The organism is Veillonella dispar (assembly GCF_900637515.1).
Taxonomy (GTDB): Bacteria; Bacillota; Negativicutes; order Veillonellales; family Veillonellaceae; genus Veillonella; species Veillonella dispar.
The window spans coordinates 2,016,372-2,074,042 of sequence record NZ_LR134375.1; the positions used below are offsets into that span (position 1 = coordinate 2,016,372).

Here is a 57,671-nt window from a genome sequence, read left to right on the forward strand (position 1 = left end):
TAGCAGTACTGGCTCAACGCTAACAGAGCTCGTAACTAATGCCCAAGAGGCTATGGAATTGTATATTCTAGGAGCTTTAGAAGATGGAGAAAGCTTACCTACACCTACATCTATTCGCAACTTACCTTGTACGGATACAACGTATCCTACATTAGTACAAACAGATATTGATTTAGCTAAAAATAGTAAATCCGTAAAGAAAACCTTAACAATTCCTGCCTGGCTAAATGATCGAGCATTAGCTAAAGGAATTAATTTTTCTCAGCTTTTACAAGAAGCATTAGTAGAGAAAACAATGTGAATGTAAATTTACATCATCAATTGCTCAGCAAAATTAGGACTATTGTCCACGCAATAACTGCAAAGGTGAGTATTATGATACAAAGCATCCACAGAATTATTACGAAATAGAGCAATAATTTTAGTACATATAGCACATCAAACCATATGCTATGGCGATCTTCTAATCGCGCCATAAATTCGGAGAGATGGCGCACCAAAAATGGAACCTTCACATTAGGATTTAGCTTCTTCCAGTACAGCATAATATACGGTATTACAAAACATCCTACAAAAACTAAGTATGTAAGGAATAGAGGTGTTTCTATATTATGTTGGGACATAAACCCTGACCAGTCTACGACCATTAGACCACCAAGGTATAGAAAAACAAACCAATATATAAATCCTATCGCCTTTATAATAAGGCGAATCATCTGTTTCACATCCATGCCTATAATCCTACTAATGTTTTAAATCGCGCATTATTGTGAAAGCGTTCAAAATGGTCTTGTTCAGCGGCCACAGCTTTCACAGATGGATCAATGTTAATTGCTTTTTCAAGCCAATCAAGGGCCTTCGTATCATTCCCTTGGTCTGCATAAATGGTAGCAATACCGTACACAGACCAGGTGTTACTAGGGTCCTTTTCTAATACCTTTTCAAACCATTGTTTAGAATCGTTCAACTGGCCTTGTAACTTGTATACCATAGCCATATTGTAGTAATTCGCTACATTATTAGAATCTAAATCATAAGCCTTTTTAGTATCTGCTAATCCTTTAGCTGTGTCCCCATTTAACGCCATAGCAAAGCCACGGATGGAATAAGCCTCAGCATTATTAGGATTATCCTTAATAGAAGCTGTTGCCTCCTCGATGGTTTTCGCATAATCGCCAGAGGATAGAGCCTGCTTAGCTGCCATTACGTGAGCATCTTGACCTTGATCTTTTTTAGCTTGTTCGTTAGCTGTTGTTGTAGGTTTAGTGTCTTGCGGGGTCTTAGTCTCTGTGCCACAACCTAATAGGCTAAGCAAACAAATACATAATAGAATATATTTCATACAATACCTCTATATTATCTATATAATACAACCACATTATGTCGTATATATTCATTATTTAATATGATTACAATATGTAGTAGTAACTTATAATTTATTTAATACCATTACAATTATACCAAAACTATATACAAAAAAGGACGAGCCGCAACTCGTCCTTTTTCGTTATATGGTAGGTAATGTTATAAATCTTATTGTTTTGCTTTAGAGCAACGGTCTAATAGGAATGCAACGCCTACGAATGGGATGCCACCGCTTTCACCAAGACCAATTTCACATGTGGAACTGGAGCTTACGCCTAGTGTTGCGCCGTATTCAGCAATTTCACCAGCAAGGTCTTTTGTAGCAGCTTTGTTAAGTTCTGGTGTGAAGAAACCTTTTTGACCAGCAAAGCCGTCGCATGCGAAGGATTTAATGTTGAATACATGGTCTGTACATAGACGAGCCAAGTCTTCGATGTATTGGGATTTATTCAAGGATTTAATCTTACATTGTTTATGTACGATTACGCGTTCATCGCATTTTTCAATGTCGAGATGAGGCACTACGTATTTGCACAAGAATTCAGAAATATCGTTGATTTCTAAGTCTGGCATGTGTTTAAACGCATGGTTGAAGCATGCACTATGGTCAATCACGATTGGATATTTACCATTTTGAGATGCTTTCATCAATGCATCATGCAAGTCCTTAACAGCACGTTCGTGAACGTCATCGTAGTTTTCAAAGCTCAAGCCACAGCAGAGGTTTTCGATATGTTGAGGATAGATAATATCAATGTGAGCCTTGTTGCAGAGGCTTTCTACAACTTGTTGCAAGCTGCGATCATCGTCATAACCTTGGTTAGGTTTGAATGCGCGGTTCGCACAAGTACTGAAGTATACAACCTTTTCAAAGTTAGTAGGTTTAATGCGGTTTTTCAATTTATAGCGATTAGCCTTAGGCGTTGTTTTAGGTACATACGGTGTAACACCTGTTACGCCATGTAAGCCTTCAGTAATCTTAGAAATCGCTTTTTGTGTAATGATAGAGCCCGCAATACCTTCAAGACTTACACCAGCACGGCACATTTGAAGTGTTGTGGAGAAGTTATCGTAGATTTTCTTAGCCAATTCTGGTGCAGGTGGATCGATGCGACGCATGGACAATGCGATTTGAGCAGTATCGATGCTGAGTGGGCAAAGACCTTTACACATAGAGCAAGCAGCACAGGTATCTACGCCGAAGTATTCGTAACCTTTTCTAAGTTCAGACGCCAATGTGAAGTTACCTTCGTTTTCAAGGCGTTTAGTTTCGCGTAACAATGCGATACGTTGACGTGGAGTCAATGTTAAGTTACGACTTGGACAATGTTTTTCACAGAAACCGCATTCCATACAAATTGTGAAAGCATCATCGATAACGCATTGAGCTTTAAGGTTTTTCTTGTACACATCTGGGTCATCAGTAATCATAACATCAGGGTTCAAGATGCGTTCAGGGTCAAAGATGGCTTTGATGCGACGGTTGATTTCGTACGCTTTTTTACCCCATTCCATTTCAACGAATGGTGCTACCATGCGGCCTGTACCATGTTCAGCTTTCAAAGAACCACCGAAACCAGATACGCGTTCGGACATTTCTTTTACCAAGTCGCCGAAGTTCTTAGTATCTTTAGGGTCGCTAAAATCAGGTGTAATGTTAAAGTGAACGTTACCAGACAAAGCATGACCGAAGATTACGCCACCGTCTACGAAATCGTATTTGTGGAATAATTCAGTAAGCATTTCGATGCCTTTAGTGAAGTCTTCGATTTGGAAGCAAACGTCTTCTGTGATAACAGTAGTGCCTTTTCTACGTTGACCACCAACGATTGGCAAGATACCTTTACGGATAGCCCACCAGGAATCGTATTCCTTAGGATCTTGAGAGTAAAGACTTGGGATAGCTGTTGGGATGTCTTTCAATTTATCTTTAATGAAAGCTAGATTTTCATCTACAGTTTCTTTGGAATAGCTTTCAGTTTGGAACAAGATAGCGCTTGTACCTTCTGGCACTTCACGAACGAAGTCTGGTACATTTTCAAGAGTTTGAACGGCTTTTAGGGATTGATAGTCCATCATTTCTGCAGCAACAACCTTATCGCGGCCCATATTAGCCAAGGCTACAACGGCCAAGGATGCATCGTTCAATGTTTTGAAGAACATGAGACCGCAACCTTTATGAGGTACGTCTTCAACAGTGTTGTACACGATTTCAGATACGAAGCCCAATGTACCTTCAGAACCGATAAACAAGTGATTGATGATGTCGATGATGTCTTCGAAATCAACAAGGGAGTTCAAGCCATAGCCTGTAGTATTTTTGATTTTGTATTTGTGATGAATCAAATGAGTCAATTCTTCGTCGGCTAAGATTTCTTTGCGCAATTGCAAGATTTCTTCTACCATTTGAGGTTTTTCACGAAGGAATTGTTCAATGGATTTTTTGTCCGATGTATCAAGAACAGTACCGTCTAGCAATACAACGCGGATGGAACGGATTGTTTTATAGGAGTTTTGAGCCGTACCACAGCACATACCAGAGGAGTTATTGTTCAAAATACCACCTACTAATGCTGTTGCAAGCGTAGCAGGATCTGGACCGATTTTGCGGTTGTATGGTTTCAACAAATCGTTTGCATCAGAACCGATAACACCACATTCGCATTTTAAAGCCTTGCCATCGTCGATAACTTCCATTTTTTTGAAGCCATCATTACATACGATGAGCACGTCTTCACTGGAACATTGGCCAGATAACGAAGAACCAGCTGCACGGAATGTAAATGGTGTGCCGCATTGTTGGCATAAACGAATAAGGCGTCGTACTTCCCGTTCATCCTCAGCCTTTACAACAACCTTTGGTAAATAACTGTAACAGGACGCGTCAACGCCATATGCATAACGACGTAAATGATCGGTATACACACGATCTTTACAAATCTCTTTTGCCTCCTTGGCAAAACGTTCATAATCTCTAGTAAGCGTACTCACTTATATTTCCTCCTATCCTCTCTTAAGGAATATATCTTATATTGTCTTATATTTAGTATACGCCGTTCTCATTCTCACTACTATAATTATGCATAAATTATATGTCTTCTAACAATTCTCGATATGCACTGTGTTTTTATTTCTTTAGTTGAAAGTGCATCTCAATAGCATTATCATGTACTCATCTTTTCATATGTTATATTAAAACTATTTTATTTACTAAGTATATTCATTACGCCATAACAAATGAGTACTAAACATCCCATAAAACATGAGTTACACTGCATATAATTCTATAGTAAATAGTTTACAAAAATTATGCATAAATTTGGTATAATTAATTTATTTCATTTTTCTTATTCTCATTTATATTTAGTTATGACTTTTACTCATACCTTTTTAAATTGCCTACCTAATATAACCATTAACAGTTTCTTTACATATAAAAAGCCCTCTAGTAATAACTCTTTCGAGTAACCACTAGAGGGCTTATATTATCCAAGAATACCAGATTTAAGAATAAGGCGTACCGCTAATGCAAAAACGGCAACACTCATAAGGGCAAGGATGGATTTTGCTTTCAAACGTTTAGCGATGCGCGCCCCTGCTTGGGCACCAAAAACGGCACCAATACTGGTAGGGATGGCGATGCTAAAGACGATATGATTTTCGATTAAATGTGTTATAACGCCGATCATTGTAGATACAGCAAGGATGGATTGGCTTGTAGCTGTAGCCATATGGGTAGGAAATCCCATGAGATAAATTAGGGCCGGCACATGAATAAGGCCACCACCAATACCAAAGATACTGGAGATAAAACCTACAAAAAAGCTAATGCTAATGCCAATAGGCTTGCTATACGTTAGCTGATCAAGAGTAAGGCTTTCTTCCTTCCGCTCCCCTTTTTTGAAGTTCTTAAATCCAATCAAACCAGAAGCGCATAGCATAAAGCACCCAAAGGCAAACATAAAGCCTTGTCCAGAAAACCAACCAGACATTTGGGCCCCTAAAATAGCACCTGGTAAGGTAGATAAACTAAAGACTATGGCCGCACTGATATGTACCTTCTTCTGCTTAATATACGCAATAGATCCAGAAACGGCGTTACACATAACGGAAAAGAGTGATGTCCCTACAATCATAGATGGGGACCACTCCGGGAACCAGTACATGAAGAGAGGAACGAACACAAGGCCCCCTCCGGCACCGATGATGGTGCCTAGCATAGCCGCTAAAAAGCCGACTATGGTAAAGAATATATAAAATACTATAATGTTATCCAGCATAATAAGGTCTCCCTTTACTTAGATTGGAAATATCTCTTTGCTATAACTAATTCGATTGGAAAAAGTCTTTCGCTGCTTTTAATCGTCCTCGTTCACAAGAGACTTGTAGCTCGTCACCTGGTTCAAGTTTCACATCCCCAAGAGGTACAATGTAGGTACCATTGCGACGAATACTTACGATTAATGTGCCATCTGGCAATGCCAAGTCTTGTAACTGCACCTCTGTATAGTTTGCTACTACAGGCACCTTAGTTTGGAAGAAGGTTTGCACTGATTCTAAATGGCTTTGACCGGTCATGGCTTGCAATAAGGAATCGTAAATTGGCGGCTCTTTTAACAACTCTGCCACAAGGTATGCCACAAGTGTAACAATACCGATAGCATAAATATTTGAGAAGCTATTCGTCATTTCAAGGACGAGCAATATCGCCAAAATCGGAGTTCTCATCGCAGCTGCTAGCATACCACCCATGGCACAGATGACGAATTGAGGTACAAAATCAGGAGAAATGAGGCCTAACGTTGAAAGTACGCTTTCACAAAAGGCACCTGCTGAGGCCCCTATAACGAGCATAGGCAAGAATATACCGCCTTGCGCACCACTGCCATAGCAGAAGGTGGTAAGTAAAATCTTACCTAATACGATGCCCCCTAAGAGTAATACGCCATGCGATTGAAAGGCTAACTGGCCCACAAGATCATTGCCACCACCCAAGAGGAGCTGAGAATCAAAGCCGATGGCCGCTACGGCCACAAAGGTAAGGGCTAATTTCAAGAACCGAGAGCATTTGAGCCATTCAAAGAACTTCTTGAATGCGAAGATCATGCGACAGAATAGCACCCCACAGAGCCCCATGATAACGCCCACCATAAGCAGTACAGGAAAGTACTCAATAGGAACCCCTGAGGTTACCGAAAATCCAAGGGCCGGTTCTAGGCCGAAGATACTAACCGTAATGTAATTAGAAATCAAGGTAGCTACAAATGTAGGTACAACGAGATACGGATAAAAGCTTTTATGGACCTCTTCAAAAACGAACATCGCCCCCGATACGGGCGCACTAAATGCAGCCGTTAAGCCTGCCCCTGCACCAGCAGAGGTTAAGATGCGCTGCTCACGCAGTCCTGAATTCATCCAATAGGACACAATCTTGCCGGCAGAGCCACCAATTTGTACGGCTGGGCCTTCACGACCTACAGAAAAGCCTGCAAACCCAGTCAATACACCACCAATCATCTTGGAAGCTAAAGTCCGATACGGCTTCATATCAAAGAGCCCTAGCATTTCCCCTTCGATTTGAGGAATACCAGAACCACCAGACAATGGAGCCCATGCGAGCAATCGATCTACGATAAAGGCAAAGATGACCATCACCACAAGCCATCCTATGACCCACTCTAGGGTAATGCCATCCATCAAATGCCAACGAATATGCTCAGATTCAAGGATCAAATAGCGGTAGGTAGCACCACAAAAGCCTGCAATCACACCCACAAGAGCGCCCTTCGCAATGAGCTCCGTCAACAACATACGATTCATGGACATATCTGCTAAGGTAGAACTGCGCTTATTAAATTTCCATAGCTTCATAACATTCCTCCTTAGCACTGACCAAATCTGGCTTATTATCTAAAAACATACATACAACCAAACTATGTATTCATATCCTTAGTATACTTATGTAAACCACCATTTTCAAGAAAGGATTACGTATAAAACAGCTATCTCACTAAACGTAAAATTAAAAATCCAAATAACAAGACAATAGATAGCTCTTCAAACGCAAAGCTAGCCACCTCGAAAACGAGATGGCTAGTTTTGTTAAGCAAGTGTGTAAATGTATTTTCTTTACATATTCGGAGGCATCTGAAATATGTAAAGATTCTAAAGATGTAAAGTTCTTAGGGCTAGAGCTAGGCATCATTTAGACTATTAGATTATTTAGACTAGCAAAATATTTAGACTAGTCTAAATATTGATACCACATTATAGTATTAAATCCTATACATCATGAAACACTATATGCTAGCAAATCCTAAAATTCCTTAGAATATGGATTCATAGATACTAATGATTTCTTCCATAGATGCATCCCGTGGATTACCAGGTGTACATGCATCGTTGAAAGCAGATTCAGCGAGGAATGGAATGTCTTCTCGTTTTACGCCAGCTTCGCTTAATGATTTAGGAATGCCTACATCGTCAGCTAGTTTTTGGATCACATCGATAGCTGCTTGACGATATGTTTCTTGATCCATGCCGTCTACGTCAGGAACGCCCATAACGCGAGCGATTTCACGATATTTCTCGCCTGTAGCTGGAGCGTTAAATTTCAAGACTGCTGTTAACAGCATGGCACACGCTTTACCATGAGGGATATCATACACAGCACTCAATGGATGTGCCATGGAGTGAACAATGCCGAGGCCTACGTTGGAGAAGCCCATACCTGCAATATATTGACCAAGGGACATGGCTTCACGACCTGTGAAGTCACCAGCTACGGCGCTACGCAAAGAACGACCGATAATTTCAATAGCTTTCAAATGAAGCATATCAGTGAGTTCCCATGCACCTTTTGTAATATAACCTTCTACGGCGTGAACAAGAGCATCCATGCCGGTAGATGCGCAAAGACCTGTTGGCATCGATGCGGACATATCAGGATCTACAATGGCTACGATTGGGATATCATGAGGGTCAACGCAAACGAATTTACGATTCTTTTCAACGTCTGTAATAACGTAGTTAATCGTAACCTCTGCTGCCGTACCAGATGTAGTAGACACAGCAATAATCGGCAAGCATGGATGTTTCGTAGGTGCCAATCCTTCAAGGCTACGCACATCGCTGAACTCAGGATTTGTAATAATCGTAGCAATAGCTTTACTTGTATCGATAGCACTGCCACCGCCTACAGCAACGATAGCTTCAGCACCTGCCGCCTTACAAGCAGCCACACCAGATGTTACGTTTTCAATGGTTGGATTTGGCTTAATATTATCATATACATCGTAAGCAATGCCTGCCGCATCAAGTAGGTCTGTTACCTTTGTAGCCACCTTAAACTCAAACAAATCAGGTGTAGACGTAACAAGAACCTTTTTAAAATGGCGATTCTTAATTTCGTTCACAATCTCCTGAATCGCCCCTTGCCCAAAATAGGACGTACCGTTCAACATAATTCTCCGAGCCATATACATTCACTCCTAACGAATAAAAAATAAACCGATAGAGAATAACTATAATAAGTAATTCTCTATCGGTTTATTAAAATCCTTGAAGCTGTGTTATGTATACACTATATAGTTTTATACAGAATGTAGAATACAAAAATTTCAATCTTACATGCCTCTACTCATTTTCATGAGCAAGATTCGTTTCACAGATTCATCGAGTCGTTCTTTAGAGATTCGGCCGTCTTTTACAGCTTTCATAAGGCCATTGTACGCCTCTTGCATGTGTTCGTACTCGTGGCATACGAGCAAGATATCGCTACCAGCTAAAATAGATTGAACCGCCATATCACCGAAGGTGTAGTGTTTAGCGAGAGCACCCATATCCATATCATCCGTTACGACAACACCGTTATAGCCCATATCCTTGCGCAACCAGTCTGTAATGATAGTCTTAGATAGACTAGATGGATGGTCTGGATCGATTTGAGGGTACATCGCATGAGACACCATAATTGCATATGTATTCGGTTTAGACTGTTTAACAAGGTCTACAAACACCTTCGTATCTTCATTCAGCAATGTTTTCTTAGATACTGGCACAACACTGGTATCAGCATGTAAATCCACGTCTGTTTTACCAATACCTGGGAAATGTTTGTAAGAATACCACAAGCCCGCTTCATCATAGGCCTTGCCTACTGCACTGGCATAGCGTACGACCTCATCAGGATTCGTACTAAAGGAACGACCATAGGTCAAGCCCAAGTCCGCTACAGGAGCAAAGTTAATATTGAATCCCAAGTCTTTAAGTTCCGTACCAGACTGTTTGGCCAAGGATACCGCCTGCTCAATAGGTTCCTTACCTAACTCTTCTGCAGGAGGAACCTTGATGAGCTGATCCTCCATGCGCGCCACGGCACCACCCTCTTGGTCGATACCGATGAATAATGGCGTTAAACCGGCGCTTTTACCAGTTTTATTAATGTCTGCAATGAGCGATTTCACTTGATCTTTAGATTCCATATTCCGGTCAAACAAGATAATGCCTCCTACGCGGTACTCATTGATCATAAACTTAGCATCATCGTTCAAGGTCTTGCCGTGGATACCAATCATCAACAATTGCCCCACCTTGTCTGCGTCAGACATATTAGCCACTAATTTGTCCACCTTTTCCTCTGGTGAAAGCTCGCTCTGAGCCACAGACTCATAGGTTACAGGCTCATCCTTAGAAGTAAATGGATTATGTAAACCGCAACCCGTTGTAAGCGCCAACGCGCCAATCATCGTAGCTGCTACGATACGTCGAAACATATATACCTCCAAAATCTCTAAAAAGTATTATGTATAGTATATCAAATAATAAAGACAACCCCAAAACGCCAATACATCTCATGAATCGTTAGCGCAAAAAAGACTATTACCCAAAACCTACGAATATATACCGTATTGGTTTGAAGTAATAGTCTTTATATGAGTTAAGGGCAAACTTACACTTAACTGTTGCTTAGTCTTAAATTTTACTTAATCTTAAGTTTTGCTCAGTTTTAAATTTTACCTTGCTCTTTCATTTCTGCTAAAAGCTTTACAATACGAGGTCCACAGCCTTTACCACCGCAAGCACCCGTGCCAGCACGTGTTGCCTCTTTTACCTCAGGAAATGTATGAGCACCATTCAAAATGGCTTCCTTAATCGTTTTACGTGTAATGCTACGGCATGTACACACCTTTATAAGCTTGTCCAGAATTGCCTCTGGCACTTGGTTTTCTTCAAAATCCATATATATTCCTCTTCTATTCACTTGAATATCTTTATACTAACTTATACACAGCATCAATAGACTTATGGTATTACATACTACATTATGTATAGTATTAAATACTTCATTATATATAGTATTTATCACTACTTTATGTTCAGTAATTAACACTGCTTTATCTACGATATACTAAAACACTGTTATATCGAAAAATTACGATTTCTACACTCAGTATATCATATTATGAAAACTATATCGATAGTTTTTAATATAAATATATCGATACCAATTATTTTAAAGCAGTCCCTATCCAAATATAGTTATACGACAACTAGCAATAATCATACTGCAGTTAAAATCTACTAACAAGAAAATCCAACACTAAAAAAGATTAACATAAGGCACATATAATAGAAAAGAGATCAACATAAGGCAGATATACTAGAAAAAGCCTTTACCATAAAGGAATTTCCTATACGGTAGAGGCTTTTTATATGTCTAGTATATCCATTAGCATATACAGTTACGGAAGCGGCTTTCACCAAATACATTTATAAAATCGTCCCAATGATGGCAAAGAAGATTTTAAAAATCGTTTGTTGCAATGGACGAATAATCATAGAAATAATTGGTGTATTAATAAGGATGATAAAGAAAATTAAATTGACCATCCCTAATTGATAGTATTTCATCTGCCATTCCACAGGTAGCCATGGCAATATGATATTAAACCCTGGCAACGGAGGGAATGGAATTAAACAGAACAGAGAGATACCAATGCTATACAGGATGATATATTGCAAAACCATATCAAGACCTTGAGTGGTAATAAGGTTTAGATTACCTAGTAATATATATATAAAGGTAAATATAAAGCCTGCAATTAAACCTGCTACAGGTCCAGAAAAGGCAAGCAACGTCATATCTCTGCGAGGATCTTTAAAGTAAGATGGGTTAATGGCCATCCCCTTTGGCCAACCAAAGCCAACAAGAATAATACAGAGAGTACCGATTAAATCAAGATGCGCAAAGGGAGATAGTGTAAGTCGTCCCGCCATGCTTGGTGTAGGATCTCCCAACCACGTTGCCACCTTGGCCTCTGCATAACCATAGATAGAGAAAATAATGATAATAGCCGGAACACTGGCTAATATCTGGATTGGATTAAAATCAAACATAGAACTCCTTTATGAGTTACATAATATATTTATAGATTACATAACATATTCAAAATTACACGAAACATTTAATATGTTACATAGTCCTTTATTGTTTAGCTTCCCATGCGGTGTAGCCATCTTGAATGCAACGAAGGGCATTCAATGTACGAGGATAACCGATGTACGGCACGCATTGGGATGCGATGTTAATCAAATATTGCTTGCTGTTGCCTACGTTCAAATTGCCTTCTACGTGAGCCTTCAGCTGAGGTTCACAGCCACCTTGAGCAGCCAAGAAACAGAAAGTAATCATTTCACGGTGAGCCACGCTCAATCCTTTACGCGTGTAATAGTCGCCGAACATATTAGCAAGCCACTTTTTGATGTGACGTGTATCTTCAGGGCCTTCTTCGTAAGAATGACGTACAGATTCACCAAAGATTTCCACCTGTTTTTCTACGCCCTTTTCAAGACGAGATGTGGCAGTAATTGTACTACGAGACGGATCTACAACAGTTTCCCCGCGATAGTCAAAAATCTTATTTGTGACCTTAAAGAATGGACGCACACGACCGATGCCAAGATATGGCACAGCTTGATACAGGAGCTCTATCACTTCATCGGGAATCAAGCCAAAGTTAAGTGCTGCTGGTAGCATCAACGCATATTCATCGACGGCAGATACACCCACTAATGTGGCAAGGATAGCCAAAAAACGATCCTTTGCAGGCACATTGCGACCCTCTTCGGTAATAACTTCGTCAAAGGCAAAATTATCAAACAATACTTCAAACTCAGGGTCAATATAACCTGCAGGGGCTGCAATATCAGGGAACATGCGCTCCGTATAGGCTTGAGCAAATTCAGATTTAGACATAGGAAACCTCCATAAACAACACTGGTGAAAGCCCAAACGAGCTTTCACCAGCAATAGTTATGTAATTATTACGGCTTGCGCCATCAAATTATAAAGCTGGGAAAGAGAAATCAGTGCCGTATACTTCTTTCCAAGCAGCCAAGAACATGTTGTATTCATTAGAACCAGGAGTGATTTGGTACACTTGACCATCTGGAGAGAAACGATATACAGTATGTAAGCTTGGGTGAACAATGTATTTGAACAATGTAGCTTCACCATATTGGTTGTTATGCATATTCACTACATTGATACCGAATACATAGTTACGGCTACTATCAATACCACTGAATTGGGATGCTTTATCAAAGAAGTATGTTTCAGAACCATTTGCACTGTTTGGAACCTCTGGATAGTTAGCTAAACCATTCCAGTTTGCTGCATTAGCAACACCACCAACTAATAATGTACCGGCTAATACAAATGCGCCTAATAAATTTTTATTCATAATGCTCTCCTTTTTGCCTTAACGGCATCTCACGAACAGGTCATACTCTCACATGACCTCAGTACAATACGTTATATGTATAGTATATCACATTTTATGAAAATATTAGATATATTAAATTACAGAATGTATGCATATGAGATCTTACTAGAGTACGCTACATTAGCGCTTAAGCTTCTCTGCTGTTCTAGCATTAGCGTTATCGATTGCTTCTAACAATTTGTTAAGCAACATACGCATTTGACGGGTTTCTTCAACGTCAAAAATCGGGCCTGCAGCTTCAGACAAGCGACGTGGTATATGAACTGCTTCATCACGTAATGCTTTACCTGTATCAGTAAGGGTTACCATTACTACGCGTTCATCTTGGCGGCTGCGTTTACGCTTTAAGAATGCTTTTGCTTCTAATTTCTTTAAAAGTGGTGTTAATGTACCAGAATCAAGGCGCAATACTTGGCCTAGTTCTTTAACGGACAAATCACCATATTGCCACAATGCCATCATTACGATGTATTGAGTATATGTCAAATTTAACGGATCTAAGTGACTGCGATATGCATTAACAATTTCCTTCGCCACTACATAAAGTGGGAAGCTCAATTGGTTTTCTAATTTCATGTACTCTGCATCAGGTACGTCTTCTTTATGTTTGTAACCTTCGAGTACGCCAATTTCTGCCATATTCTACCTCCATATGCACACAATAATCTACAAATTAATTGTACACAATTCTACAGCAAGCAGTCAACGTAAAAAACCTACTTTGGACATAAATTTTTAAATTTGTCAATTATTTAATATATTTTTTCTTTTTTATTAAAGAAAGTAGTGGCTCTATAGAATTCATGGGGCAAAATTATGACATATAACTACAAAATGATTGATAAAAATTTTTTATATCAGACTTAAGTCTTATAGTTTTAATATCAGAGTTCAGTCTTATAGTATAATAAAGAAAATAACAATTGTATTTCTTGTATTACATTCCCTATCTAACAGGAGGTTACTATGAACACATTAGAATGTATCAAAACTCGTCATAGTACGCGTAAATTTAAGGCAGATCAAGTATCTCGTGAGCTTATCGACCAAGTACTCGACGCTGGTCGCCGTGCCCCATCTGGTGGCAATACACAATTAACACATTTCATGGTCATCACAAACCAAAATGTGCTCAACGAACTAGTAACACTTGTACAAGAGGAATACGGGAAAATGCCGATTACAGAAAATACATTACCTTACATGGTGAATATCATCAAAATGTCCGCAGAAGGCAAGTTTGTATTTAACTATGGCGCGCCTGTACTTATCGTATTGGCTAGCAAACCAAGTTATGCCAACAACTTTGCTGACGTGTCATGTGCAATGCAAAACATGATGCTTGCTTGCAACGAGCTCGACCTTGGCAGCTGCTGGGTTAACCAAATCCGCCATCTTCAAGACAACGAACGCATCCAAGCTAAAATGCGTGAGCTAGGCCTTGGAGAAGACGAAAAAGTCTACGCTAGCTTGGCTATCGGCTATCCAGACTTACCAAACGGCCTTAACCGCCGTGAAATCGAGCCAAAAGGCTACAAAGTGACATATGTAGATTAATGTAACATCAAGAGCTTCGCATATACACAATAAAGCAAAATAAAAGCGCTATCAATTCCACTACTCATACAGAGTTGTTATCAGAATTGATAGCGCTATTTTATTGATTATATTACGTTTTAGCTCATGACATCTTAGCAATCAGATCAGTGGATGAATTTTAATTACTCTTCAAATACGCGTTTACGAGCGGCTTTTACAAGAACGATATCTGCTGCTTCTACAGCAATATCACTGCCTACACCGCCCATGGCGATGCCTACATCAGATTTCTTAAGGGCTGGCGCATCGTTCATATATCTTGATAATCAAATGGATTTTTATATAGAAGATATTTTAATGTTCTACAACCTATGCGCTAGCCACATAATGGTGCGTTAAAATAACTATTTATCATAATTAAAAATAAAATATAGTCGACTTTTAGTCATACATGGTATGATTACAATGACATTTTGTAGAAAGGATGTGTAATGATGTCGATTTTCTCTCCAGCTCCTCATATTGAACGATTACCAGAGGGGCAAATCGATTCCACCTACAAACGTCTTCGCAAAGAAGTCTTTGCAGGTACTTTTATTGGTTATGCTACATTCTATTTAATCCGCCAAAACTTTAGTTTGGCTGTTCCGTACATGATTGCTGAGTACGGCTACACTAAAGCGGATCTTGGTATTGTCATGACCCTCTTATCCGTAGCGTACGGCATAAGTAAATTTGTCATGGGTAATGCGTCTGACCGCTCTAACCCAAAATACTTCTCCACAGTAGGTCTATTGCTCAGTGCTTTAGTTATGTTATTATTCGGCACCTTACCTGGTGTTTTAAGCAGTATTCCTATCATGTGCGTGCTCGCCTTCTTAAATGGTTGGTTCCAAGGTATGGGCTATCCTCCATATGCGAAAAATATGGTAACTTGGTTCTCCCGTTCTGAACGCGGTGCTTGGTGGTCTTGGTGGAACGTATCCCACAATCTTGGTGGCGGTATCATCGCACCTCTTGCTACGTTAGGTATCTATCTATTTGGTACATGGCATAGTATTTTCTTCTTCCCTGCTCTTATTTCTATCGTTTTAGCTGTGGTTACATTCTTCTTGTTGAAAGATACACCTCAATCTTGTGGCTTGCCACCTATCGAAGAATATAAACACGAAACAGTAGCAGCTGAAGTAAATGATGAAAACAAAACTACTTTCAAAGAAATCTTCTACAAATATATTTTGCATAACAAATACTTATGGTATCTTGCAATCGCAAATATCTTTGTATACTTCATCCGTTATGGCGTAGTAAGCTGGGCTCCTACTTATTTGACTGCTGTGAAAGGCTTTACAAAAGAAGGTTCCCGTTGGGCTTACTTCTTATACGAATGGGCTGGTATTCCAGGCATGCTCGTAAGTGGCTATTTGAGTGACCGCGTATTCCGCGGCCGTCGTGCTCCAGCTACCATCTGCTTCATGCTATTCGTTATCTTGGCAATCCTTGTTTACTGGTTCAACCCAGCAGGCAATATCCTTATCGATAACTTAGCACTTATCGCTATTGGCTTCCTCATCTACGGTCCTGTTATGATGATTGGCCTTCAAGCAGCAGACATGGTACCACGTGTAGCAACAGGTGGCGCTACTGGTCTTACAGGCCTTCTTGGTTACCTCATCGGTTCCGCTGGTGCTGGTGCGTTCATGGGTCTCATGGTTGACCTTTATGGTTGGGATGGCGGCTTCGTGGCCCTCGTTGGTGCATGTATCCTCGCTATCGTATTCCTACTTCTCACACTTGGTGACAAATCCCAAGCAAAAGAATAATCTACAACTAATAGTTGTAAGAACCTAAAAACTCCCCTAGTAACACATCATTACTAGGGGAGTTTATTATGTCTTAAAATATATACTGTACTAAATTCTATGCTACACACAAAGAACCATTTAAAACTTTCAAATTATATACGAGACCAAGTCGCGCCAAACCGTGCAGTGCAACGGCTGTAACAGGATCGATGAAACCAAGTACACCTGCACCGATAATGGCGATATGGAATACAATGGACACGATGAGTAAACCTAAATGAGACTGCTTTGTTCCTTTTGAAAGCTCTGATACGGGAGATGCATCATCCACAAGAGAGCCCATCATGAGCGCCACTAAGATAAGCTCCAAGGAACACGGGCATAGTACCAATAACAAGGTTACGGTATGTATGAAATCCTGTGTCAATGCAAAGGAACCCATAGATAATAGCAATACAGCCACAACAATAACAGATGAATAATTGTTAATGCCCTGACGCATAGCAACGAGTTGAGATGGCATGGCAGGAAGCATATCATCATCTAAGGTATAATGTGACTCGCCTGTGATAAGCTGTTCCAAGAAAAAGCCAGCCTGTACGATGAGGCCCACATAGGCCGCCGTATGATAATCGCCAATGGAAATGAGCGCTACCATGGCCACAACAATAAGGAAATTAGCATGGATCTCTAAATGCTTCAAAATACTTTGAACGCTATTAATGAGCAGCGGCAAACCACAAACGAGAACCGTCACCCAAGCCAAGTCAATAACAGGATTGAATGACTCTGTGATGGCATCTAATAGAATAAATAAAACACCTAGCGCCAAAATAGCACCTTGCGTGAACAACGACACCTGCGCCGATAAAGACTGTAAAAATTTCATATAGACCTCTATACACTAGAACCGGCCTTACTTACTCCGGAAATAAAACAAAAACAACACAATATTAATTCAGAACTCTCTATACCTAAATTAATTCAAAACCCTATGAACCTAAATTATTTGATAAATCTATGTACCCATAGGGGTATATCTACAATGTAACCATTATACAAAATATGCGAATTATATACAAATCATTTTTTTCGATAAATGATAAAGAACTACAATTTCTTTATGTAGTACCAAAAGAATAAATTTATAAAAATGACTTCTCCCTTAAGAGCTTTAGTTGAAAGCTCTTATTTCTTTATTAGAAATAGAAAGAACAGGTCCCTAAAAACGACTTAGTTTACTATGGAGGCTTTTAGGGACCTGTTCTTTCGGTTAACTAATATGAAATTAGAGCTTCAACGCCTCAATCCATTCTGCTTCTTTAAAGCCAACGAGTACTTTGTCTTCAAGAACCAAGATAGGACGTTTCACAAGCATACCATTGGATGCTAATAAAGCGAGTTTTTCTTCTTCGCTAAGGTTTGGTAATTTATCCTTCAATTGTTGTTCACGATAAATCATACCAGATGTATTGAAGAATGCTTTTAAATCTTTACCAGATTGTGGATACCACGCAGCAATTTCTTCAGCTGTAGGATTTTCAGACTTAATGTCACGATCTGTGTATTTAATATTATGATCATCTAAGAATTTCTTTGCTTTTTTGCATGTTGTGCATTTAGGATATTCAACAAATAACATAGCGTCTCCTTATAGTAATACATAATGTTATAACGATATATTTATAAGTTAAGTGTACCAAATATATCGAAAATTATCAATATCTCATTGACAGTCTACAGGTTCTAATGCATTACAATGATCAATAGAGCTTAATACTTCCTCCATCCCTGCACTATGCTTTGCGGTACGTAAATCAACATCCATCTGCAACCGCAAGAAATATCCTTCAGAAACATTAAAGTATTTAGCTAAACGTAGAGAGGTGTCTGCTGAAATAGCTCGTGTCCCATTCAAGATTTCCTGAATACGCGAAACAGGCACATGTATATCTTTAGCTAATCGATATGCAGATAGTCCTAATGGCTCCATAAACTCTTCTTTCAATATTTCACTGATGGTAGGTGTTGGAATAAACTTGTCCATATATATTCCCTCTCTATTAATGATAATCTATAATTTCTACATCATAAAAACTATTAATATCTTTCACTTTAAAACATAATCTATACTGGCTATTAATCCGTAAACTATACTGGCCAAAGCGATTGCCTTGCAATAACTCTAATCGGTTACCAGGTGGCCACCTTAAATCCTGTATCGATTCAGCATTATCTAATAATATTAGCTTACGAAGAGCTAATCTTTGTATAAACGGTGAAAAGCGTTTAGAAAAACTCTGATGGTAAACCTTTTCTGTTTCCTTATCTTTAAATCCGATAATCATAGAACCTCTCCTTTGATTATACCTGTTTTACAGGTATAACTCAATAATATATACCTGTATTTCAGGTATATTGTGGAATAACTTTATTCTATAAATGATTTCGGTAAAAGATTTCTCTAAAACAGCACTCAAATCCTACTGTTCTTCTGACTCTATTGGTCACCTATTTCGGAATGTATCTACTTCTAGTCATCACTTGAAGATCAGCAAATATTAGTACTAACTTTTATAATGGCTACAAATATAAAAAGACCTATATTCTCTAGACTCTCATGTGCAAAGTACAGCAGTGAAAGGTTAGAGAATATAGGTCTCTTATAAAATCTATATATTATTTTTCTTAGTATTCATAATACGATTTACATTAGAGCAAGAATGTAAGCCCCATAGCTACAAAGATGGCTGGTAATAGGTTCGCAATACGGATTTTACCAGGCCAGATGAGGTCAATACCGACGCAGAAGATCAGAATAGAGCCCACGTAGGATAGGTTATCGATGGCACTCGGTGTCATCAACGGTGCTGCGATGTGTGCCATAGCGGTAATAATCCATTGAGTAATCCCTACAGGAATAAAGGAGAACAACGCGCCCTTCCCCATAGAGGATACCATAACCATAACGATGATACCGTCGAGGATACCTTTTAATAAGAGCGTTTGGTAATTACCCGTTAAGCCGTCTTGAATAGAACCGAGTACGCCCATGGCTCCCACTGTAAACGTAAGGGATGCCGTAATAAAGGCGTGCGTAAACTGCGGATCACCAGTGTTACCAGTTTTGGCTTTTACCCAGTCACCAAATACCGTGATCCAACGATTAAGGTCGATGAGCTCACCAATTACGGCGCCTGCCACCATGCTAATGATCATCAGCATAGGCCCCGTCGTTTGTATCGTTCCGTTCACGATGACTAGCATATACTGCATAGCACCGCTCATCCCGAGGAGGAGAACAATAATACCGCTCACCATCATGAGCGTCTGTTTCAAATTTTCTTTCATAAACCGGCCGAATGCGAGACCGCACAAGCTACCGGCTATGATAAGGCCAATGTTAATGGCCGTGCCCAAACCAATCATATATTTCCCTTTCTAAATTGTGAAAGTAATAGCTTATTTCATCATCAGTATACCAACTATATCGAAATAAATCAATTTATCGTGGTATACAACCAATCTATGCCGTTATATGGCCCTAGATAAAAACATATAGCAAAAAGCCCCTATCCCGTAAAGGATAGGGGCTTCATGTTGTGTTTATAGCTTTGAGAGAGAAGTATATGAGAGACCCGCTTTGGAGAGAGAGAATATATGTGTTTGTATATAAAGCGGGCCGACATATGATGGAACGCTATCTTTCCATCGACTATAGTGTACACCTTAAAGTGCGGTTTAACACAAGTTCAATTTTGTAAAACCAATCATGTATAAAAACTATTGTTAACTAACGATTATACAAATACGTTACAACCTGTATTAATCCTCAGCGTCTGCAGGCAATCGAGCAATATCTGCGGTCTTATTAATCTCATCAAAACAAGGACAGTCCTTACCGTGATCGTTGATAAGGCCACTGGCTTGCAGATGGGAATAAATAGTAACGGGGCCTACAAACTTAAACCCGCGCTTCTTCAGGTCCTTACTAATCCGCGTAGACAGACCATTCTTTGCTGGCACATGCCCATCGGGGTGGCTTTCATAAATAATAGTTTTATTATCTGTGAAAGCCCAGATATAGTTGCAAAACGAACCAAATTCATCTTGAATACGTTTAAAAGCAAAAGCATTATTGATGATAGCCTCAATTTTAGGGCGAGACTTGAGCATGCCCTCAGTCTGCATAATCCGTTCGATGTCGCTTTCACCATAAGTAGCAACCGCATCAATATCAAAGTAATTAAAGCATCCTCGAATAATGTCTCGTTTATTCAAAATCGTAAGCCAACTGAGACCACATTGGAGGCTTTCAAGACAGAGATGCTCAAACTGCAATCGGTCATCATGAATAGGACGGCCCCACTCATGATCGTGATACGCCTGATACAAGGGCGTCGTCGGCCATTCACAAGTAGCCACTACACACCTCCATGAGCCCAGACAAGGACATCATACATGAGCGCTACTACGAGGCCCATTACGAGATGACCGCCCACATAAAACGGCACAAGATAATAGATAAATAGCAATAGTGAATGTAAGGCTCTGCGAAGCCATACAATCGGTGTAGACGTACCGCCGCCCACCTTGCCATCTAGCCAATTATGAACGATATAAATAGGTGTACCTAATCGGACAATCCAGTCGGGCATACGCTTTCTAGGATTGAGTCCTGGGCAATACAAAATCACCAATGGCAACGCCACCGCATCAAGGATGAGCAGCACCGTTAAGGTCAAGGAGAATAAGTCTATCTCGCCTTCCCACGTCAATGGATGAGCTATAAAGCGGAGCGCCCACAAATAGGCTTTATATACGATATACGGTTCTAATAGCCATAATAAGGGCTTCACTACACTCATGGGACTACCTACGCCAAACACAAAATAAGAAAACTACGCATTCGCGTAGTCGTTTTTGATACTATTATTATATCAGATTTTGCACTTTTTGTGGGGTTAAAATTCATAAAATTTTATCAAAATATACAATTTATAGTAGTTCTCAATGAAAGAACCCACTATATAAGCTATTCCTCACTATCGGCTCATATATACTGATTTTTCATCAATTTTATGACTTATTTTGCTAAATCACACACAAAATATAGTGATAATTACACCTTAAAACCTAGTATAAACTACATCATAAAATCTAGTATAAATTACAGCATAAAACCTTGCTCAAACAACTAAGAATTTGCAATCAACATCATGTGGCATTTTATACTCATGCCCTATGTTATTATAAATACAGGTAGTAAATACCTTCTCACTTTCTCCTTTTGAAAAATATAACTACAAATAAGGCAGCCCTGATGGACTGCCTTATTTGTATATTACATAGATTGTCTATTTCTCTATAGCCTCAACTATTTCGCCGATGTACATATAGTGTGGTTCCCAGCGATCACTGCCAGCTTTTGTATATTCAGGAGGATTGGATGCATAATACTCTTTTATTTTATCCGCTAAATGTGCTTCATCGAATTGATGTTCGTAGAGCTTTTTGCATACAAAAGTTAACTCTGCTTCTTCAAACATGACACCATCATCTACTGCAACTGGTGTTAAGCCCGAATTAGCCACCTTATCTTCGTCACGACCAGAATGAGATCCTAAATAACCAAGAGCCTTACGTTGGCTTTCAGGCAAGAAACTAACGGTAAACGTATCATATTTCGCCATGAATTCTTGGGTATAACGAGCTGGATGAATATACACAGTCACTGTGGAAATATCATTACCAACTAGGCCCCACATGTTGCCCATGCTGCCCCAACTAACAGTACAAGTATTAAAATCCTCAGGTGTACCAGCTGTAACAAGAGCCCACCGTTTTTCAAACATAGTAAATGCTTTATAGTCTTTAGATTCAAATGGTTTCATAATGACCTCCGGTTTATCTTATTTTCCCAACCTCGTATAACTATCCTAACCCCATTATATAATGCACTAATATACAGTACAATAAGTATTATGTAATATAATTATACTTAGTAATATAATTATACTTAGTAACATAACCAATGGATTATGACAGTATCAATAGATATGAGAGTATAAACGGGAGATACTACCATGACAAAACTACCACTATTAGCGGGTGCTTTTATGATAAGCACTATATTATCACCAATAGGAGCCATCGATGTTAATATTCCTGGTGCAGATTCGAAGATTCCAAAGGATGTCTACATAAATTATCAAGCCACGAGCCCTGATATTGAAAAGGATGTAGCAAACTATGTGGAAGCACTAAAGTTAACAGACAAGGCTAATGGTATTAGTAAAAACGAAATTGAGTATGCTAAAGCTGCCTCTATATATCGCAGTCAACATTACCATAATACAGTTATCTCCATTCACGACAATTACAACCAAATTCGGCTTTCATTCCCTATAGCGGGCATAAAAAGTGATTATGATATAGGACGTTACAAAAATCCAAGTCGAACTATTGAGGACTATCGAGTATTAACCAATAATGGGAGTCTCAATTTAGAAATTGACTATGCTGATTACAAAGACTATGACTGGCGTAACACAAAAATAGCTTATGAAAAACTAACCGACAAGAATGTTCGTGATTTCTTTCAGGACAGGGCAAAACGTAATCCAGCAAAACACATTTCTGATATAAAGGGCACTGTATTTTCATATCCTACTGTTACCTACAGCACTTGGGATAGTATGAAGATGCCGCACGTTGAAAACGGTAAAAAAACAACTCTTACCATCGACACGATCAATTTTAAATTTAAGGGCTATAACATGCGTTCCCCTTTATATCACGCAGGGTTTGTCTATTATGATAACAACCCCGTTCTGAACAAGGTTCCTACAGATAAATTATTGGCTAATTATGTGCTTCCCTCTGTGCAAAACCTAAATGAATTAAATCAATATTCACGCATAGAAAACTTAAACGGTGTACAATACCGCGTACCAAAAGATGCTATATACATAGGTGAGGAAAAGGGCAGCGAATACCAAGATATTAGATCCTACAAAAAAGGGGACATAACATTCTTTGTTTCTACTAATAATATCCCTAAAAACCCATATGCGCGCAATCTTGTTGTAAACGGTCATTACAATTTTAAAATTAATTTAGATACGTTCTGGGATATTTACTATTACCAACCAACATCAGATTATATTAATTATACCGTTATATGGAATAATAATATTCCTGGGCTATCCACACACATCTATACACCTCATAAGGATGATCACATCCTAACCTTTCAATCCTATGATGGGACCTATGGCTTTACCTATATCATCTTTTATCCAAGTTTTTTAAGTGTTGAAGAGATTCAAAAATTACGAAATATGATTGAGTTTTTTGAGTCTACCAATAATCCTAGCTTTAAACTAAAAGAGCATGTTTTATTCCCAGATACAGAGGAGAGCCATGCCCATTAAAACATCGTTCAAAATCTAATAAGATGTGTAATCAAAACAGCCAGTACTGCAAATCGCAATACTGGCTCTTTTTCTTTCTCTATTTCTTTTTATGCATAAGTATATCTACACATAGACAAAATATTAGTTAAGCTTTAAGGCAATCTAAAGACATCAGCCTCCCAAATGTACTTCAACGCAGGAAACTCTTGCTTATGCGGACGATTGATCAATTTTGCCATTTCTACCATATTACGAATATCATGATAAGACGTCTTCACCGCATTGGCTTTATAAGCAACTTCAATGCTGTACACATATTTATCATCACGGATTGTAAAATATGTATAATTAATACCATTATCAAATTTTACACTGCCACTAAATGCAGGCACACCATTACGCCAAATAGTCGCATTATCATTAACTGAATATGGGTATTTTCGGCTCATCGTATCCATCGTAGTAAAAGCACCTGAATAAAAATGTTTTTCATCATTTGGAAAAATCGGACGGCGCTTAATCAGCTGTACTATATCGCCCACCTTATAAACACGCGTTTCCTCACCATAGGAGGTAGGCTCATAATCGGCTTTTCTCGTACTATTCTTGAGCACACGATATTCAAAGTTTCCCCATTTCTCAACATTAGAATAGCGATCTATTGCTTTTGTATCCTCTACCGATGGAATCACATAATTCGCTAAAGCCCCTTCTGCATACCTAATATGATCTGGATTGCCATTACCACGATTTATGATGTTAACACGATACACATGATTCGTATCACTAGGCAGGGAAAACTCAACACCCGTACTCGTACGTGGCTCAGTCTTCTCCTCTTTTCCAGGGATGCGTGTTATAATCCCATACTTCTGCTGCCATTGACCATTTTTTACCGTTTTATATGTGAAAGCCCGATCCGTATAGGTAGTCTTATCATCCACATCGACTACGATATCTGCATTCATACTTTTAATATAATATTGAGGGATACCATTTACGACATTAACAACTGAATTAGTGTTATCATTAATCGCCTTACTTTCAAGACTTGGATAAGGCATAGAAAAGCGAATATGCTGTGTATCATCGTCAAAGATGAACACTGTACTCTGATTAGCTTGGCGTTTTAAAAACTTGGCATTACCATCCATATATGCCTTAGCTTGCTCTACCGTCCTACGCCCATTTTTCACAGTCTGTGCTACCACAGGGCCTGAGCGACGTCTAAACTGAGACTCTACCAGATCCATATCAACACTATTATAAGAATAGCTTTCATAAGCAGTATCAGGCACCATGGCATCTCCACCAGGAAGATTTATATTGGCAGCATGTACTGTTACTATAAGACCAAACGAATAAAGGCCTATTAAAATCGCTCTTTTAATCATACAATTCCCTCAATATAAATAAGTTGTATATAAGACTATCCCTCTATGGCCTCAACCACTTCGCCGATGTACATATAATGTGGTTCCCAGCGATCTTTGCCAACTTGGGTATACATAGACGGATTTGCTGCATAATATTCCTTTACATTATCTGCTAAATGGGCTTCATCAAATTGATGCTCATACAGTTTTTTACATACAAATGTTAAATCTGCTTCTTTGAAAGTTACCCCATCGCCTGCTGCAACCGGTGTTAAACCAGAGTTAGCCACCTTATCTTCGTCACGACCAGAATGAGATCCTAAATAACCAAGAGCCTTACGTTGGCTTTCAGGCAAGAAACTAACGGTAAACGTATCGTATTTCGCCATGAATTCTTGGGTATAACGAGCTGGATGGATGTACACAGTCACCGTGGAAAGATCATTACCAACTAGGCCCCACATGTTGCCCATGCTGCCCCAGCTAACAGTACAAGTATTAAAATCCTCAGGTGTACCAGCTGTAACAAGAGCCCAACGTTTTTCAAACATAGAAAACGCTTTATAATCTTTTGATTCAAATGGTTTCATAATGACCTCCGGTTTATCTTATTTCCCAACATCGTCTAATTCTCCTAATCACATTATATGATGCATTAATATACGATACAATAAGAATTATATTATACAAATATACGAATAAACTAATAAAATCCGGGCTAATTCTATGAATTAAAAGCTCGGCTTTTTTCATAGATATGGTAAGAATATAATTATTTATAAATCAAAATCTTACTGACTTTATCGCCTTTTTGTTCAAATTGTATGCCATGCATCATATCAGTTCGATAGCGATATTTCCCATAAAACCATCGATTGTTAGTATCCACTAAATCAGGTCTGCCATATACATTAAGAACTTTTCGCATGGAGTCGCCTACGGCGATACCTCTATGAGTAGTAGCATCACGATTCTCGATCATCATATAGGTAACAATAGGGCCCACACCATCCATTTTAAAGTTCCCAAATGTAACACCACCATAGGTAAGTCCTCTACTAGTTTCTTTAGTAGGCTGTCCTAAACTAGCTTTTACACTATCAAATGTATTACCCAGCGAAACACCAAGGATCATCATATCCTCGTCTGGCAAGGTAGTACCTACAATTTGTCCTCCCGCATAGTGAGTATATTGCTCAGCTTTGGGCCAGTCATAAGACTGTTTCGCTGCATTCGTTTCTAGACGATCCCAAGTTTTACTAAGCCAACTCGCATCTGATTCATAACTATAACCACTTACCAATTGCAGGCCTATAACAAGCCCCATAACCATATATTTTGTTTTCATAGTCTCTCTCCTAAAATTTCTTATAATTAGCTCAAACTACATTCACTATATTACACACTATTGATTCAATAGCTTAACCCACTCCATATACCAAGGAATAAATATAGGCCCACTTTCTAGTTTCTCTTTATAGCTCCCGTCCTCTCTCCATTGTGGACCTTTTCTGAGTTTAACCGCATCATCAAAGTCTACATATTCAATCATATCTCTCCATTGTTTATGTGTATAAGAGGTCTTACTTTCATCATAATTAATACGATAACTGTAAAAGTACACAGAATCTTTCACCACATGACGGAGATAAGACTCTCCTTTAGGCTTGTAAGAATCGATCAAAGAGCCTGCGATTCCATTATTCCATACGACTGCATATTGTGTAGGTGTTTCTAAATCATTATACTTTCTCAAAAAAGATAATATTGAACTCTTGATGACCGTTCCATCTCGTTTTTCACCCAATATGGAAGTACGTACTACACGTATCTTGGAACCTGTATCCTCATAGGTTCTCACATCATATTGACTATTCTCTACAGCCTCACTCACTAGCTTTGCAGTCTTAGGAACGCGATAACTGAAGTTACCCCAATGCTCAACACGACTATAAGTATCTAATCCAGACAAGGATTCTATGGATGGAATAATATAATTGCTCATTACCACTTCAGGTGATTTATCTTGATATGGATCTTCCGTATTAACCCAACCGCCATAAGTAATCCCATAGGTAGTCTTTGAATCATTCGGTGTAAACTCCGTATACATTACACGGGCATTGTTGGACATAAGCTTCCAAGATGCATTCTGCAAACCTGGATAATTATATTTACCTTCTTCTTCAGCATATTTATTAAGCGCTTTACCATGTGGAGGCCCTACTACTAAAAATGAACTAAGGCTTCGCACCGCATATAACGGCCCGTTTCCAGACTTAGACTCTACAGTATCTCCACGAAAGCTAATGTTTGGTACAGATAACCGAATATTCTTATCCCCTTCATGAATCAATACAACGGTAGACTGAGAATAATTTGCTAACTCCAACGCCTTAGCCAAACCAGGGCGTTCTCGATACAACTTATCCATCCCCGACTTAGGATTCATAGGTTGTGATTTTATAAATTCACTATAATCCTCTGCATTTTGCTTCGCTACTTCATTAATATGACGATAATTCTCATACGCATTAGTAGGAATGCTCGCATCTGCCCCAGGCATAGGCGGTTGTCCGGCTGGCACTTCGATCTGTACAGCGCTTACATTCATGGTGAAAGCAGCTGCTAATGCCATCATGATTACACTTTTACGTAGCATAAAACCCTCTCATTTTCTTCTCTCACATTACAACAAAATAAGCACAACCTTATTAGCATAAGTATACTATGCAAACAAGACTGTGCCTATTATTAATAATTTTATATTTTAGTATATTAGTATGTATAAGTTTTTTGTATATATTTAGTATTTATAAGGTTTATCTCAATTTGACGATATATATCTTTATCCCTATAATATAAGAAGATAGCCAGACGAGTCGAAACGTCAGGCGCATCTCGAAAATAATGAAATCTTGAGAAATGGCCTTTCAGTTATCTAGTTACACTAGGCAACGGAGGGCTATTTGTCTTTTGTAAGACAAATAAGCGCTATTAATGCCCCAAAAGCAATAACAACCGTTATTACCTGTAATAAGAGCATGATTATTTCATAATCGCTCATAGACTAACGTTTGAAATAGATTAATAGTTTACCAGTGGAATGCTTAACACAGTAGAGACGACAATTAAGATATACACCACAAAACATAGTTTTAACATAAGCGCTAAACTGACAAACAGGACTTTATAGATAGGTGCTTCTTGTTTCTTAGATCGTATCCATTCTTTAGTCTTATAATATATTTTGGGCTTATTAAAAGCTGGCGGTAATCGCTTACACCATAAAACGAGCCACAGAATACAGCATATATTCCCAAAGAGAAAGAATAGAAATAGACCAAAATGCTCCAATGAATATACTTTCAATACATAAATATTATAGAGTAGCTGAGCAAAGGTCTCTACAAAGTTAATCCATAAATAGACAAGATAAGCCTTAAGCAAAAGCACTAATATAGTTTTGATATATTTGAGTTTACTCATTGGCTCGCTCCTATCTAATACCATAAAATTTAAAAACAAAATTTCTTATTGAGTTAATATTTTAATCCATTCCATATACCACGGATTAAAGATTGGATCCGCATCAAGCTTCTTTTTATGGCTATCACTTATACGCCATTGAGGTGCTTTTCGTAAACTTTCAACATTATCAAAATCTACATACTCAACCATATCGCGCAATTGTTTATGCTTATACGAAGATTTGCTTTCATCATAATCAATGCGATAACTATAATAATATTCAGAATCCTTTGTAAAATGGCGTAAATAGGATTCCCCATTAGATTTATAGCGATCAACTAGAAATCCTGGAAGACCATTATTCCAAACTGTTGCATACTGTGTAGGCGCCTCAAGGTCACCATATTTATTCAAAAATGCAAAAATTTGTTTTTTTGCCAAACTTTTATCAACAACATTAGGGTCTATTTGAAAGCGTAACACACGGATCTTAATTCCTGAGGCTTCATAAGTACGAACCTCATATTTATTATCTTCCAATGCTTCGCTCACAAGCTTAGCCTTTTTAGGAATACGATAGCTAAAATTGTCCCAATGCTTAACATGGCTATAATTATCTAACCCAGATAAGGGCTCAATAGATGGAATAATATAATTACTCATTACCACTTCAGCAAATTTATCTTGGTATGGATCATTCACATCCCCGCCACCAAGATATGTAATACCATAGGTAGTGTTCGTGCTCTTAGGCGTAAACTCTGTATACATTACATGTGTCTTGGCTTTAAGGATTTTCCAAGATGCATTTTCTAAGCCCGGATAGGTATAGACACCTTCATTATGCATACGTTTACTAAATTCTTTACCATGTGGTGGCCCCACCATCAAAATACTTGTAAAACCACGAACCACAAATAAAGGACCATCACTTGATTTAGATTCAACTGTATCTCCACGCAAGCTAATATTTGGTACAGATAAACGAATATTATTTTTTCCTTCATGAAGTAAGATAACAGTAGATTCTGAGAATTCCCCCAGCTTAACAGCTTGAGCCAATCCAGTTTTCTCCTTAAAAACCTTTTCTATCGCAATCTTGGGTTTCTCCACACTTTTCTGTACTTTAACGCTAAATTCCTCCGCCTCTTGTATTGCCTTTTCATTAATATGAGAATAATTTTCGTAAGCATTGGCGGGAATGCTCGCATCTGCACCTGGAACTGGTGGTTGCCACTTTGGTACTTCGATCTGCACAGCGCTTACATGCATGGTAAAAGCAGTCGCTAATGCCATCATGATTATACTTTTACGTAACATAAAACCCTCTCTCCTCTAAGTTTTACAACACAAAATTACACTTACTTCTTGTCTTTCTTAGTTTTATTTTTATTACTAATATTAACACTTTTCTTACGAAGTAATTTTACATTACCAAAGTCTGAGAACTCTACCGTATTTCTTAATTGTATATGAGAGTACGGCGCAGCTCCATCAGTATAGAGTAAATCAATAGCATAATAATATTTATCATCTCGAAGAACTCTATGAATTTTAGATTTCTTGCCCTTCTGATAATTATCAATCATATAACTTGGCACACCATTGTTCCAAACAGAAGCAGATTGAACTAATGCCTCATTAGATAATGGTTGACCTACTTTAGATGCATTAATAACCTTTTTAAAAGAAAAGTTACCATATAGATTATCCACTTTTACAGGCCATCTAAGCACAGAAAATCTTGCAGAAGGTCCTACATACTCTCTAACTTCAGTCGTAGTATTATCCAGATTTCTCTGAGCTTTCAACTTCATTCCCTTTGGAATCCGATATGTTAAATTTTCCCATATAATCGTTTCACTATACGAATCCATATCATCCAGAGAATGAATGGACGGAATGATATAGTTACTCATTACCTGTTCCATTTTTTCTGTAACAGGATGATTCCGATAAGCAATTCCAACGATATATGGTCGATTTGGCTGCTCTTTAAGACGCACTACAGCACCCATCATAGGATTATTTTGATTTAAGAATTTATCATTCATAAACCAGGTCCCCTCTGTTATCTCTGGATATAGGAATTGCCCTTTCTCATCGGCTTTTGCCTTAACAATATCAAGAATATCCGTTACATTAGACCCCAACATAAAGAGTGTATTTCGCTCAGTTAAAAGCTGTAAATCTTCTTTCTCATTAGAACGACTACGAGACAAATAGTCCCCTTCTAGTATGGCTGCTGGCATACTAGCACGAATATTATTATCTTGATCATGTAACAAGATTACCGTTGATTCATTCGCAGCTAAATCTATTTGATTATAGCCCCGTTGAGCCTCTGCATCTAACTTATCCTTTGACAACTTACCATTAGCAACCATTTTATCTAACTTATCTTGGTATTTGGCCTTAGCCTTAACAATATCACTAGATTTATAATTACTAAGCTTACCTGCCCGATAGTTCTCATACGCATTAGCCGGAATACTCGCATCAGCACCTGGCATAGGCGGTTGACCGGCTGGGACTTCGATTTGAACAGCGCTAACATTCATGGTGAAAGCAGCCGCTAATGCCATCATAATTATACTTTTACGTAACATAAAACCCTCTTATCTTTTTCTCTCACATTTACAATATAAATAAGCACAACCTTATTAGCATAAGTATACTATGCAAATAAGACTGTGCCTATTATTAATAATTTTATAATTTAGTATATAGGATTTACGTCTAATTGATATTTATAAGGTTTATCTCAATTTGACGATATAAATCTTTATCCCTATAATATAAGTAGATAGCCAGACGAGTCGAAACGTCAGGCGCATCTCGAAAAAAGTAAAACATTAGGAAATGGCCTTTCAGTTATCTAGTCACACTAGGCAACGGAGGGCTATTTGCTTTTTGTAAGGCAAATAAGGGCTACAAGTGCTCCACTAATAAAAGCCAAGCTATTTTTATATGAATAGCTTGGCTTTTGCATTATGTAAATAAATTAAGAATATATCAGAAATCTAATATGAATGTTTAGGAGCTTTTAAGAACCAACGAAGTATCAGCCCAGTAATCATAAACTATCACGGCTCATCATCATAGGCAATGCCATATGCTTTTTTATACATCAAATTAGGCAATTTATATTTTTCGTCACCAAATTCAGCAGGTAGAATCATAGCTTTTAGGTTTTCTGCATAGATTCGTTGTTGGCGAGTCTGTCCATTATTGTAATAGGTACCGCCATCATTAACGGTTCCAGTGATACCTGAGTTTACTTGTTTTGCACGCCAAATAGAGATATATGGCGTCTTGTCACCTTGTTTTAAACTTTTATCATGATCATTAATCAAATGGCGCAAAGAACGATCCATTTGGTAATCGTATTGTACTGAAAGTCCTTGAATCATATTAGCAGCAGGCATAGAAACATAGATGACTGCTTCGATACGACGATGACCATTCGGTGCCGTTACAGACTTAACAGATGAAAGATCCAAATATTTCCCATCCCCTCGTCCAGAGTCAGCACTCGAATCGATGTGCTCAAATCGCTCTGCGTTTAATAAGTCAGCCTGTGATACAGCTTGTCCTTGCATCGGTACTATGAGACAGCCTAATAACCATAGTGAAAGTAAATATATACGTTTCATCGTCCACCTCACTGTACCACAATATCATCAAAATGCTGTTGATACACGGACATAAACATAGCATCCGCTATATCATACATAATTGTGTTATTACGATTAAGTGGGAATTTACGCGTATCATTCACATAATGCATTGGCTTCGTCGCCCCATCAAAGGTATACTTCGCCACATCTACCTCTGTCATAGCCAAACCAGACTTACTTTCACTAGCCTCAATCAAAGCCATCATAGATGGACTCGGATTCATTATACGAGACGAATGAACAAGGGTCGCTAACGAATAGTTAGTATCATAATCCACGGTGAGCTGTCTCTCATCGATAGTAGATTGATAAGACGTATCCATCACAACATAGTAGGTCCCGCGCAAAGAATACTGTGGCGGTGCATAGCGAAGAGCCTCAATGGAATACGTATTCAAATAGATATACAAGCCACCACTCTCCATGGAACCATTCATCGATCGTGTATGAACCAGCTTGAACTGTGGTGATGTTTTCAACTCTTGATAGGTAATTGCCTCTGTAGGCATGGTGAAAGCTAGCAACACAAGGGCTAGCAATAAAATACGTTGAATCATAAAACCTCTCTCAAAAAATGAATCTTATCTCTCAATAAAATAAGCACAACCTTATTAGCATAAGTATACTATGCAAATAAGACTGTGCCTATTATTAATAATTTTATAATTTAGTATATACGATTTACGTCTAATTGATATTTATAAGGTTTATCACCATTTGACGATATATATCTTTATCCCTATAATATAAGTAGATAGTCAGACGAGTCGAAACGTCAGGCGCATCTCGAAAATCAAAATACTTAGGAAATGGCCTTTCTGTTTACTTAGCTACCATGCGGTAACGGAGGGCTATTTGCTTTTTGTAAGGCAAATAAGGGCTACTAAGGCTCCAAAAGCAATGACAATAGCCAGTACTTGTAAGAGGAGCATGATTATTTCATAATCACTCATAGACTTATCCCTCCCTTCAAAAACGAAGAGAGGCCCAACCTCGTCTAACTATCCTAAGTCTATTATAAAACGAACTAATATACGATACAATAAGGAACGAATAATAGAGATATACAGATAAATGCATAGAAAAAAGCCCGTCATAACGGGCTTTTTTTAGTTCCTAATATATATACATTCTCCAACTCCCCAAGAAACTCCTCTTTGTAATTTCCCCAGTTTTTAAGGATAATAGAGTTATACTTGCATACGCACCACAAGTAGGTAAGGGTGATTTAGTATATGTCTCTAACTAGTTTGTAGTTTAGGAGGTGGCATATGGACGCTTTAACTATTATATGGGTCATTGTTTGTGCCTATTTATTACTGAATTTATTGGTCGGCGTGTATTGTCATATTCGTGTAAAAGATAGTACTGATTATCTACTCGCAGGTCGTCGTATTGGGGTTCTTATGACGGCAGGCACGTTAGCTGCTACAGAGATCGGTGGCGGGAGTACCGTTGGTGTAGCCGCGAAAGCATATGGTTCTTGGGGTTTATCTGCAGGTTGGTACGTAGTCTCTGCAGGGATTGGGGTTATTCTCGTTGCTTTCATCGCACCACTGTTACGACGTGCCATGGCAACGACCGTACCGGAGATCATCGGTCGTCGCTTTGGTGGATCTAGCCATCTCATTACGTCGATTCTTTCTATGCTCGCAACAATTACCTTAGCAGGTGTACAAATTACTGCAACAGCAACCATTATTAGCGTTCTTACTGGACTTTCAACAGAGCTCGCCATTCTCATCTGCGGCGCGGTTCTCGTAATTTACACCATGTCCGGCGGCATGTGGAGCGTAACGATGACGGACGTTATCCATTTCTTCGTTCTCGTTGGAGGCTTTACCCTCGCTGTGCCATTTGTATTGCACAATGTGGGCGGCTGGGAAACAGTAGTGTCTAAATTACCACCTGAACAGCTGGGCTTCACAAAGGTTGGTTGGAAAACCATCATAGGCCTTATTATCATGTACTTCATGACCTTCTCCACAGGGCAAGAATCAGTTCAACGGTACTTCGCAGCAAAGAATGAAAGAACCGCTGTTCTCGGTTCTATCATCTGCGGTATTATTATGGCTCTATTCGCCTTTGTCCCTGCCGTATTGGGCCTCGTAGCATTGGCTGAGTTCCCGAACATCGAAGCAAATAATGCAGTGGCAACGGTTGCACTTAACCTTATGCCTCCGATTATGGCGGGCTTCGTTATGGCCGCTGTCGTATCGGCGACACTTTCATCAGGCGCAGGCGACCTTTTAGGCGCTGCTACTGTATTTACCAAGGATATTGTGGAACATCATTTTGGTAAAAGCCTCACTGATGCACAGCTCACAAATTATAGCCGTCTATGCGTGCTCTTCCTCGGCATCATCGCCATCGTTATCTCCCTCGTAAGCAAAGCCATCATTCCAATGCTCGTATTTGCTTTCACCATGAGATCCGCTGGCCCATTCGCCGCATTCCTACTCGGCCTCACCTGGAAAAATGCAACAGCTGGCGCTGGCATTTGGTCCATCGTGCTCGGCTCTATCGCAGGCGTGTACTGGGAATTCGTGGGCAATCCTTATGGCATTATGTCCATCATCTTTGGTTCCATCGTCAGCCTCATAGTCTTTGTAGCTGTCGTATGCATTGAAAGAGCCATGGGTAAACCACCGGCTCCACCGGCTATACCTGATGATGTAAAAGAAATGTAATCAATTTATTATAATCTGTAACTTAATAGTAGGTCTAAATCCTAAAAGTACTATCAAATTACAATTATAAAAACAAAACTCCTATCGGTTAAACCAATAGGAGTTTTTTCTTATTTTACAACGACATCCCCAAATTATGTGCCATACACACATCCATCATAATTTGACGATATATCATAACCTTACTATAATATAGATAGATAGTCAGACGAGTAGTGACGTCAGGCTCATCTCACAAACTTAATAATATGTAGAAATGGCCTTTTCGTTTTATCTAATTTCCGAAGAAACGAAGGGCTATTTTGCTATTTCTAGACAAATAAGCGCCACAAGTGCTCCAAAGGATATCATGACTGATAAAATCCCAAGGATAATCATAATGATTTTATAACCACTCATAAGCAACCCTCCCTTCAAAAACGAAGAGAGGCCCAACCTCGTCCAACTATCCTAAGTCTATTATAGAACGAACTAATATACGATACAATAAGGAACGAATAATAGAAATATATAGATAAATACAGTAAAGACCGTACCTAAAAGTACGGTCTTTTTCTTATTTCTTTACTCTTTTATTACTAGCATGTCTTAGTTGCTTGGCATTTCCGAAGTCTAAGTATTCCATTATATTACGTAGTTCAATATGATTATACTTATTTTTACCATCTTCATAGGTAAGCGAAATATAGTATTCATATTTATCATCTGTAATCAGATGGAAAATACGAGATTTCTTACCTGGATTATATTGCTCCAAAAGATAAGAAGGAACACCATTATTCCATATTAAGGCTGCTTGAAGAGGTATATCTTTTACTAATATTGGATTCTTTTTATAGAAAAAATGTTTTAAAACAGTCTGAGTATACAACTGTATAGGCACAGCTTTATCTACTAAGGCACTACGTGCAACAACGAGTTTCATACCATCTCCAACATACACGCGACCTTGAAAGTTATCACTTTTTTCTTCCCTATCTAACATCATACCCTTAGGTAGTCGATAGGTTAGATTATCCCACGTAACAGTATCACTAGTTTTATCTAGATTATCTAATGTCTGCATAGAAGGAATTACAAAATTAGCCATTGTAGATTCTAACTTTTTTGTAACGGGCTGATTCTTATTGCCTAGGATTGCCATATACATCTGATTTGGGTATTGATCAAAAGTAACAGCTGCATACATTACAGGTAGATTTCCATTCGAATATTTTTCTCTTATTCCCCAATAGCCTTTACTAATGCCCGGATACTTAAATTCCCCTTTACGTTGATCATTTCTATTAAATCCTGAATCTTCAACTTGTTCATTAGCACCTACTAGACCAGCAATAACATTGTGTTCAAAAACATACGAGCCTTTACCCTTTTTATTTAAGTCCTCAAAATAACTTTCTACCACGGAAATAGGCAATGTCACTTTAGCCTTATAGTCACCTTCATGCAATAAAATTACAGTAGATTCATGCGTAATTAAATCCAAATACTTCGCATAGGCTTTTTTTAATTGCTCTGCCTTCTCTGCAGTACCTTTTTTCTTAAGAACCTCTCCATCAATCCTATTATTATACTCTTCTATTTTCTTAATGTGATCAGCAGTAGTAATATTGCGAGTCTTATCGTAACGATAGTTCTGATATGCATTATCTGGAATACTAGCATCAGCCCCTGGTACAGGCGGTTGTCCTTCAGGAACAGTATACTGTGCCGCATTAATAGGCATGGTGAAAGCTAATGCTACAGCTAAGCTCAACAAAGTACTTTTTAGTTTCATACAACACCTCTCAAACAATAATAGACACGTTCTCTCATTAGTATAAGTATACTATAACCTAGAGAACGTGCCTATTATTGAGCCTTTTATAGTTCACATATTCTATTATTGCTGTATTATATTTGCTTCTAATATCAGTTTAATTCCAATATGAACAACGAAGCACTATTTAGAATTAGTGAATAAGCAAAATCGCAATTGTACTTGTAATGAATGTAACGATGACAGGTACGCTTGTACGTTTTACAAGGTCGAAACTGGAGATGTTTGCGATACCTGCTACGGCGATCATAACAGCACTGATTGGGCTAAGTAAACGACCTACGCTAGCTGCATTTTGCATGCCAAGAAGGATTGTTGTCGCATTACCACCTAAATCAGCTGCAAAGTTAGGAACTAGTGGAGCGAATGCAAACATAGATGCAACACCAGAGCCCATTACAATACTTAAACCTGTAATGATTGTAGATACGATTACACCTACTACATCAGCAGAGATGGCAAGACCTTGGATAGCAGCAACGAATTCTTTTACGATACCCAAGGAAGTTAAACCGAAAGCGAATGTTTCGCCTGCAACGATCAATGTTACAGTATTTGCAAATTGGTCGCCCATACCTTTAAAGAAAGTTTGAATGCTAGCTGCCATTTTACGGAAGTCACGATGACGGATAAGTTCACAACCCATAGCGATGAACAAGCTAAGGAACATCGCTAGGTTTACATTCATTTTAACGCCTTGAATACCATAGTCACTGAAACCAAGGATAAAGATTAATGGTAATAATGGCAAGAAGATATATGGTAATGGACCTACTTCAAGGTCATCTGATTTGTGAGACTCAACGTATTCTGCAGGAACATGACCAGACTTTTTATCCAAGTATTTTTGCCATACGAAGTGAGCAATAGCCGCCATCAGGCCACAGATAATATATACTTTTAACTGATAGCCTACAAAATACTCATGAACAGGCATATTTACAGTTTTAGATACGAGTAATGTAGTAGCAGATGCAGGACCGATATCGAGCAAGTGGCCTGTAGCAACAGCTGCAGCAGCACCTACTGGACTAACGCCTAAACGCACGAGAATTGGGAAGATAGTTACCATCATGAGCATCGCAAGACCAGATGCACTAGGAATAACTAGAGACATAAACATATTGAGGATAAATGTTAGCGCCATTACTAGGTACGCAGATTTCATTTTACCAAGTGGTTTAATAGCTGTTACAACGAGGCGAGAGCTGGCACCAATGTGGTCCATGTACTTCGCAAAACCAGTACAAGTCATAATCATGAGACCAAGGTTCGCCGCATCTTTGGCAGTAGTAATATTAATAAATTCAAAAGCATCAAAGAAAAGAACCCCTGTGGCCTTTTTCGCCTCTACGAAGGATGTTGTATAGCCTAACAAATAAGCTGCGAACATCATAATGAGACCGCCCAATAACAATACGGTTTGCGCTTTAAACTTCTTAATAACCAGCGTTCCCGTTATGACAATAACCAATAAACAAACTAACAAATTCATACATGTTCCCTCCATTCACAACACAATACTTAGAAGTTTTCCTTTGCCTGTTTGAAATCTTCTTTGATTTTTTCTAACAAACCTGGTGTTTCAAGGATTTCTTCCACAGATAAGGCAATGCCCTTCGCGCCATACATGATAGCATACTCAGCGAGCTGACTTTTACCATTGTCTAACCATTCCTGAGAATGACTAGTCACACCCTTGCCTACGAATTTCACACGCAAGCAGGCACCTGGCACGCGGAATGTAACGCTAGAGAAATCGGTGGATCCCGTCACCTTGCGAGGCTCAGAAATCTCTGGGGCCCCTACCTTTTCTGCATTTTTTAAAAGTATATCGTTCAAGGTTTGTACATTGACTTTGTTGTCGTACGCCTTAACCTCTTCCCATTCCATGGTAGCGCCTACTTGCAAAGCCGCCCCTTGCGCTACATTCTTTACGCGCTCCACAATCTCATTAAGACGAATGCGACTGGAGGAGCGAATATACCATTGAGTACACGCATAATCCGGAACGATATTCGCCGCCTTGCCGCCGTCAGTGATGATACCGTGCATGCGAACCTCAGTCGGCACATGCTCACGCAAGTACTCCATGCCGTTAAAGAACAACAACACCGCATCTAAGGCGCTAATGCCCTTTTCTGGAGCAATCGCCGCATGAGCAGACTTACCATGGAACTTAATATTCACCAGATTCAATGCTAAAGACTTGCCATCTACCGTCGTCGTATCGCTGCCGTGCATCATGAAAGCAAGATCTAAATCATCAAACACGCCTTCGCGAGCCATAACGAGCTTTCCGCTAGCCGTCTCCTCTGCAGGCGTACCGTACACAACTAATGTGCAAGGTGCTTGCAACGTACGTTTCAAGGCAATCGCTGCCGTACAAATAGATGGACCTTGTAGATTATGTCCACACGCATGCCCCAAGCCTTCAAGGGCATCATACTCGCAAAGTAGACCAATCTTAGGACCGCCACCGTTAACGTGGTACACCGCTCTAAAGGCCGTCTTAAGACCACTCACCTCGCGGTCTACAGTGAAACCTTCCTTCTCCAACAAATTCGTCAACAACTCATGGGCTTGGAACTCTTCGTTCCCGAGCTCAGGATGATCGAAAATAAAATCATTCAACTCCTTCATGGGCTGTCTTAAGGCTTCAATCTCTTGTAAAAGCTGACTCATTTCTACCTCCAACATACACACTATAAAAACATAAATTTATATATTTACATATACAAGCCTTATAAAACCTATATCTAATAACCTGTTTTTATTTATCTATCTTTCTATTTATTTGTCTATTAATACACTAATAATTGTTCCGTATAATGGAACATCATTCCATTTAATAGGTAAAAAATAAATTTATAAGGTTGCTCCCATTTGTTTGGAAATGGTTTGACCTAATGCCATCACGACAGATAAATACTCTTTGACACGCTCTTCCGTGTAGTCCCCTATAGGACCAGAGATTGTCATCACCGCCTCAAGCTTATTGCCAAAGGAGAAAATAGGAACTGCGATGGATGCCGCATCAGGCACTCGATTGCCTCGTGTTACCACATACCCATCATGACGAATTTGGGCGCTTTCACCAGCACTCATATCAGTATCATTGAAATCCCCTAGATAGGCACCGAAAATCTTGCCGGCCGCCCCTTTAAATATAGGGTAAACCGTGCCAATCTTGATATCATGACGCAATGGCTTATCCGCCGCAACGCGCTCGATGCAAATGCGATAATCGCCCTGCGCCAAGAACAAATTCACCGACTGCTGCAACTGATCGCGGATAGCCACCATATACGGCTGCGCAATGGCACGCACATCCAAAGACGTAAGAAAGGACTTTGCCATGGGCAAAACACCCCAAGACAACTGATACTTCTTGGCCCCGTTAAACTCAACCCAATGATGAGCCTCAAAGGTCTTGAGCAACCGATGAACCGTCGTCTTCGGCAACGCCGTCGCATTCGCCAACTCAGTTACACCAAGCGGGCCTGCCTCTAATAACTTGAGTATCTCAATACCACGCTCTATTGATTGAACCATATTCATATCCAAAGAAACGCACTAGCACAATGTGGGCTAATACATTTCACTATTCTATTAAAACTCATAACAATATACCTAATGTGTTTGATTACACATAATACCTCTGAAGAGTATATAGTGCAATTAACTCATTATCAATATAACAATAACACATCCATGAAAAACTTAAAAATAACTAAGATGCATAGATAACGCTAACACTCCAAATATTTACTTTAGTTGCCCCAGTATCATTGCCCCACCCATTCTCGTAAACATATTAGGCCGATTATAATGAAAGTCTCTGTCTAATTGTATTTGTAGGGTTTCTTTATTTAACTTAGTAAACATCGCTATATAAGTTGCTCTAGAGAATACTCCACAGTTTTGCAATATGCTCATATCGCGTCGCAGTTTATAGAGATTGCCTTCTGGTGTTACGTATAGTAGTGGTTTACTATTGCTATCATCAAATAATAACTGTAATACATCGAGTACTAACTTCAATCTACAATGACGAACATAAAGAACATAATATAAGGAATTTTCACCAGTAGCAAAGGAATGATGAATCTTATCATAAGGTACATCAAGAAAAGCGAGGTACTGCTGCATAGTACGTCCGTCTACCTTATGATCGATGACTGGAACAAATAGAATATGATCCGCTCCTAAATGATTAAAAAGCTGTCCAAAGTCCTCTAGATTACTCCGGTCACAATGAGGCGCACGAACTAGGCGATAGTCCCTGTTAATAGAGGTGCATTGATACAAACCGTCCTTATTTTTTGAGTCATCCACAAGTGTTTGTCCATATAGCTCAATATGCTCCGCCTGCCACGGACCCAATTTATGGTTCCCTGCAATCCTAGAGCCATCATAGTTCAAAATCTTAGCTTCGCCCTTTAAGGAAATAAATAGCACATGATGGACTCCATATTTCTGTACATACCATGCCGCCACCTCTTGCAAATCCTCTAAGCGATCCGGACTCCAGCACATAAGCTCCATTCCAAAAGCATTATCTCCAACAAACCCAGGAATATGATGGCGATTCCAATCTCGGCCTGTCGTATACGAATAAGGCAACCCTGCCGCCGCTTGATTGTTAGTAGCTAAACGAGATTCTACTTCGCTATTGGCACCTAAATGATTACTTCCCTCCGCATCGACTCCTTGTTCTACAGACTGACTAGGCACAACTATCATGATTCGCTTGCCTATATAAGACTGAACAACACTATTAAGCTGAGAGCTAACTAAGACGTCCATACATGCCACCTCACTTAACAACAAACTAGGATAAACGATAACTCTACACCTATACTATAACAGGAGAAATGAGGAAAATTTTACACATAAAACTCTACCTTAAGACTATTAAGATAGAGCTTTTAAATACCCCTATGGGGGATTATTTAATTTAACCATTATACGAGGGCGAGCTCGAATATGAAAACCGCTTACTTGAGTTTCCATCCCCTAATGGGGATTATTTAATTTAACGAAAGCGAGGTCTATTATGACACGTCAAAACGAATGGAAGTTTCCGTCCCCTAATGGGGATTATTTAATTTAACTGAACGCTTGGTCCTTGTTTGAACACACTATTCCTGAGAACGTGTTTCCGTCCCCTAATGGGGATCATTTAATTTAACAAGAAATAGCCGGACTAGAAACCGAAATAAATGCGGTTAATTGTTTCCGTTCCCTAATGGGGATTATTTAATTTAACGCGTTGAAGAGTTGAATTGTAATGAATTAATTGAGTACATAAAGTTTCCGTCCCCATCAGGGGATTATTTAATTTAACTACTTATAGAATATAAATCACATGAATTAGAGTTTGAACATGAGTTTCCGTCCCCTATTGGGGAGTATTTAATTTAACTTTCAAAAAAAAGAAAGCCATATACACCGACTGCAATCGACAGTTTCCGTCCCCTAATGGGGGTTATTTAATTTAACACAATTCATCCACTCTATTAGTATCGCTGATGACCATGTATGGTTTCCGTTCCCTAATGGGGATTATTTAATTTAACGGTAACTAAAATCGCAACTATAAAAAAATCTATTGATACTAAGTTTCCGTCCCCATCAGGGGATTATTTAATTTAACTGATCTCAATGCCAAATCTCTTGGATAATATGCTCACCTTATCGTTTCCGTCCCCCAATGGGGATTATTTGATTTAATAGAATTGGCTATCAATTCAATATCTTGTTAAATGCAGATGTAGTATTTCCGTCCCCATCAGGGGATAATTTAATTTAACCAAAGAGAGAATGTCTCGCACTAATTTAAATACTATGGCTGAATATCCGCCCCCTTCAGGGGATTATTTAATTTAACCAATAGCAATCTTATTCGGACTGTGTATGGAAAAGCCATAGGGTTTCCGTCCCCTAATGGGGAACTAAGTCGATTTCAAAACACACTTTAACAAACTAAAATAATGCCGTTTAACCGCGCCATTATCGCAACGGCGCAGATTCAGTTTATCAAGGGTTAAAATCTAGAGATATTATATCACATATAAAAAGAAATAATACAACAACAGAACCATCAATATTCATAGTATAACTCCATATACTTTCACAAATATTAATGATTCTATTATTGTTTATTACATATCTACATCATAATATATTATTAATCGAAAGTAACCATTTATATTTATAGTACGATGCAATCTTGTTCCTTACGTTCTCCAATGCCCCAGGTATAGATATTAATAATATCATCGAGGACATAGACACGTAAGGAATCTTCTACAGGATTAATCATCTTGCTTGCTCGCCGCATCATAGCATCATACTGCTTCCTATTAAGCAATGCTTCAAAGGCTGATTTCTGAACACGAACACCATAGCGCTCTAAGCATTTAACAAGACGATTACGCGTTTTATTATCCACCACATCATAGATAACTAGGACGATAAACTTTTTCATATCAGTGAATCTCCAATGGCGTATACAAATCAACATCTTCGTGCATAATTGCACTAGCAAATTGCTTACATTGTTTGTAAATAGATTCACGATAGCTTTTACGATCATCAATATATTGATTTTCAGACCGAATTTTCTTATTATAGGCTGTTAAAAATACCTTACGCCCTTCTGCTGTCAAATAGCAGCCCTTGTCTGAGTTATCAAATTCGGCTAAATCAACCATATTACGACTCACCATAGATAACACCATGGAATCAATAATTGGAGCCCGCCATTCTTCAATCAAGTCAGATGCAAGGGCTGGATGTCCTTTAGCAAGACTATGCATGATACCCACAAATGGATGAAGACCGGCATTAATAACCCCTGCTAGGATTTCATTAAACAGCATGCTGTATCCTAGCCCTAGCATAGCATTAAAGGGATCTCGAGGTGGTTGTTTTGTGCGTTTTGTGAAAGCAAAAGCAGATGGCACAATTTTGCCAAGTGCTTCAAAATACAAGCGACTAATTAATCCCTCATAGCCCATCAGCTCAGATACACGCATACATTCACCAATATGACTACGAACAGATTTAATATTGGCAATCTGTGCATCTATATTAATATCTTCTTCTAAATTACGTGCATAACGACGCAAGATAGTCAGCTGATTTCGCACCTTCGCCCGAATAATTTTACGTGACATAGCCACTCTAAATGCATTATCATCTAATAAATCAAATTGCTTCTTATGTTTATTAATATCAATAGTATTAGTATTGATTAAAGTACCAAAATACTTTCCATAACCAGACAACCAGGTAATCGGTACGCCGCGTTCGATAAAATCTGTCACCAATGAGCTCGTTATAGATACTGAATCAAAGACAGTAATATCTTCAATTCGCTCTAAAGGAACTTCGAACAACACTTCATTATTTCGACCAACTACCACATGACCACCGTCACGCTTGATAAACGATCCTGCTTCTGTAACATATAGGGATGACATAGAGTCGCCTCCTTTTATACGAATGAATACGCTAAGGAATCGATTTAGGTCTAAAGATGATAGTTTATAAAAATTATTCGGTGCAAAGAGTGTTTACACTATTGAATTTGATCTAATACATATTTGTTGATAGTATCGTAAATTAGTTTATTTTGTTTTTCTTGCCGAGCAATAATAAAGAACACATCTTTAATCTGATGTAAGAAAAATTGTAGTGATTGAATCTCTGCAGCACTACAAATATCCTGCTCAGTAAAGACAACAACCTCATGAGCTATTTTATTACGGATTTTTCTCTCAATTCTACGTATCTCTTTTAAATGCTTCAATAAAGAACTATCTACTGTATCATAGTCTTCTAGCATATGTAACATATGATAAAAAGATACTTGAAGTTCTTGTAGATACGGAGTATCAGAGTTCTCCTGCCATGATTCATATAGTTTAGGATACTGATTTTTAAATGCTACCATGTCAAGGCGCATACCTTTAGATGTTTTTTTCTCAACTTGTCTCCAGTTTACATTGAGCTCTTTAGTGAAATAATACCGCATTAACTCATACATAAATGGAGTTGTTTTTAAAACAAAGTCCTCAATTTGACCTTGTTTTAACCGCACTTCCATAAGCATTAAAAACTCATGTAATTTTCGCAGTTCCTTATCAGTAAACAAAGAGGATAAAGATGTAGATCCTACTTTACGAGCCTTTTGTAAGGCATCATCATAGTTCAAGCCTAAACGTAATTGAGCATGTTCTAATAATGGTAACACATCATTAACAACATCAGATTCAAAAGTTCTTTTATAGCTATGATAAGAACTTATAGCCTCTTTATATTTATAGCTAGTAATGAGTGTATGAAGGGATTGTTTAATATTATTACGCTTAATATATCCCATTTGAGGTTCATGGCATCGGTTTTCACTATCCTCTTGATCATCAAAATTATTTTCAATAACAAGTTCAATATCTTCGTCATCATTAACTGCCGGCTCAGAGCGGTTAGAACCACGCTGAGGACTATCAACTTGAATACCTCGTACCGCATCATGTTCCACGCTAAGATAAGACATAATTAACTTCATTTGAGGCGTACCGGAACTTAAGTTAATTAATATCTCTGCATCAGGATATGTTGAAAGTGTTTCATAGAAATGATCAACGAATGGTTGTAATACATCGATGCGATGTACATCTTCAAGGCCTGTATGTATGATCTTGATATCTAAATCAGCTTTCACATGTTTTAAAGCCTTAGTAAATCTATGATTAGCAGCCTCCTTTTGCTCCATATCCTTACTCAATACAAGTATTGCCATATCAGGGTTATAATGTCTCACAATATGTAGCATGCCCCCATCATAGCAACCACGAATAGGATCTGTATCCCCTACTGGGGTATAAAGAATTCTCATTGTACTACCTCACTTTGTACCCCACCCATGCCTAGTGCAGTCTTAATTCCGAGCCCTGTAAATTGGCTATAGTAGGTCAATAGAGATAGGATACGTTGCATCACTAGGTTTCGCTTAAATTGCATAACAATTTCACCACGGAAGCCACGAATTTTAATCCCTTCTAAACCATACATGCCCATACGCAAATTATAATCACGAATGAAAGCAGCTGATTCAAGCGCAGATAATAAATCATCAGAGTCCATCATTTCAAAGGTAGTGAATTGGTTCCATTGGCGTAACAAATAGCGGTAAATACGAAATGCTTCAGGGAAAATCGTATATTGTTGATCTACCTTAAAGCTTGTAGTGGTCACGCACCGTAATTTAGCTTGTGTATATTCTGCTTCACCACTCCAAAACTTGGCCATTAAAGCTTCATAGGAGGTTTCCTCCAACACAGTTCTATCTTGGATATAAATATGCCCTCGTTTTTGTTTCAAAAAAAGCTTTTCAGGCATATTTAGTACTGGTCGTAATATACGCTCAACAGCCTCTGCTGTTACAGCAGAAAGGCGCCAAATATATTGACCTTTCTCTTTATCAAAATAGATATATTGACTATAAGGGCGCAGGCCTGTTTCATGCAACTGACCTGCGTATTCTGTCCCCACTAACTCCATTAAGACCCCATGTAGCACACTACCTATGGACTGTACAATTTTAATAGATGGATCTGCTGTAATTCCTAACTCTATGGCCATAATCTCAATATTATCTGCCAATATGAATGCCTCCCATCTCATAATAATTGCCATTCCACTTCACTAACTTGATTGCACGTGGTGCCATAATTGTATCTTTACGATCATGTTCAGCCTTTTGGAAATTAACATCTAAAATGGCTTTAATAATATCAATTCCTGTTTTTTCATCATCTATGAAAGCTGCCATAATAATAGTTTTTTGAACAAAACCTGTATTACTGCCAATATAAGCATTAGCTAGTTCTAGAGCTTTAAAAATAGATGGACTCACTTTCTTAAATTTAGAGGCTAACAACTTATGAGTAGCATCAAAATCTTCTTGTAAAATATCTAACACTTGATTGATACTAGTAATTCCTATTTCTTTAGTCATAGCCGTATCAAGAGTTACTGTAAAGGAGAACTTCTGATTTGGTAAAATGCACTCACGATGTACCGAAATAGCGTGAGTTCCATCTTCATCAATACAAGAATCCTCTTTCTTTAATACCTCTGTTTGAATCGCCCCCATAGGCATAGCATCAGAAACAGAAAGACCTCGGAAAGCACTGGCTAAAATAGCTTTAAATGGTTTTCCTTCATTATTCGTAAGGACATGAATATGTTTAAGAATAACTAGATTCACCATCTTAAATATATCTTTGAAAAGGTTTCTAGCATTCTTTCTTTTATATACATCTAAAACTTTTTTTAACTCTCTTTGTACAGTACTCCTAAATGCTTTATTATTACGAAGCATATGCGAAATAATTGCACTATCAATAACGCCTTTAATCGAGCTACCAGGAATATAAACATCTCCATTAGCACCACGAATCTGAGGAGTAATATCATTCAATGAGTTTTTACGCCCTTTATTATATATCGATGATTTCATAATTGAACCAATAACTGGCCCTAATGCATCTTTTGTTAATTGTGCTGCACCAACAGTATTTTTGGCCCAATCATACATAGTCCGACCATTTGGTCTAACCATTTCATCCTGCATATATAATTCAAACTCTGCTAATTTATTATGACGTGCTAAAAAGCGAAACCACTCGTAGTTATTAAGAAGATATACTTCACCAGCATCGTAATTATACATATAATCCTTAGTTGTTAACTTTTCAGGGCCACCAATATTGGTAGGGCTCACAACAGTGAGCAATAGTTGTGCATGATCTATACGATTACTCATAATCCACCCCAATCCATAAGCCCATACCATTACGATATACAGCATGAGGTAAACTATCCCCCGTAATAGTAAGCATTTGTCCTACTAATTCTTTTGGACAAATAGAGCCTTCTTTAACAACATAATAGGAGTTACGTTTTACTTGAGTGGTACTTCTAGCAGTTCCTACAAATCCACCACGCTTTTGTAATTTATAAGAACCTTGTTTTAAAGTAGCCACCTCATCACAAGTCGGAACACAGGCACTAATACACATCATCTTTTCGTACTTCTTATGAAGCAATGTATATAAGGCAGAATCATCTTCATAAATACCTTCAGATTCCAATTCAATAGGATCATCAGCTAATTCAAACTTCCCATAACCACTACTGCGCTTGCCACCGATACCAGATAGGCCTAATAATTCAAGAATAGCTTCAAATAACTCTCGACTATCATCATCGATAAAACCAGCTATAATATATAGTCCTGTATTCGACATAAATTGATAACTACCCACATAATATGGTCTACTTTTTTCACCACGCATATTCACTTGTGTCATGGCTTGCCTAGTTCCAAAGATAGGCATATGTTTTTGTGAGGTATCTGCCTCTATATATTGATTATAATTTTGTAGCTGTGATGCTCGAATGTACTCGATCTTCTTTATCTTTTTTTGTTCCGTCGCTACACGTTTTGTTTCTGCAAAACTTGTAATCGGCATCTCTTTTGAATCAATTTGCATAATAGGTGAAGGAACATATAATTGATACTCACCATTATCTATGCAGTACGGAAACAAACTAGATAGTACAATATGCTGATCTTTTACAGAGTCGATAAAAGACTGTAATAAATCTGTATCATAACTGATTTCATGACAGCATGCACCAAATAGTGCATCAGAACCTACTGTAAGGGAAATAGTTTCTAAACTACCACCCTCTGAGGTATCTCCAAAATGCACTGGTGTAAGAAAACGCAGTGGATATATATAGTAGTTCATAGTAACAACCTACTTTCTTAATATATCTAACAAATCCTGCGTATTAATAGTACTATTACCTACTGATTTCACATCATCAATAGAAATATTTACACGACCATAACCGCGAGAACCATGGCCTCCGAGATAATCGATACCTAATAAATCAAGACCAGCTTTTAGTATATTCATATCCTCAATTACTTCATCTTCACTTTCAATATTATAAGCAACTTTAAAAGTGAATACAGTACCTGCTGGGACACGTTCAATTTGACGAGGGTTAGCACTACCATCAACACGATTAATAGTGTTTTCAAACTTGATTTCACCCATATAAGTATCTGTCTCTATATTAGAAAACAGTTGACGTGTTTCGTCTGTAATAAATAAATCATAGAACTGTAAACGAGCTGGTTTTACAGGATTTACGGAACCAAACAAACGCTTGATTTCCTCTTTATCCTCTTTAATATCATTCATTATATAATCGTCACAATGGCTTTTAGCTAGTAGAGTACGTAATTTACCTTTAATAGAGCTACCAGGAATAATAGGTTCTTGAGACACTACATCACGAATAAATGGTGTATCAACAGATCCAATAGGAGCAAAATCATTACTAGCACCAATATGCATACCTGTTTCTAGTTTAATAGTACCTGTAATTAGCAATTTACCACGTAAAGATTTTAAATTATCATTATTCTCCATGTTATCCCCCTCCTATCGACGATTTCCATTTGATTGATTATAATTTTGATTATTATATGGTTTATTTTTGTTCCACGTGTCATTAGTATCTGCTATAACACTGACAGCTCTATATTTATAAAAAGCTACCAATGCCTCTACATATTTACAGAACATATCAAACTTTTTAACATCAGTACCAATACATTCAACCATCTCTACCAATTGGCTATCTTCAATAAATGATTTTATTGGGTATTTATAATCTTTATCTCGACCAGCTTGATATAAGAATGTAGTTTTTAAAAAGCGAACTTCCATCGCTATACTATCAGGTAACTTATCAAAGGATTTACTTTTACGTTGTTCCACACCTAATTTATTCTTAATTGCTACTACACTAGATAAAATTTTACGTACTTGAGCATACTTTACATCAAATACTTCATCTGTCTTTTTGCATTTTGGATTATATCTTAATCGACCTATAGTTTCTTCTGCCTTAGTGACAATATCTATATCCCAATTAAATTTACCTTGTATCATATACTATTCCTCACTTTGTATCACGCATATAGTAAACAATGAGGTTGCAAGCTGTTAATAACGCTTTGCAATCTTCTTCTGATTGAATCCATCTATGAATAGCTGTAACAAAGTTTTTATATGATTCATAGGTAGGATTATTTTTCTTAGGTTCTAATCTAGCCAATAAATAGAGTATACGAGCCACATTAATATGTTTACCTAAGGCTCTATCATTTAAAACACCTTGTAGCAACTCCATTAGCTTATAAATCAGACCTTTACCCAATTTCATTTTGGCATCTTGTTTCTCATTAATACCTGGAATGACAAATAATTGATCTAGTGTATAAATTTTATCTTCAATAACATTATTAATAAGGTCATCCCATTTATATACATGACGACATATACGCTCTTCACCACTCGCATTTTTATTTGTTTCAAAACCAAATAAAGCGATACTATCTTTGCCATCATTGTCTTTAGCTACACTTTCAAGTAATCCTGTAATTGCTGCCATTTGGCTAATTGGATAAGATGGAGAGAATAAAGCTAAACCAGCAGACATAGTGATTTTATTATCTGTAACCTCAGCTAATTTCTCACGAATATCGATAGCTAGCTCTAACAATTCGTCCCATGCACCTACAAGGAATACATCATCACCACCAGAATAAATAACGTGAATTTTTCTAGTCGTAACTTGTTTATTAGCCCAAATAGTAAATGGTGTAACAGATGTACCAAAGCCTTGTACATCACCTTGAGCCATTTTATTAACGGCAACCTTAAAGAACATTGCCAAATCACGAGATAGGTCAGCATAGCGTGATAATGTACCATATTTAAATTTATCAGCGCCCTCAGAAATAAAGCCACCAATAAAGGCAGCACCAAGGTTATCTACGTCCGCTCGTAATACACCAAGTCGCTTAATACCTTTATCATCACCGAATCCACTAGATGCGGCAAGTTCTTCAAATTCATAAACTTGACCATTATCCTTACGTGCTACATAATCTGCTAGCCAAATACGATTGAATACATTATGTCCAGTTTTAGCTGTATTCTTAGAGTAAATTCTAAGAATCTCATGACTAGATTCAAACTTCTGTAATAATGATTCAGGAACAACATAAAGATATAGCTTCCCTTTATCCGCATCACTACTCAAATTGTTAACATATACTTCAACTTTAGGGATACTTTCACTATCATCACTAATATTAGGTCTAGCTAATACAAAGACTGTATCTCGACCGTCGACAATTTGTTCCCCTAAACGATACAAGCCATTACAAATTGGACATGCCTCTGCATCAGTGTCCTTACCATAAGGAGATAGTGCTACCGTTGAAGTATGACAAATGGAACATTCCCGTTCACCATGAAGAACCGTATTATACGTGCTATTTGGATTAAATAGATCTGCTAAATGTTGTTCAGAATATCGTTTAGACTTAGCCTCACCAACAGATTGGCTCACCTTACGGAATAATGCACGTTGCGACTGAATTAATTCTGCAGCTGCTGCTGTAGCAGAGCCAAGAGCTAAATACAATTTAGTACCAAATACTGTTAAGAACCATTCATTAATAGATTTCTCCATAGTTTCAATAGCAGTACTAGTTTTCGTCGTATTAGGTGCCAATATATAAAAATGACCGCCACCATTGTAAATAAGATTTGCCCGTGTTAACTGCAATGCATCTAACAACTCATCTACAATTTGTTCCATCAAAATTTCCAAATAGAATGAACGACCACGCAATGATTTCAATGCACCTTTAGACGGAATCGTATAAATAAAATTCTGGATACCAGAAATATCTCCAGATATAAGTCTAAAAGCTGGCATGTCACGGAACTTTTTAGAATTCTGATAACAGTATTCTTTATAATCAGTAATCTCCTGTTCCTCAAAGTAGTGCACCATACTATGTGCCACAGCAGCTGTTATCTTTGAGTGCATATACAAAGATATATCATTAGCTTGATCTGTTGCCGTACTAGATGGCATATAGGACACAGTGTCTTCATAAATTCTCAACAACTCATTAACGGACATCTTATCGATTGGTTGTTGCTGAAAGTTCTGTACTAATACATCATATAGTGCCTTATACTTATCACTTGATGCACGTATAGTTTTATCATTTTCAGGATAATTAAAGTGATCAGATGCATCAATGCCACGTAGATAATATTGTAAAGGTTTATTGCTAGTGTTACCGCCAAATACACGGAAGATTGATTGAAGTGGTAACTCTTTATTAAACTTCTGTGTAGCAGTACTCTCACCTTCATCAAGATCTCGACGATCTACAGCAGCAGCAATATTATCCGCTTCATACACAATGTATGCATAATCATCATTTTTTAGTTGAGCTGCACTAAGCTCTTTCCCATGATGATACTTTAAACAATGAGTAATACTTTGCTTCAAGCCCATATCGGAAAAATAGGGCTCGATGAAAGCAGCACCACGCTTAGAATGTGCATCAGTTCCCTGATTAGCACGATACACAACTTTGCCGATATCATGAAGCAATGCACCCTTTACCAGTGCATCCCATTTACCCATCACATCGCCTCCAAACTCTACTTAAGAAATAAAAGAACTATTGTCTTCATTATATATTCATTTCTGATTAAAACCAATAGAAAACCCTCAGAATTATACAAAAAAGCCAGTATATTCCTAAATAAGAATATACTGGCTATATTTTTGTACTCATATGAGTTTTTGAGATAAGAACCGGCCCCAAATGGGGATTATTTAATTTAACTAGAAAATAAGTGTTGCTTTATTCACCAATATGGTGTATAAATTTCCGTCCCCCAATGGGGATTATTTAATTTAAATGTTATTGGCTTAGAGCATTTGCAGCTTTAATGGCCGTTGGGTTTCCGTCCCCTGTTGGGAATCAATAAATTTAACATGAGAAAACACAGTTTCATGAACAGACATTTCTTAGCGTGTATGTTTCCGTCCCCTAATGGGGATCAATAAATTTAACAGACGACTACAACTATTATTCTTAATTCAAACTTATTTAACTGGTTTCCGTCCCCATTAGGGGATTATTTAACTTAACCAATGGTTAATAATACAACCTATGTGTTCGCTGGTACTGATGTGTTTCCGTCCCCATTAGAGGATTATTTAATTTAACTAGAACAAAACGTTGAGGCATTAACTCAACAAAACGCTATGTTGTTTCCGCCCCCTTATGGGGATTATTTTATTTATCTAGTGAAAGCCAAGAAAATGAGAAAAAACTTAACGCTAATAAATTCCCGTCCCCCATCAGGGGATTAATAAATTTAACTGCAATTAATGGCTTAGGTCAAAAGGTAGCAACAAATACGGCATTTCCGTCCCCTATTGGGGATTATTTAATTTAACACTAGATATTTACATATTGTCTTTCTTATTGGAAAAAAGTTTATTCCGTCCCCTATTGGGGGATCATTAAATTTAACGCAGATGCGTTTTGTTAACACTCATGAACTAAAAGAGTATATAGTTTCCGTCCCCATTAGGGGATCATTAAATTTAACTTTTGACCTCAAAAGGCACTTTAGTCTGCTAAAATAACGCCGTTTAACCGCACCACTATCACAATGGCGCAGATTCGGTTTTTCTAAGATTAAATCTAAACTCATTATATCACATAAACTATATGACAAAATAATAATAGAACCATTTGTATTATAAGATCTATAACACAAATGGTCCTATTCATTTCAATTGTTTTATCCTATCTCACATTATGGAACTTGTTTTAATAGTAGTTTTTCCAAGACTTCTACGAGTTTTTGACCTCGTTCATCGATTTGGGTTTTATCCCAGTATGTGATTTGTTCAGGGTTATCTACTGCAAAGTATGTATTTTGGAAGTTAATCAAAGGTTGTTGATTTTGAACAGGGCTATCTATTTCTTCTGCTAAAGCTCTTGTAATAACGAATTCACAGGCTTTATAATGATCTAATTTTTCAGCGAAATTACCATTCTTAACAGAAGCATTTAAACTCTTATCCAAAAGTGTCAAATTGCCTAGATGATTCAAATATTCTTTTCGAGTGTCTTCATCATCAAAGGAGTAATCTGCATTATCTGCAGCTTGTGGCATGATATGCTCTAACTCAATCTTTTTATTTGTTTTAATGCTGTCTTTTTGGTTCAAGTATAACTCGATAAATTTAAGAATTTGGAATGCTTTTGGCGCCTGCTTCTTATTTTTGGAACCAAAATCTTTCACAGGCAATAATACACGAATCAAATCGACATATGGTTTTGTTCGTAACTCTAATTCAGTTACTGCAACCTCTAGTCTGCATGCTGGATCAGATTCATGTAAAATCTTTTCTATAATTTCAGGTAATTCCGCTTCAATAGCATTTGTTTGCGTATATGAGAATATTACTGCTGCTACATATCTTACAGCCGCATCAACAAGTCTCACCTTATCTACACGCGAAGCATTATAGAACGGCATTAACAACGGATGAATTTGAACGGTATTAAACAATGTAAATAACGTATACATCCCATCATCATTAGACAAGAAATCGTTAGATAATGGATCTCTATTGATGCTAGCATAGACTTTACTGATGGAATTGATGTCTGATGAAAGTTGCAAAATATCGTTAGCTACGAGTTCATTGTCTTTAAAATGCTCAAATAAATCCTTCTTCTTTACATTAATAGCTTTTGTACCAATAATAAAATGCTTAATGAAAGTAGATGTTTCAATCGCTTTTGATTTACCTGTATCTTTCAGATTTTTCAAGAACTGACTCCAACTATCAGAGAAGTCCTTAATCTGATTCTGTGTAATGCCAGGTGCAGAAGTAAGATTTTTCAATAAGTAATTTTTTAAAAGATCTAATGGCTCTAATGACTGACCACGATTATTTAAAATCTCAAACAACTGAAATGCACGTTCAATCGATGGTGCTGTAGTTTCAATTAACTTAACTTTAGTTGTTAAATACTGCAAGAAATATAATAATTTCTGAGGCTCATCATCATAAATACTTCTTAAATGCTGAAGAATAGATTCATAAACAGCTTCTAAGTTATTAGCGCTTGTATTATCCTCATCACTCACTAGAGCACCTTGTTTTATGATACTTTTATAAGTCTCTTTAAAATCTAAGTCCTGAGTATGAAGAATTTTGTAATCTACAAACTGTAAATTATTATCTAGTATTCTAAAGTACTCTTTAAAGCTAAATGTATGCCCCATCCACATATCTGCATTAGCACCTAAATTTCGGCGAGTCTCTTCTGCAATATCCATAAATAAATTATTTAATGCACAGAAAATAAGCGTCAATGTCGTAAGCCTTTGCTGACCATCGATAACATCAAATCTAGTCGGATTATTTTCATTGCTAATCAAAACAATATTGCCTAATAAATACCCAGGCAACGTATCTAATCTATCTGTATAGTTATCCGTATCTTCCTTGAAATCAGAAAAAAGTGTATCTACATCTTTATCTGTCCATACAAAACTCCGTTGAAAGTCAGGTATAACAAATTGATTTTTATTATCTAATATCCCCTTAATATCCTTCATTAAGGACGTAATTTCAGCCATGATATCCTCCCCATACCAAAATTTATTTTCTTATATCTATTAGATCATAAAAATAAGATGAAGATCAACACTTTAAATTCATCAAACTCTCAAAAGGCAAAATATTCTATACACAAAATAACCACCCTATACAAGAGTGGTTATTTTTGTCTTTAAAAGAAAATATTGATTTATTCTGTCCCCGAATGGGGGCATTTTATGTAACCTCAACAAAACGCAATGCTCATGGATTTATTAAAATATAAGGGATTTCCGTCCCCTATTGGGGATTAATAAATTTGACTAGTTAAAGCATTATATAAATTCATTATTACAACCTTATATAAGTTACCGTCCCCTGTTGGGGATCATTAAATTTAACTAGCATTATGCGTAATTAGTAAAGAATGTGAGAAATGGGAGGAGGTTTCCGTCCCCGAATGGAGATCATTTAATTTAACTCAATCTACCGAAAAGCCTGCTGAAAAGCCTAAAAAAGCAGTTTCCGTCCCCTATTGGGGATCAATAAATTTAACTTTAGACGCTATCAATGGTAGTCAACTATATGCAGTAGTTGAGTTTCCGTCCCCATTAGGGGATTATTTAATTTAACGAAATCATCAAGAATAGTACCTAAGCCGAGTGATTGGCTACTATGTTTTCGTCCCCATCAGGGGATTATTTAATTTAACACGCTAGAAAATTGCAAGAAAAGGAACAATTACCAATCGTAGAGTTTCCGTCCCCATTAGGGGATTATTTAATTTAACTTATTGGAGGTTTAAAATGAAAATCTTTATTAATTATCAACTATTTCCATCCCCATCAGGGGATCAATAAATTTAACGAAAATCGGTATATTTTGCCTTTGGAGATTGGCTTTAGGTTTGTTTCCGTCCCCTATTGGGGAGCAATAAATTTAACGTGAAAAGCTACCTATTCAAGATAGAAAATACGTAGCTACTGTATTTATGTCCCCTGGGGATTATTAAATTTAACCACCTGGTATATTAATCTACAAAACACAATGTTATAGGATTAGTTTTCCGTCCCCTTATGGGGATCATTTAATTTAACCCAACAATAAGGGTTATACATACATCAACTTGCGAGTATTCGTGTTTCCGTCCCCATCTGGGGATTATTTAATTTAACAAGGTGCGTATCGTAGATAGCATTGAGGAATTATGGAGCGGTAGGTTTCCGTCCCCATCTGGGGATTATTTAATTTAACTTACGTAAACAGAATGAAATGCTTATGAAATTGTTACAAGACAAGTTTCCGTCCCCATCTGGGGATTATTTAATTTAACAGCCAATCATGGAAAAGACATACGTTATAGACAGCAAATTAGTTTCCGTCCCCATCTGGGGATTATTTAATTTAACAAGCGGTAGCTTTAATGAAACATGTAAATTACTGTCTTTCGAGTTTCCGTCCCCATCTGGGGATTATTTAATTTAACAGCCAATCATGGAAAAGACATACGTTATAGACAGCAAATTAGTTTCCGTCCCCATCTGGGAATTATTTAATTTAACCGTATGGGTATATTAGCATCAACGGTCTATATGGTTATTGCGAGTTTCCGTCCCCATCTGGGGATTATTTAATTTAACAAACACACAATTAGCGGAGTGAATACATTTGTACTAGATGAAAAGTTTCCGTCCCCATCTGGGGATTATTTAATTTAACCGTTCTCCTCTCTCATGGGTAAAACTACAAAGTTCTGCTTGGGGTTTTCCGTCCCCATCTGGGGATTATTTAATTTAACATGATTTTCTTTGGTTTGATGATGAGTACATCTATGAGAGCTTAGTTTTCCGTCCCCATCTGGGGATTATTTAATTTAACGGCTGTTAAAGCTAAAACTAGCTCAGAAAAGGACTTATTAAAAGTTTTCCGTCCCCATCTGGGGATTATTTAATTTAACAGTACAAAAAGCGGTAGCGAATACATGATAAACCTAAGCCAATTTTCCGTCCCCATCTGGGGATTATTTAATTTAACTTGGAAAGTGGACTGGAACGTAAAAATGGAGGACAAAAATGAATTTTCCGTCCCCATCTGGGGATTATTTAATTTAACATAC

48 protein-coding genes, 1 pseudogene and 1 CRISPR repeat array (2 of these 50 cut by a window edge) are annotated in these 57,671 nt (G+C 37.9%); of the genes and pseudogenes, 5 read left to right on the top strand and 44 right to left on the bottom strand.

The window, feature by feature from the left end; translation table 11 throughout:
• Positions 1-301: the 3' portion of a type II toxin-antitoxin system HicB family antitoxin gene (locus EL171_RS09465; RefSeq protein ID WP_005384984.1), read on the top strand. It extends 77 nt beyond the left edge of the window; only the last 301 of its 378 coding nucleotides appear in the window; its start codon lies off the left edge, out of view; the stop codon is at positions 299-301.
• A gap of 432 nt (positions 302-733) precedes the next feature.
• On the opposite strand, the gene EL171_RS09475 is transcribed toward EL171_RS09465, so the two are convergent.
• The 11 genes from EL171_RS09475 to EL171_RS09525 all read right to left on the bottom strand — a co-directional run bounded on the left by EL171_RS09475 (position 734) and on the right by EL171_RS09525 (position 13,790).
• The gene (locus EL171_RS09475; protein ID WP_005384980.1) at positions 734-1,342 is read right to left on the bottom strand and encodes a tetratricopeptide repeat protein; all 609 of its coding nucleotides are present in this window, start codon (positions 1,340-1,342) and stop codon (positions 734-736) included.
• A 191-nt stretch (positions 1,343-1,533) separates the two neighbouring features.
• Entirely contained in the window at positions 1,534-4,356 is a 2,823-nt protein-coding gene (locus EL171_RS09480; RefSeq protein ID WP_005384978.1) for an FAD-binding and (Fe-S)-binding domain-containing protein, read from the bottom strand.
• Positions 4,357-4,850: 494 nt separating this feature from the next.
• Positions 4,851-5,645 (bottom strand): sulfite exporter TauE/SafE family protein, encoded by a 795-nt coding sequence (locus EL171_RS09485; RefSeq protein WP_005384977.1) that lies wholly within the window; start codon positions 5,643-5,645, stop codon positions 4,851-4,853.
• Between the two features lie 46 nt (positions 5,646-5,691).
• Positions 5,692-7,236, bottom strand: a complete 1,545-nt coding sequence (locus EL171_RS09490; protein ID WP_005384975.1) for a ClC family H(+)/Cl(-) exchange transporter — start codon at positions 7,234-7,236, stop codon at positions 5,692-5,694.
• A 455-nt stretch (positions 7,237-7,691) separates the two neighbouring features.
• Positions 7,692-8,843 (bottom strand): lactaldehyde reductase, encoded by a 1,152-nt coding sequence (gene fucO / locus EL171_RS09495; RefSeq protein WP_039968847.1) that lies wholly within the window; start codon positions 8,841-8,843, stop codon positions 7,692-7,694.
• 147 nt (positions 8,844-8,990) lie between these two features.
• Positions 8,991-10,139, bottom strand: coding sequence for a glycoside hydrolase family 3 N-terminal domain-containing protein (locus EL171_RS09500; RefSeq protein WP_005384973.1), 1,149 nt, complete (start codon positions 10,137-10,139; stop codon positions 8,991-8,993).
• A gap of 233 nt (positions 10,140-10,372) precedes the next feature.
• Positions 10,373-10,606 carry a (2Fe-2S)-binding protein gene (locus EL171_RS09505; RefSeq protein ID WP_005384972.1) on the bottom strand — a complete coding sequence of 78 codons (234 nt, stop codon included), beginning with the start codon at positions 10,604-10,606 and terminating at the stop codon, positions 10,373-10,375.
• Positions 10,607-11,136: 530 nt separating this feature from the next.
• Complete coding sequence (locus EL171_RS09510; protein ID WP_005384970.1) at positions 11,137-11,763, bottom strand: site-2 protease family protein; 627 nt, start codon at positions 11,761-11,763, stop codon at positions 11,137-11,139.
• Between the two features lie 88 nt (positions 11,764-11,851).
• Entirely contained in the window at positions 11,852-12,622 is a 771-nt protein-coding gene (locus EL171_RS09515) for a carboxymuconolactone decarboxylase family protein (RefSeq protein WP_005384969.1), read from the bottom strand.
• An 88-nt stretch (positions 12,623-12,710) separates the two neighbouring features.
• Positions 12,711-13,109 carry a hypothetical protein gene (locus tag EL171_RS09520; protein WP_005384968.1) on the bottom strand — a complete coding sequence of 133 codons (399 nt, stop codon included), beginning with the start codon at positions 13,107-13,109 and terminating at the stop codon, positions 12,711-12,713.
• A 162-nt stretch (positions 13,110-13,271) separates the two neighbouring features.
• The gene (locus EL171_RS09525) at positions 13,272-13,790 is read right to left on the bottom strand and encodes a MarR family winged helix-turn-helix transcriptional regulator (RefSeq protein WP_005384967.1); all 519 of its coding nucleotides are present in this window, start codon (positions 13,788-13,790) and stop codon (positions 13,272-13,274) included.
• Between the two features lie 327 nt (positions 13,791-14,117).
• On the opposite strand from EL171_RS09525, the gene EL171_RS09530 reads away from it, so the two are divergent.
• Complete coding sequence (locus tag EL171_RS09530) at positions 14,118-14,708, top strand: nitroreductase (RefSeq protein ID WP_005384966.1); 591 nt, start codon at positions 14,118-14,120, stop codon at positions 14,706-14,708.
• Between the two features lie 164 nt (positions 14,709-14,872).
• Here EL171_RS09530 and EL171_RS10060 read toward each other — a convergent pair whose 3' ends face one another.
• Positions 14,873-15,004 (bottom strand): hypothetical protein, encoded by a 132-nt coding sequence (locus EL171_RS10060; RefSeq protein ID WP_005384964.1) that lies wholly within the window; start codon positions 15,002-15,004, stop codon positions 14,873-14,875.
• A gap of 180 nt (positions 15,005-15,184) precedes the next feature.
• On the opposite strand from EL171_RS10060, the gene pgtP reads away from it, so the two are divergent.
• Positions 15,185-16,513: a phosphoglycerate transporter protein PgtP gene (pgtP, locus tag EL171_RS09535; protein WP_039969292.1), complete on the top strand. Its 1,329-nt coding sequence runs from the start codon at positions 15,185-15,187 to the stop codon at positions 16,511-16,513.
• Positions 16,514-16,610: 97 nt separating this feature from the next.
• Here the strand turns inward: pgtP and EL171_RS09540 are convergent, their stop codons facing one another.
• The 8 genes from EL171_RS09540 to EL171_RS09575 all read right to left on the bottom strand — a co-directional run bounded on the left by EL171_RS09540 (position 16,611) and on the right by EL171_RS09575 (position 22,389).
• Positions 16,611-17,384, bottom strand: a complete 774-nt coding sequence (locus tag EL171_RS09540; RefSeq protein ID WP_005384961.1) for a hypothetical protein — start codon at positions 17,382-17,384, stop codon at positions 16,611-16,613.
• A gap of 399 nt (positions 17,385-17,783) precedes the next feature.
• Positions 17,784-18,137, bottom strand: coding sequence for a Spx/MgsR family RNA polymerase-binding regulatory protein (locus EL171_RS09545; protein WP_005384960.1), 354 nt, complete (start codon positions 18,135-18,137; stop codon positions 17,784-17,786).
• An 84-nt stretch (positions 18,138-18,221) separates the two neighbouring features.
• Positions 18,222-18,542 carry a HigA family addiction module antitoxin gene (locus EL171_RS09550; RefSeq protein ID WP_005384958.1) on the bottom strand — a complete coding sequence of 107 codons (321 nt, stop codon included), beginning with the start codon at positions 18,540-18,542 and terminating at the stop codon, positions 18,222-18,224.
• A 16-nt stretch (positions 18,543-18,558) separates the two neighbouring features.
• A complete protein-coding gene (locus tag EL171_RS09555) occupies positions 18,559-18,843 on the bottom strand; it encodes a type II toxin-antitoxin system RelE/ParE family toxin (protein ID WP_005384956.1) in 285 nt (94 codons plus the stop codon).
• 364 nt (positions 18,844-19,207) lie between these two features.
• Positions 19,208-19,924 carry a DUF554 domain-containing protein gene (locus tag EL171_RS09560; protein WP_005384954.1) on the bottom strand — a complete coding sequence of 239 codons (717 nt, stop codon included), beginning with the start codon at positions 19,922-19,924 and terminating at the stop codon, positions 19,208-19,210.
• Between the two features lie 396 nt (positions 19,925-20,320).
• Positions 20,321-20,920, bottom strand: coding sequence for a DNA-3-methyladenine glycosylase I (locus EL171_RS09565; protein ID WP_005384952.1), 600 nt, complete (start codon positions 20,918-20,920; stop codon positions 20,321-20,323).
• Positions 20,920-21,363 (bottom strand): hypothetical protein, encoded by a 444-nt coding sequence (locus tag EL171_RS09570; RefSeq protein WP_039968845.1) that lies wholly within the window; start codon positions 21,361-21,363, stop codon positions 20,920-20,922. Before EL171_RS09570 ends, EL171_RS09565 begins: the two co-directional genes overlap by 1 nt.
• A gap of 489 nt (positions 21,364-21,852) precedes the next feature.
• Positions 21,853-22,389, bottom strand: coding sequence for a flavin reductase family protein (locus tag EL171_RS09575; RefSeq protein ID WP_005384949.1), 537 nt, complete (start codon positions 22,387-22,389; stop codon positions 21,853-21,855).
• Between the two features lie 192 nt (positions 22,390-22,581).
• Here EL171_RS09575 and EL171_RS09580 point away from each other — a divergent pair, with 192 nt between their 5' ends.
• Positions 22,582-23,931, top strand: a complete 1,350-nt coding sequence (locus tag EL171_RS09580) for a hypothetical protein (protein WP_005384947.1) — start codon at positions 22,582-22,584, stop codon at positions 23,929-23,931.
• Between the two features lie 134 nt (positions 23,932-24,065).
• Here the strand turns inward: EL171_RS09580 and EL171_RS09585 are convergent, their stop codons facing one another.
• The 8 genes from EL171_RS09585 to EL171_RS09625 form a co-directional block, all read right to left on the bottom strand.
• The gene (locus EL171_RS09585; protein ID WP_005384946.1) at positions 24,066-25,307 is read right to left on the bottom strand and encodes a hypothetical protein; all 1,242 of its coding nucleotides are present in this window, start codon (positions 25,305-25,307) and stop codon (positions 24,066-24,068) included.
• 35 nt (positions 25,308-25,342) lie between these two features.
• On the bottom strand, positions 25,343-25,879 hold the full coding sequence (locus EL171_RS09590; protein ID WP_005384944.1) for a flavin reductase family protein: 537 nt from the start codon (positions 25,877-25,879) through the stop codon (positions 25,343-25,345).
• Between the two features lie 182 nt (positions 25,880-26,061).
• Positions 26,062-26,637 (bottom strand): hypothetical protein, encoded by a 576-nt coding sequence (locus tag EL171_RS09595; protein ID WP_005384941.1) that lies wholly within the window; start codon positions 26,635-26,637, stop codon positions 26,062-26,064.
• A 57-nt stretch (positions 26,638-26,694) separates the two neighbouring features.
• A complete protein-coding gene (locus EL171_RS09600) occupies positions 26,695-27,951 on the bottom strand; it encodes a hypothetical protein (protein ID WP_005384939.1) in 1,257 nt (418 codons plus the stop codon).
• Positions 27,952-28,823: 872 nt separating this feature from the next.
• A complete protein-coding gene (locus EL171_RS09610; protein ID WP_005384936.1) occupies positions 28,824-30,080 on the bottom strand; it encodes a hypothetical protein in 1,257 nt (418 codons plus the stop codon).
• Positions 30,081-30,121: 41 nt separating this feature from the next.
• Positions 30,122-31,369, bottom strand: coding sequence for a hypothetical protein (locus EL171_RS09615; protein ID WP_005384934.1), 1,248 nt, complete (start codon positions 31,367-31,369; stop codon positions 30,122-30,124).
• A 477-nt stretch (positions 31,370-31,846) separates the two neighbouring features.
• The gene (locus EL171_RS09620; protein ID WP_039968840.1) at positions 31,847-32,416 is read right to left on the bottom strand and encodes a hypothetical protein; all 570 of its coding nucleotides are present in this window, start codon (positions 32,414-32,416) and stop codon (positions 31,847-31,849) included.
• 8 nt (positions 32,417-32,424) lie between these two features.
• The gene (locus EL171_RS09625) at positions 32,425-32,997 is read right to left on the bottom strand and encodes a hypothetical protein (RefSeq protein ID WP_005384930.1); all 573 of its coding nucleotides are present in this window, start codon (positions 32,995-32,997) and stop codon (positions 32,425-32,427) included.
• 714 nt (positions 32,998-33,711) lie between these two features.
• On the opposite strand from EL171_RS09625, the gene EL171_RS09630 reads away from it, so the two are divergent.
• Complete coding sequence (locus tag EL171_RS09630; protein ID WP_005384927.1) at positions 33,712-35,130, top strand: sodium:solute symporter family protein; 1,419 nt, start codon at positions 33,712-33,714, stop codon at positions 35,128-35,130.
• A 556-nt stretch (positions 35,131-35,686) separates the two neighbouring features.
• Here EL171_RS09630 and EL171_RS09635 read toward each other — a convergent pair.
• The 16 genes and pseudogenes from EL171_RS09635 to EL171_RS09705 form a co-directional block, all read right to left on the bottom strand.
• Positions 35,687-36,907, bottom strand: coding sequence for a hypothetical protein (locus tag EL171_RS09635; protein ID WP_005384925.1), 1,221 nt, complete (start codon positions 36,905-36,907; stop codon positions 35,687-35,689).
• A gap of 175 nt (positions 36,908-37,082) precedes the next feature.
• Complete coding sequence (dcuC, locus tag EL171_RS09640) at positions 37,083-38,444, bottom strand: C4-dicarboxylate transporter DcuC (RefSeq protein ID WP_039968838.1); 1,362 nt, start codon at positions 38,442-38,444, stop codon at positions 37,083-37,085.
• Positions 38,445-38,473: 29 nt separating this feature from the next.
• Positions 38,474-39,634: a M20 family metallopeptidase gene (locus tag EL171_RS09645; RefSeq protein ID WP_126413473.1), complete on the bottom strand. Its 1,161-nt coding sequence runs from the start codon at positions 39,632-39,634 to the stop codon at positions 38,474-38,476.
• A 183-nt stretch (positions 39,635-39,817) separates the two neighbouring features.
• The gene (locus EL171_RS09650) at positions 39,818-40,309 is read right to left on the bottom strand and encodes an IclR family transcriptional regulator (protein WP_232013669.1); all 492 of its coding nucleotides are present in this window, start codon (positions 40,307-40,309) and stop codon (positions 39,818-39,820) included.
• Positions 40,310-40,408: 99 nt separating this feature from the next.
• A pseudogene (locus EL171_RS10030) lies at positions 40,409-40,510 on the bottom strand (helix-turn-helix domain-containing protein); the annotation flags it as partial.
• Between the two features lie 207 nt (positions 40,511-40,717).
• A complete protein-coding gene (locus EL171_RS09655) occupies positions 40,718-41,758 on the bottom strand; it encodes a hypothetical protein (protein WP_005384917.1) in 1,041 nt (346 codons plus the stop codon).
• A 1,408-nt stretch (positions 41,759-43,166) separates the two neighbouring features.
• A complete protein-coding gene (gene cas2 / locus EL171_RS09660) occupies positions 43,167-43,442 on the bottom strand; it encodes a CRISPR-associated endonuclease Cas2 (protein ID WP_005384916.1) in 276 nt (91 codons plus the stop codon).
• Position 43,443: 1 nt separating this feature from the next.
• A complete protein-coding gene (gene cas1 / locus EL171_RS09665; protein ID WP_005384914.1) occupies positions 43,444-44,439 on the bottom strand; it encodes a CRISPR-associated endonuclease Cas1 in 996 nt (331 codons plus the stop codon).
• A 98-nt stretch (positions 44,440-44,537) separates the two neighbouring features.
• Entirely contained in the window at positions 44,538-45,857 is a 1,320-nt protein-coding gene (csm6, locus tag EL171_RS09670) for a type III-A CRISPR-associated CARF protein Csm6 (protein WP_005384912.1), read from the bottom strand.
• Complete coding sequence (gene cas6, locus EL171_RS09675; protein WP_039968837.1) at positions 45,854-46,624, bottom strand: CRISPR system precrRNA processing endoribonuclease RAMP protein Cas6; 771 nt, start codon at positions 46,622-46,624, stop codon at positions 45,854-45,856. Before cas6 ends, csm6 begins: the two co-directional genes overlap by 4 nt.
• On the bottom strand, positions 46,614-47,789 hold the full coding sequence (gene csm5 / locus EL171_RS09680; RefSeq protein ID WP_005384908.1) for a type III-A CRISPR-associated RAMP protein Csm5: 1,176 nt from the start codon (positions 47,787-47,789) through the stop codon (positions 46,614-46,616). Before csm5 ends, cas6 begins: the two co-directional genes overlap by 11 nt.
• Entirely contained in the window at positions 47,782-48,780 is a 999-nt protein-coding gene (gene csm4, locus EL171_RS09685; protein WP_005384906.1) for a type III-A CRISPR-associated RAMP protein Csm4, read from the bottom strand. The genes csm5 and csm4 overlap by 8 nt, the downstream gene beginning before the upstream one ends.
• Before the next feature lie 9 nt (positions 48,781-48,789).
• Positions 48,790-49,473: a type III-A CRISPR-associated RAMP protein Csm3 gene (csm3, locus tag EL171_RS09690; protein ID WP_005384904.1), complete on the bottom strand. Its 684-nt coding sequence runs from the start codon at positions 49,471-49,473 to the stop codon at positions 48,790-48,792.
• 12 nt (positions 49,474-49,485) lie between these two features.
• Positions 49,486-49,998 (bottom strand): type III-A CRISPR-associated protein Csm2, encoded by a 513-nt coding sequence (csm2, locus tag EL171_RS09695; protein WP_005384903.1) that lies wholly within the window; start codon positions 49,996-49,998, stop codon positions 49,486-49,488.
• A gap of 10 nt (positions 49,999-50,008) precedes the next feature.
• Positions 50,009-52,564, bottom strand: a complete 2,556-nt coding sequence (cas10, locus tag EL171_RS09700; protein ID WP_005384901.1) for a type III-A CRISPR-associated protein Cas10/Csm1 — start codon at positions 52,562-52,564, stop codon at positions 50,009-50,011.
• A 1,190-nt stretch (positions 52,565-53,754) separates the two neighbouring features.
• Positions 53,755-55,596: a DUF262 domain-containing protein gene (locus EL171_RS09705; protein ID WP_005384899.1), complete on the bottom strand. Its 1,842-nt coding sequence runs from the start codon at positions 55,594-55,596 to the stop codon at positions 53,755-53,757.
• 1,021 nt (positions 55,597-56,617) lie between these two features.
• A CRISPR array of direct repeats spans positions 56,618-57,671; the repeat unit is 35 nt; unit sequence GTTTCCGTCCCCATCTGGGGATTATTTAATTTAAC (it continues 543 nt past the right edge of the window).

Coding starts and splice junctions, on each gene's coding strand:
- EL171_RS09600 (WP_005384939.1), bottom strand. CDS start 27,951: ATGCTACGTAAAAGTGTAATCATGATGGCATTAGCAGCTGCTTTCACC.
- EL171_RS10060 (WP_005384964.1), bottom strand. CDS start 15,004: ATGAACGATGCGCCAGCCCTTAAGAAATCTGATGTAGGCATCGCCATG.
- EL171_RS09645 (WP_126413473.1), bottom strand. CDS start 39,634: ATGAGTCAGCTTTTACAAGAGATTGAAGCCTTAAGACAGCCCATGAAG.
- EL171_RS09630 (WP_005384927.1), top strand. CDS start 33,712: ATGGACGCTTTAACTATTATATGGGTCATTGTTTGTGCCTATTTATTA.
- EL171_RS09500 (WP_005384973.1), bottom strand. CDS start 10,139: ATGTTTCGACGTATCGTAGCAGCTACGATGATTGGCGCGTTGGCGCTT.
- csm6 (WP_005384912.1), bottom strand. CDS start 45,857: ATGAGAATTCTTTATACCCCAGTAGGGGATACAGATCCTATTCGTGGT.
- cas10 (WP_005384901.1), bottom strand. CDS start 52,564: ATGGGTAAATGGGATGCACTGGTAAAGGGTGCATTGCTTCATGATATC.
- EL171_RS09475 (WP_005384980.1), bottom strand. CDS start 1,342: ATGAAATATATTCTATTATGTATTTGTTTGCTTAGCCTATTAGGTTGT.
- EL171_RS09655 (WP_005384917.1), bottom strand. CDS start 41,758: ATGGACGTCTTAGTTAGCTCTCAGCTTAATAGTGTTGTTCAGTCTTAT.
- EL171_RS09635 (WP_005384925.1), bottom strand. CDS start 36,907: ATGAAACTAAAAAGTACTTTGTTGAGCTTAGCTGTAGCATTAGCTTTC.
- EL171_RS09575 (WP_005384949.1), bottom strand. CDS start 22,389: ATGAAACCATTTGAATCTAAAGACTATAAAGCATTTACTATGTTTGAA.
- EL171_RS09625 (WP_005384930.1), bottom strand. CDS start 32,997: ATGATTCAACGTATTTTATTGCTAGCCCTTGTGTTGCTAGCTTTCACC.
- EL171_RS09490 (WP_005384975.1), bottom strand. CDS start 7,236: ATGAAGCTATGGAAATTTAATAAGCGCAGTTCTACCTTAGCAGATATG.
- EL171_RS09595 (WP_005384941.1), bottom strand. CDS start 26,637: ATGAAAACAAAATATATGGTTATGGGGCTTGTTATAGGCCTGCAATTG.
- EL171_RS09570 (WP_039968845.1), bottom strand. CDS start 21,363: ATGAGTGTAGTGAAGCCCTTATTATGGCTATTAGAACCGTATATCGTA.
- csm5 (WP_005384908.1), bottom strand. CDS start 47,789: ATGAGTAATCGTATAGATCATGCACAACTATTGCTCACTGTTGTGAGC.
- EL171_RS09545 (WP_005384960.1), bottom strand. CDS start 18,137: ATGTTATTTGTTGAATATCCTAAATGCACAACATGCAAAAAAGCAAAG.
- cas2 (WP_005384916.1), bottom strand. CDS start 43,442: ATGAAAAAGTTTATCGTCCTAGTTATCTATGATGTGGTGGATAATAAA.
- fucO (WP_039968847.1), bottom strand. CDS start 8,843: ATGGCTCGGAGAATTATGTTGAACGGTACGTCCTATTTTGGGCAAGGG.
- EL171_RS09555 (WP_005384956.1), bottom strand. CDS start 18,843: ATGATTATCGGATTTAAAGATAAGGAAACAGAAAAGGTTTACCATCAG.
- csm4 (WP_005384906.1), bottom strand. CDS start 48,780: ATGAACTACTATATATATCCACTGCGTTTTCTTACACCAGTGCATTTT.
- EL171_RS09615 (WP_005384934.1), bottom strand. CDS start 31,369: ATGTTACGTAAAAGTATAATTATGATGGCATTAGCGGCTGCTTTCACC.
- EL171_RS09530 (WP_005384966.1), top strand. CDS start 14,118: ATGAACACATTAGAATGTATCAAAACTCGTCATAGTACGCGTAAATTT.
- EL171_RS09505 (WP_005384972.1), bottom strand. CDS start 10,606: ATGGATTTTGAAGAAAACCAAGTGCCAGAGGCAATTCTGGACAAGCTT.
- EL171_RS09540 (WP_005384961.1), bottom strand. CDS start 17,384: ATGAAATTTTTACAGTCTTTATCGGCGCAGGTGTCGTTGTTCACGCAA.
- csm3 (WP_005384904.1), bottom strand. CDS start 49,473: ATGGAGAATAATGATAATTTAAAATCTTTACGTGGTAAATTGCTAATT.
- pgtP (WP_039969292.1), top strand. CDS start 15,185: ATGTCGATTTTCTCTCCAGCTCCTCATATTGAACGATTACCAGAGGGG.
- EL171_RS09620 (WP_039968840.1), bottom strand. CDS start 32,416: ATGAAACGTATATATTTACTTTCACTATGGTTATTAGGCTGTCTCATA.
- EL171_RS09515 (WP_005384969.1), bottom strand. CDS start 12,622: ATGTCTAAATCTGAATTTGCTCAAGCCTATACGGAGCGCATGTTCCCT.
- EL171_RS09590 (WP_005384944.1), bottom strand. CDS start 25,879: ATGAAACCATTTGAATCAAAAGATTATAAAGCGTTTTCTATGTTTGAA.
- EL171_RS09485 (WP_005384977.1), bottom strand. CDS start 5,645: ATGCTGGATAACATTATAGTATTTTATATATTCTTTACCATAGTCGGC.
- csm2 (WP_005384903.1), bottom strand. CDS start 49,998: ATGATACAAGGTAAATTTAATTGGGATATAGATATTGTCACTAAGGCA.
- EL171_RS09585 (WP_005384946.1), bottom strand. CDS start 25,307: ATGATTAAAAGAGCGATTTTAATAGGCCTTTATTCGTTTGGTCTTATA.
- cas1 (WP_005384914.1), bottom strand. CDS start 44,439: ATGTCATCCCTATATGTTACAGAAGCAGGATCGTTTATCAAGCGTGAC.
- EL171_RS09525 (WP_005384967.1), bottom strand. CDS start 13,790: ATGGCAGAAATTGGCGTACTCGAAGGTTACAAACATAAAGAAGACGTA.
- EL171_RS09705 (WP_005384899.1), bottom strand. CDS start 55,596: ATGGCTGAAATTACGTCCTTAATGAAGGATATTAAGGGGATATTAGAT.
- EL171_RS09520 (WP_005384968.1), bottom strand. CDS start 13,109: ATGAATAAAAATTTATTAGGCGCATTTGTATTAGCCGGTACATTATTA.
- EL171_RS09510 (WP_005384970.1), bottom strand. CDS start 11,763: ATGTTTGATTTTAATCCAATCCAGATATTAGCCAGTGTTCCGGCTATT.
- EL171_RS09550 (WP_005384958.1), bottom strand. CDS start 18,542: ATGGACAAGTTTATTCCAACACCTACCATCAGTGAAATATTGAAAGAA.
- EL171_RS09610 (WP_005384936.1), bottom strand. CDS start 30,080: ATGTTACGTAAAAGTATAATCATGATGGCATTAGCGACTGCTTTTACC.
- EL171_RS09580 (WP_005384947.1), top strand. CDS start 22,582: ATGACAAAACTACCACTATTAGCGGGTGCTTTTATGATAAGCACTATA.
- EL171_RS09650 (WP_232013669.1), bottom strand. CDS start 40,309: ATGGCAAAGTCCTTTCTTACGTCTTTGGATGTGCGTGCCATTGCGCAG.
- dcuC (WP_039968838.1), bottom strand. CDS start 38,444: ATGAATTTGTTAGTTTGTTTATTGGTTATTGTCATAACGGGAACGCTG.
- EL171_RS09560 (WP_005384954.1), bottom strand. CDS start 19,924: ATGATTGGTTTGGGCACGGCCATTAACATTGGCCTTATCATAGCCGGT.